General features: G+C 69.8%; 39 protein-coding genes and 3 pseudogenes (1 of these 42 running past the window's edge). 32 read left to right on the forward strand and 10 right to left on the reverse strand.

Annotated features, from left to right (window positions below):
• The 3 genes from ACL06G_RS09205 to ACL06G_RS09215 form a co-directional block, all read right to left on the reverse strand.
• Window positions 1–584 carry the 5' portion of an aminoglycoside phosphotransferase family protein gene (locus tag ACL06G_RS09205; protein WP_412835704.1) on the reverse strand. The gene continues 334 nt to the left of window position 1, outside the view, so the window shows 584 of its 918 coding nt (coding positions 1–584); its start codon is at window positions 582–584; its stop codon lies beyond the left edge, outside the window.
• Window positions 585–649: 65 nt separating this feature from the next.
• Window positions 650–1,141 (reverse strand): ferritin-like domain-containing protein, encoded by a 492-nt coding sequence (locus tag ACL06G_RS09210; protein WP_412785141.1) that lies wholly within the window; start codon window positions 1,139–1,141, stop codon window positions 650–652.
• A 13-nt stretch (window positions 1,142–1,154) separates the two neighbouring features.
• A complete protein-coding gene (locus tag ACL06G_RS09215) occupies window positions 1,155–1,688 on the reverse strand; it encodes a hypothetical protein (protein WP_412785140.1) in 534 nt (177 codons plus the stop codon).
• A gap of 416 nt (window positions 1,689–2,104) precedes the next feature.
• Here ACL06G_RS09215 and rimP point away from each other — a divergent pair, with 416 nt between their 5' ends.
• The 8 genes from rimP to ACL06G_RS09255 all read left to right on the forward strand — a co-directional run bounded on the left by rimP (window position 2,105) and on the right by ACL06G_RS09255 (window position 10,089).
• Window positions 2,105–2,668, forward strand: coding sequence for a ribosome maturation factor RimP (rimP, locus tag ACL06G_RS09220; RefSeq protein ID WP_412785139.1), 564 nt, complete (start codon window positions 2,105–2,107; stop codon window positions 2,666–2,668).
• A 2-nt stretch (window positions 2,669–2,670) separates the two neighbouring features.
• Window positions 2,671–3,696, forward strand: coding sequence for a transcription termination factor NusA (gene nusA, locus ACL06G_RS09225; RefSeq protein WP_412785138.1), 1,026 nt, complete (start codon window positions 2,671–2,673; stop codon window positions 3,694–3,696).
• 61 nt (window positions 3,697–3,757) lie between these two features.
• Window positions 3,758–4,048 (forward strand): YlxR family protein, encoded by a 291-nt coding sequence (locus ACL06G_RS09230; protein WP_412835705.1) that lies wholly within the window; start codon window positions 3,758–3,760, stop codon window positions 4,046–4,048.
• A 151-nt stretch (window positions 4,049–4,199) separates the two neighbouring features.
• Window positions 4,200–7,175, forward strand: coding sequence for a translation initiation factor IF-2 (gene infB / locus ACL06G_RS09235; RefSeq protein ID WP_412785136.1), 2,976 nt, complete (start codon window positions 4,200–4,202; stop codon window positions 7,173–7,175).
• A gap of 80 nt (window positions 7,176–7,255) precedes the next feature.
• Window positions 7,256–7,552 carry a DUF503 domain-containing protein gene (locus ACL06G_RS09240; RefSeq protein ID WP_412785135.1) on the forward strand — a complete coding sequence of 99 codons (297 nt, stop codon included), beginning with the start codon at window positions 7,256–7,258 and terminating at the stop codon, window positions 7,550–7,552.
• 49 nt (window positions 7,553–7,601) lie between these two features.
• The gene (gene rbfA / locus ACL06G_RS09245; protein ID WP_412785134.1) at window positions 7,602–8,060 is read left to right on the forward strand and encodes a 30S ribosome-binding factor RbfA; all 459 of its coding nucleotides are present in this window, start codon (window positions 7,602–7,604) and stop codon (window positions 8,058–8,060) included.
• 14 nt (window positions 8,061–8,074) lie between these two features.
• Entirely contained in the window at window positions 8,075–8,995 is a 921-nt protein-coding gene (gene truB, locus ACL06G_RS09250) for a tRNA pseudouridine(55) synthase TruB (RefSeq protein WP_412785273.1), read from the forward strand.
• Window positions 8,996–9,093: 98 nt separating this feature from the next.
• Window positions 9,094–10,089 carry a bifunctional riboflavin kinase/FAD synthetase gene (locus ACL06G_RS09255; RefSeq protein ID WP_412785133.1) on the forward strand — a complete coding sequence of 332 codons (996 nt, stop codon included), beginning with the start codon at window positions 9,094–9,096 and terminating at the stop codon, window positions 10,087–10,089.
• A gap of 101 nt (window positions 10,090–10,190) precedes the next feature.
• On the opposite strand, the gene ACL06G_RS09260 is transcribed toward ACL06G_RS09255, so the two are convergent.
• The 3 genes from ACL06G_RS09260 to eccE all read right to left on the reverse strand — a co-directional run bounded on the left by ACL06G_RS09260 (window position 10,191) and on the right by eccE (window position 14,967).
• A complete protein-coding gene (locus tag ACL06G_RS09260) occupies window positions 10,191–12,629 on the reverse strand; it encodes an SCO5717 family growth-regulating ATPase (protein ID WP_412835706.1) in 2,439 nt (812 codons plus the stop codon).
• A gap of 278 nt (window positions 12,630–12,907) precedes the next feature.
• Window positions 12,908–13,783, reverse strand: coding sequence for a hypothetical protein (locus tag ACL06G_RS09265; protein ID WP_412785131.1), 876 nt, complete (start codon window positions 13,781–13,783; stop codon window positions 12,908–12,910).
• Window positions 13,783–14,967, reverse strand: coding sequence for a type VII secretion protein EccE (gene eccE / locus ACL06G_RS09270; protein ID WP_412785130.1), 1,185 nt, complete (start codon window positions 14,965–14,967; stop codon window positions 13,783–13,785). Before eccE ends, ACL06G_RS09265 begins: the two co-directional genes overlap by 1 nt.
• 467 nt (window positions 14,968–15,434) lie before the next feature.
• On the opposite strand from eccE, the gene eccB reads away from it, so the two are divergent.
• From eccB to mycP (ACL06G_RS09305), 7 genes are all read left to right on the forward strand, one after another.
• Window positions 15,435–16,925, forward strand: coding sequence for a type VII secretion protein EccB (gene eccB, locus ACL06G_RS09275; RefSeq protein WP_412835707.1), 1,491 nt, complete (start codon window positions 15,435–15,437; stop codon window positions 16,923–16,925).
• 318 nt (window positions 16,926–17,243) lie between these two features.
• Window positions 17,244–17,555 carry a WXG100 family type VII secretion target gene (locus ACL06G_RS09280; protein ID WP_412785128.1) on the forward strand — a complete coding sequence of 104 codons (312 nt, stop codon included), beginning with the start codon at window positions 17,244–17,246 and terminating at the stop codon, window positions 17,553–17,555.
• Between the two features lie 53 nt (window positions 17,556–17,608).
• The gene (locus ACL06G_RS09285) at window positions 17,609–17,896 is read left to right on the forward strand and encodes a WXG100 family type VII secretion target (RefSeq protein ID WP_412785127.1); all 288 of its coding nucleotides are present in this window, start codon (window positions 17,609–17,611) and stop codon (window positions 17,894–17,896) included.
• 124 nt (window positions 17,897–18,020) lie between these two features.
• A complete protein-coding gene (gene mycP, locus ACL06G_RS09290) occupies window positions 18,021–19,328 on the forward strand; it encodes a type VII secretion-associated serine protease mycosin (RefSeq protein ID WP_412835708.1) in 1,308 nt (435 codons plus the stop codon).
• 24 nt (window positions 19,329–19,352) lie between these two features.
• Window positions 19,353–19,688 (forward strand): hypothetical protein, encoded by a 336-nt coding sequence (locus tag ACL06G_RS09295; RefSeq protein WP_412785125.1) that lies wholly within the window; start codon window positions 19,353–19,355, stop codon window positions 19,686–19,688.
• Between the two features lie 38 nt (window positions 19,689–19,726).
• The gene (locus tag ACL06G_RS09300; RefSeq protein ID WP_412835709.1) at window positions 19,727–21,259 is read left to right on the forward strand and encodes a WXG100 family type VII secretion target; all 1,533 of its coding nucleotides are present in this window, start codon (window positions 19,727–19,729) and stop codon (window positions 21,257–21,259) included.
• Window positions 21,260–21,325: 66 nt separating this feature from the next.
• Window positions 21,326–22,687: a type VII secretion-associated serine protease mycosin gene (gene mycP, locus ACL06G_RS09305; protein WP_412835710.1), complete on the forward strand. Its 1,362-nt coding sequence runs from the start codon at window positions 21,326–21,328 to the stop codon at window positions 22,685–22,687.
• A gap of 155 nt (window positions 22,688–22,842) precedes the next feature.
• Here mycP (ACL06G_RS09305) and ACL06G_RS09310 read toward each other — a convergent pair whose 3' ends face one another.
• Window positions 22,843–23,883 carry a class I SAM-dependent methyltransferase gene (locus ACL06G_RS09310; protein WP_412835711.1) on the reverse strand — a complete coding sequence of 347 codons (1,041 nt, stop codon included), beginning with the start codon at window positions 23,881–23,883 and terminating at the stop codon, window positions 22,843–22,845.
• A gap of 638 nt (window positions 23,884–24,521) precedes the next feature.
• On the opposite strand from ACL06G_RS09310, the gene ACL06G_RS09315 reads away from it, so the two are divergent.
• The 5 genes from ACL06G_RS09315 to ACL06G_RS09335 all read left to right on the forward strand — a co-directional run bounded on the left by ACL06G_RS09315 (window position 24,522) and on the right by ACL06G_RS09335 (window position 28,328).
• Window positions 24,522–24,851 (forward strand): DUF6317 family protein, encoded by a 330-nt coding sequence (locus tag ACL06G_RS09315; RefSeq protein ID WP_503167819.1) that lies wholly within the window; start codon window positions 24,522–24,524, stop codon window positions 24,849–24,851.
• Complete coding sequence (locus ACL06G_RS09320; RefSeq protein WP_412835712.1) at window positions 24,851–26,131, forward strand: WXG100 family type VII secretion target; 1,281 nt, start codon at window positions 24,851–24,853, stop codon at window positions 26,129–26,131. Before ACL06G_RS09315 ends, ACL06G_RS09320 begins: the two co-directional genes overlap by 1 nt.
• A complete protein-coding gene (locus ACL06G_RS09325; protein WP_412785119.1) occupies window positions 26,128–26,829 on the forward strand; it encodes a hypothetical protein in 702 nt (233 codons plus the stop codon). Before ACL06G_RS09320 ends, ACL06G_RS09325 begins: the two co-directional genes overlap by 4 nt.
• On the forward strand, window positions 26,826–27,614 hold the full coding sequence (locus ACL06G_RS09330; protein ID WP_412785118.1) for a hypothetical protein: 789 nt from the start codon (window positions 26,826–26,828) through the stop codon (window positions 27,612–27,614). The genes ACL06G_RS09325 and ACL06G_RS09330 overlap by 4 nt, the downstream gene beginning before the upstream one ends.
• Window positions 27,615–27,677: 63 nt before the next feature.
• A complete protein-coding gene (locus ACL06G_RS09335; RefSeq protein ID WP_412835713.1) occupies window positions 27,678–28,328 on the forward strand; it encodes a hypothetical protein in 651 nt (216 codons plus the stop codon).
• A gap of 17 nt (window positions 28,329–28,345) precedes the next feature.
• On the opposite strand, the gene ACL06G_RS09340 is transcribed toward ACL06G_RS09335, so the two are convergent.
• Both ACL06G_RS09340 and eccCa read right to left on the reverse strand, forming a co-directional pair.
• Window positions 28,346–28,615 carry a DUF397 domain-containing protein gene (locus ACL06G_RS09340; RefSeq protein WP_412785116.1) on the reverse strand — a complete coding sequence of 90 codons (270 nt, stop codon included), beginning with the start codon at window positions 28,613–28,615 and terminating at the stop codon, window positions 28,346–28,348.
• Between the two features lie 239 nt (window positions 28,616–28,854).
• Window positions 28,855–32,799: a type VII secretion protein EccCa gene (eccCa, locus tag ACL06G_RS09345; RefSeq protein WP_412785115.1), complete on the reverse strand. Its 3,945-nt coding sequence runs from the start codon at window positions 32,797–32,799 to the stop codon at window positions 28,855–28,857.
• Between the two features lie 284 nt (window positions 32,800–33,083).
• Here eccCa and eccD point away from each other — a divergent pair, with 284 nt between their 5' ends.
• The 7 genes from eccD (at window position 33,084) to ACL06G_RS09380 (ending at window position 41,080) form a co-directional block, all read left to right on the forward strand.
• Window positions 33,084–34,538, forward strand: a complete 1,455-nt coding sequence (eccD, locus tag ACL06G_RS09350) for a type VII secretion integral membrane protein EccD (protein ID WP_412785114.1) — start codon at window positions 33,084–33,086, stop codon at window positions 34,536–34,538.
• Between the two features lie 101 nt (window positions 34,539–34,639).
• Entirely contained in the window at window positions 34,640–34,930 is a 291-nt protein-coding gene (gene rpsO, locus ACL06G_RS09355) for a 30S ribosomal protein S15 (protein WP_237321438.1), read from the forward strand.
• Between the two features lie 298 nt (window positions 34,931–35,228).
• Window positions 35,229–37,451 carry a polyribonucleotide nucleotidyltransferase gene (locus ACL06G_RS09360; RefSeq protein WP_412785113.1) on the forward strand — a complete coding sequence of 741 codons (2,223 nt, stop codon included), beginning with the start codon at window positions 35,229–35,231 and terminating at the stop codon, window positions 37,449–37,451.
• Window positions 37,448–38,827 carry a M16 family metallopeptidase gene (locus ACL06G_RS09365; protein WP_412785112.1) on the forward strand — a complete coding sequence of 460 codons (1,380 nt, stop codon included), beginning with the start codon at window positions 37,448–37,450 and terminating at the stop codon, window positions 38,825–38,827. Before ACL06G_RS09360 ends, ACL06G_RS09365 begins: the two co-directional genes overlap by 4 nt.
• Before the next feature lie 30 nt (window positions 38,828–38,857).
• Window positions 38,858–39,610 carry a 4-hydroxy-tetrahydrodipicolinate reductase gene (dapB, locus tag ACL06G_RS09370; protein WP_412785111.1) on the forward strand — a complete coding sequence of 251 codons (753 nt, stop codon included), beginning with the start codon at window positions 38,858–38,860 and terminating at the stop codon, window positions 39,608–39,610.
• Between the two features lie 5 nt (window positions 39,611–39,615).
• Window positions 39,616–40,071, forward strand: a complete 456-nt coding sequence (locus tag ACL06G_RS09375; protein WP_412785110.1) for a tetratricopeptide repeat protein — start codon at window positions 39,616–39,618, stop codon at window positions 40,069–40,071.
• Between the two features lie 121 nt (window positions 40,072–40,192).
• Window positions 40,193–41,080 carry a 3-hydroxyacyl-CoA dehydrogenase family protein gene (locus tag ACL06G_RS09380; protein ID WP_412835714.1) on the forward strand — a complete coding sequence of 296 codons (888 nt, stop codon included), beginning with the start codon at window positions 40,193–40,195 and terminating at the stop codon, window positions 41,078–41,080.
• Window positions 41,081–41,125: 45 nt separating this feature from the next.
• Here the strand turns inward: ACL06G_RS09380 and ACL06G_RS09385 are convergent, their stop codons facing one another.
• Window positions 41,126–41,707 carry an SCO5741 family PH domain-containing membrane protein gene (locus tag ACL06G_RS09385; protein ID WP_412835715.1) on the reverse strand — a complete coding sequence of 194 codons (582 nt, stop codon included), beginning with the start codon at window positions 41,705–41,707 and terminating at the stop codon, window positions 41,126–41,128.
• A gap of 190 nt (window positions 41,708–41,897) precedes the next feature.
• Between ACL06G_RS09385 and ACL06G_RS09390 the strand changes: the two are divergent.
• The 5 genes and pseudogenes from ACL06G_RS09390 to ACL06G_RS09410 all read left to right on the forward strand — a co-directional run.
• Window positions 41,898–42,200 (forward strand): annotated as a pseudogene (locus ACL06G_RS09390) (FAD-dependent thymidylate synthase); the annotation flags it as partial.
• A gap of 321 nt (window positions 42,201–42,521) precedes the next feature.
• Window positions 42,522–42,683, forward strand: a pseudogene (locus ACL06G_RS09395) (hypothetical protein); the annotation flags it as partial.
• Window positions 42,684–42,689: 6 nt separating this feature from the next.
• A pseudogene (thyX, locus tag ACL06G_RS09400) lies at window positions 42,690–43,139 on the forward strand (FAD-dependent thymidylate synthase); the annotation flags it as partial.
• 238 nt (window positions 43,140–43,377) lie between these two features.
• Window positions 43,378–44,277, forward strand: coding sequence for a 4-hydroxy-tetrahydrodipicolinate synthase (gene dapA, locus ACL06G_RS09405; RefSeq protein WP_412785107.1), 900 nt, complete (start codon window positions 43,378–43,380; stop codon window positions 44,275–44,277).
• 108 nt (window positions 44,278–44,385) lie between these two features.
• Window positions 44,386–46,071 (forward strand): ribonuclease J, encoded by a 1,686-nt coding sequence (locus ACL06G_RS09410; protein WP_412785106.1) that lies wholly within the window; start codon window positions 44,386–44,388, stop codon window positions 46,069–46,071.
• Window positions 46,072–46,230: the final 159 nt, after the last annotated feature.

A 46,230-nucleotide genomic window follows, 5' to 3' on the forward strand; every position in this document is an offset into this window, starting at 1 on the left:
GCGGGCGGTGGCGCGTCGTGGAGCAGCGCCTCCCGCAGCTCCAGCGCCTCCTCCACGAGCGGCGCCGCCTCCGCGGGCGCGTCCGTCCGCATGGACGCCGCTGCCCGCTCCGTGGCCTGCGCAAGCGTGGGGAGGCCGTGGCCAGGAGCCGGAGTCACCCACAGCCGTCGCAGTACCGAGCCGGCCTCGAGCATCGCCCTGGCCTCCGGCAGTGAGCGGAGCGAGACCTCGCCGTGCAGGCGCTCCAGCAGCAGCGCACCCTCCTCCGGAGCCGACCGCAGCAGGCGGACCGAGCCCCAGCCGTTCCAGCGCGTCAGCGCCTCCGCCTCCGCCGCCGCCGCTTCCGCCGGTGCCGTCAGCTTCAGCGCGGCGGGAGCGCCGTCCGCCAGTCGCACGAGCACGACGAGGCTGCTGCGCCCACCGGGCGAGACCACGCGTTCTCCGGCGAGGTCCCAGCGCCGCAGCGTTCCCTCCAGCCGTTCGGGCAGCGAGTCCAGCCATCCGCTCGCGAGCGAGGGATCCGGGTGGGTCCGGAGGGCGCGGACGAGACGCTGCGGCGGGTCCAGGGGCAGTACGGAGGGCATGTCCGGCGTCGGCCTTTCCGAACGGGTGCGGGCGTGCTCAGCAGTGCGGAGCGCGCATGCCGTGGTCAGAGCGGTCGCGGCTCGCCCCTCGGCCGTTCCGTCGTGCCGGTGCGCACCGGCTCCGCCCGTTCGGCGAGCCCAGGGAAGGCTACGCCCGTGCCGCGCCAGCGCAGTGCCCGGAGGGCGGCTTCCCGCAGTGCGGAGGCCGCGTCCCGCCGAGCGTCGCCGCCGGTGGCGCGGACGAGGTCCGCGTACACGGCCGCCACCCGGTCCTCCAACTCGGCCGCCAGCCGTCCCGCCGCCGCGGCGTCCGGAACGTTGAACGGCAGGGCGTAGGCGGCCGCCGCGGCCCGGGGCGTGCCGCCCAGGTCCCGCACCCGCCGGTGCAGCGTGTCGCGACGGGCCCGGTGGGCGTCCCAGGCGGCGCGTGCCGCTTCCCGGCCGTCGTCCGCGATACGACCGCCCACGACGCCGTAGCCGTAGACCGCGGCGTGCTCGGCCTCCAGAGCGGCCTGCAGAGCTTCCAGCTCCACCTCGGCATCTCGCCATGTCGTCACGGTGCTGCCCTCCTCATGCGTCCCGGGTGAGCAGGAAGACGTGGCCGCTGCCGGCGGCGGCCACGGAGGCCAGCAGCCGGGCCAGTTCCGGCGGCGCGTCCACGAGCGCCCGCATCCGTGCGTCGGCGGTCCGGCGCTCCGCCGAGGCCAGTTCCGCCAGCGCACGCCCCTCGTCGCCGGGGACGGCCATCCGCGGGGCTTCGGTCCGTCTCCGCCCGCGGTCGCCGCGCTGCGGGTCCAGGACGTCGACATGGCGTGCCACGGCCTCCCGGAGCGGCGCGAGTCTGCCTCCCAGCCCCGGGTGGGCGGCGAGCGTGCCGGCGTACCGGGCCAGCAGGACCTCGCTGTCGCGTGCGGCCTCCCGCCGCATCCGGTCCGCCTCGTCCTTGCGGCGGCGCAGCTCGGCGGGCGACGGGCCGTCGGTGCAACCGGTGGCAGCGGTGCCGACGGCCAGCAGTCCGGCACCCGCCAGCACCGAGCGGCGCCGGGGCCCCGTCCCGTCCTGACGGGAACCGGCCGACTCGCCAGGCGTCGTCGTGGACGGCATGGTGCACTCCCCAAGCAGTGGTTCGTTCCGCCGGCCCCGTGGGACGGGCGCACGGCTGCCACCCGGCCGGACGGCGGCGGGTGATGATCACGCGAGGCGAGATTACCTGTGCGATTTCCCGCTTTCCTGCCGGGTGGTGGGGGACGCGCCCGCGGCGCACTCCGGCGGCCCAAGAGGGACGCCCGCCGGCAGTGTCCGGGTGCGGAGGAGCAGTGCGGACGGTCCGCGGTCCGGGCGAGGGTCGGGGCCGGGGTCGGGGCCGCCGAAGTGTCGACACCCCGCGGCGGGGTACGGGAGCGTCGGAGGGCGGGACGTGGTGCCCTCCGTGGTCGGAACAGCGGAACGCAGGCGATAGGCTTGCCCCGGACACGCGAACTTCCCCCTACAACAGCACACGCGGCCGAGGAGTCACCCGGATGAGCACGACCCAGAGCGAGAGGCTGCGCGGGCTGATGGAACCGCTCGCCGGCGAGAGGGGGCTGGATCTCGAGGAGATCTCGGTGACCCCCGCGGGCAAGCGGCGCGTGCTGCGCGTCGTGGTCGACTCCGACGACGGTGTGCAGCTCGACACCTGCGCAGAGCTGAGCCGCGCGGCCTCCGAGGCCCTCGACGCGTCGGACGTCATGGGCGGCGCGCCCTACGTCCTCGAGGTCACCTCACCCGGCGCCGACCGGCCGCTGACCGAGCCGCGCCACTTCCGGCGAGCCGCCGGGCGCCTGATCAAGGCGCAGCCGCACGAGGGTGCCGAGGTCGTCGGCCGCATCACCGGTGTCGACGACGAAGGCGTGGAACTGGAGGTGCCGGGCGTCAAGGGCCGCAAGCCCACCGAACGCCGGCTCGCCTTCCACGAGATCTCCGGGGCCCGGGTGGAGATCGAGTTCAACCGCAAGGCCGCCGAACGGGCCGAGCAGGCCGCACAACAGCAGAAGGCAGACCGCATGTCCGCGTCCGCCGACGACGAGAGCCAGGAGGAGGCGTAGCCGTGGACATCGACATGAGTGCCCTGCGGGGACTGGTCCGGGAGAAGGAGATCTCCCTCGACCTGCTGGTCGAGGCGATCGAGTCCGCGCTGCTCATCGCCTACCACCGTACCGAGGGCAGCCGCCGCGATGCCCGCGTCGAGCTGGACCGCAGGTCGGGCCACGTCACGGTGTGGGCGAAGGAGAGCGCCGACGACCTGGAGGAGGGCGCCGAACCGCGCGAGTTCGACGACACGCCGTCGGGCTTCGGCCGCATCGCGGCGACCACCGCCAAGCAGGTCATCCTGCAGCGGCTGCGTGACGCCGAGGAGGAGGTCACCTTCGGCGAGTACGCGGGGCGCGAGGGCGACATCGTGGCGGGCGTCGTCCAGCAGGGCAAGGACCCCCGCAGCGTGCTGGTGGACATCGGGAAGCTCGAGGCGATCCTCCCGCCGCAGGAGCAGGTCCCCGGCGAGGAGTACGGCCACGGCACGCGGTTGCGGACGTACGTCGTCAGGGTGGTCAAGGGTGTGCGCGGTCCTTCGGTGACGCTCTCGCGCACCCACCCGAACCTGGTGAAGAAGCTGTTCGAGCTGGAGGTTCCGGAGATCGCCGACGGCTCCGTCGAGATCGCCGCGATCGCCCGTGAGGCGGGGCATCGCACGAAGATCGCCGTGCGCAGCACCCGCTCCGGGCTGAACGCCAAGGGCGCCTGCATCGGGCCCATGGGCGGCCGGGTGCGGAACGTGATGGCGGAGCTGCACGGCGAGAAGATCGACATCGTCGACTGGTCCGAGGACCCGGCCGAACTGGTGGCCAACGCCCTTTCCCCGGCCCGCGTCAGCGAGGTCGAGATCGTGGACCTGGCCGCACGGTCCGCCCGTGTCACCGTCCCGGACTACCAGCTGTCCCTGGCCATCGGGAAGGAAGGGCAGAACGCCCGCCTGGCGGCGCGGCTGACCGGCTGGCGCATCGACATCCGGCCGGACAGCCCGACGGCGGAACCGGTGCGCGGAGCGACCGTGGAACCCACTCCGGAACAGGCCTGAGACGGCACCGGGCGATCCTCCCCCGGGAGAGTCACCCGGTGTGAGGAGGTAGACTGAAGCAGTGTCTCGCCGGACACGCGCCCGAGCATGCCCTGAGCGCACCTGCGTGGGTTGTCGGGAACACTCGGGCAAGGCCGGGTTGTTGCGTGTGGTGTTGATCGAGGAACGCATCGTTCCCGATCTTCGCGGTACGCTGCCCGGCCGGGGTGCATATGTGCACCCGGCACAGACCTGTGTCGATCTGGCGGTCCGCCGCCGGGCGTTCCAGCGGGCCTTCCGGGTCCCGGGGCCGCTCGACACCGCGGAACTGCAGAGCCTGCAGCCGCAGCCGCCGGAACACACAGAACCGTAAGAAGCCTGTGCAACCCCGCACAGGACAGGTACCTCGCGAGTCGGAAGTAGGTCGAGATTGCGATGAGCACTCGATGAGTACGCGATGAGTACGCCCATGCACAAGTAGCGAAGGTCCGGCGGAGACCCACCCCCGGACCGTGAGGAGCGAAGTGGCTAAGGTCCGGGTATACGAGCTCGCCAAGGAGCTTGGAGTCGAGAGCAAGGTCGTCATGGCCAAGCTCAATGAACTCGGCGAGTTCGTTCGTTCGGCGTCCTCCACGATTGAGGCGCCGGTCGTACGCAAACTCACCGACGCACTCGACGCGGGCGGCGCCGGTGGTGCCAAGAAGTCCGCGGCGAAGCCTGCCGCGCCGAAGAAGTCCGCGGCCAAACCTGCCGCGCCCAAGCCGGGCGCCCCCAAGTCCGCAGCGCCCAAGCCGGGCGCGCCCAAGCCGGGGCAGGCACCCAAGCCCGGCCCCGAGGTCCCGAAGCCGGGTGGGGCCGCACCGAAGCCCGGTCCCAAGCCGGGTCCCGCGCAGCCTGTCGCGCAGTCCAAGCCGGAACCCGCCGCACCCCAGGCACCGGCTCCCAAGCCCGGCCAGGCACCCAAGCCCGGGGCCCAGGCTCCGAAGCCGGGTGCTCCCAAGCCCGGCCAGGCACCCAAGCCCGGGGCCCAGGCTCCGAAGCCGGGTGCTCCCAAGCCCGGCCAGGGCGGCGCACGTCCCGGGGCACCGAAGCCCGGTGGGCGGCCCACCGGTCCGCGTCCCGGAAACAACCCCTTCACCTCCGGCGGTTCCTCCGGCATGGCGCGCCCCCAGGCGCCCCGGCCGGGCGGTGCCCCGAAGCCGGGTGCTCCCAAGCCGGGCGGCAACCGCCCCGGCGGTCAGGGCCAGGGCGGTCCGCGTCCGCAGGCCCCGGGCGGCGGTAGGCCCACTCCGGGCAACATGCCGCGTCCGCAGAACGCCGGCGGTGGCCCGCGCCCGGGCGGCGGCGCACGTCCGAACCCGGGCATGATGCCGCAGCGTCCGGCTGCCGGGCCGCGTCCCGGACCGGGTCGCGGTGGCCCCGGCGGTCGTCCCGGCGGCGGTCGTCCCGGCGGCCCCGGTGGGCGCGGCGGCTTCGGCGGCCGTCCCGGCGGTGGCGGTGGCTTCGGCGGCCGTCCCGGCGGTGGCCGTCCGGGCTTCGGTGGTCGTCCCGGCGGCCCCGGCGGCCGTGGTGGCACGCAGGGCGCGTTCGGCCGTCCCGGCGGCCCGGCGCGTCGTGGCCGCAAGTCGAAGCGGCAGCGGCGCCAGGAGTACGAGCAGATGTCGGCGCCGTCGGTCGGCGGCGTGATGCTGCCGCGCGGCAAGGGCGAGACCGTCCGGCTGTCGCGCGGTGCCTCCCTCACGGACTTCGCGGAGAAGATCAACGCCAACCCGGCGTCGCTGGTCCAGGTCATGCTGAACCTGGGCGAGATGGTCACCGCGACCCAGTCCGTCTCCGACGAGACGCTGGCACTCCTCGGCGAGGAGATGAACTACGTCGTCCAGATCGTCAGCCCGGAGGAGGAGGACCGCGAGCTTCTCGAGTCCTTCGACATCGAGTTCGGCGAGGACGAGGGCGGCGAGGAGGCCATGCTGCCGCGTCCGCCGGTCGTGACCGTCATGGGTCACGTCGACCACGGCAAGACGCGCCTGCTCGACGCGATCCGCAAGACCAACGTCATCGAGGGTGAGGCCGGCGGCATCACCCAGCACATCGGCGCCTACCAGGCGAGCACCGAGGTCAACGGCGAAGAGCGGAAGATCACCTTCATCGACACCCCGGGTCACGAGGCGTTCACCGCCATGCGTGCCCGCGGTGCGAAGTCGACCGACATCGCGATCCTCGTGGTGGCGGCCAACGACGGTGTGATGCCGCAGACGATCGAGGCCCTGAACCACGCGAAGGCGGCCGAGGTGCCGATCGTGGTGGCGGTCAACAAGATCGACGTCGAGGGCGCGGACCCGACCAAGGTCCGCGGACAGCTCACCGAGTACGGCCTGATCGCGGAGGAGTACGGCGGCGACACCATGTTCGTCGACATCTCCGCCAAGCAGGGCGAGAACATCGAGGGTGTGCTGGAAGCCGTGGTCCTCACCGCGGATGCCGCCCTGGACCTGCGGGCCAACCCGGAGCAGCAGGCGCAGGGTCTCGCGATCGAGGCACACCTCGACCGCGGCCGCGGCGCCGTGGCCACCGTGCTGGTGCAGCGCGGCACCCTGCGGGTCGGCGACACCATGGTCGTCGGCGACGCCTACGGGCGCGTCCGCGCGATGCTCGACGACAAGGGCGAGCACATCAAGGAAGCGGGTCCCGCGACCCCCGTCCTGGTACTGGGTCTCACCAACGTCCCGGGCGCCGGCGACAACTTCCTGGTGGTCGAGGAGGACCGCACGGCCCGTCAGATCGCCGAGAAGCGGGCCGCCCGCGAGCGGAACGCGGCGTTCGCCAAGCGCACCCGCCGGGTGTCGCTGGAGGACCTGGACAAGGTGCTCAAGGCCGGCCAGGTGCAGCAGCTCAACCTCATCATCAAGGGCGACGCGTCCGGTTCGGTGGAGGCTCTCGAGTCCTCGCTGCTCCAGCTCGACGTCGGCGAAGAGGTCGACCTGCGTATCCTGCACCGCGGTGTGGGTGCGGTCACCGAGACCGACATCGACCTGGCGACGGGCTCCGACGCCATTGTCATCGGCTTCAACGTGCGTGCCGAGGGCCGTGCCACCCAGCTGGCCGACCGTGAGGGCGTCGACGTCCGGTACTACTCGGTGATCTACCAGGTCATCGAGGAGATCGAGGCGGCCCTCAAGGGCATGCTCAAGCCGGAGTACGAGGAGGTCGAGCTCGGCACCGCGGAGATCCGCGAGATCTTCCGCTCCTCCAAGCTCGGCAACATCGCGGGTGTCCTCATCCGCTCCGGCGAGGTCAAGCGCAACACCAAGGCCCGCCTGCTGCGCGACGGCAAGGTCGTCGCGGAGAACCTCAACATCGAGGGCCTGCGTCGCTTCAAGGACGACGTCACCGAGATCCGTGAAGGCTTCGAGGGCGGTATCAACCTCGGCAGCTACAACGACATCAAGGTCGACGACGTCATCGCGACGTACGAGATGCGGGAGAAGCCCCGCGTCTGATGCGCAGCACGTGCCCGGGGCCGGTCGGCGGGGGAGAAACTCCGTCGACCGGTCCCGGCCGCTGCCGCTACGATCACCGGGTGTATGTGGGGACTCTCTCGTTCGACCTCCTGCTGGGCGACGTCCGGTCGCTCAAGCAGAAGCGGTCCGTCGTACGCCCGGTCATCGCCGAACTCCAGCGCAAGCATGCTGTGAGCGTCGCGGAGGTCGGTGACAACGACCTCTACCGGCGCGCCCGGATCGGGCTGGCCGCGGTCTCCGGGGACACGGCCCACCTCGCAGAGGTGCTGGACCGGTGCGAACGCATGGTGGCGGACCGGCCCGAGGTGGAGCTGCTGTCGGTGCGACGGCAGTTCCACAGCGACGAAGACGAATGACGACGGCGGCGGACAGCAGCCGGGCAGGACAGGATGAGGAGACGGACCAGTGGCCGACAACGCACGGGCGAAGAGGTTGGCGGACCTCATCCGTGAAGTCGTCGCGAGGAAGCTGCAGCGGGGTGTGAAGGACCCCCGTCTCGGCTCGCACGTGACGATCACGGACACGCGGGTCACCGGCGACCTGCGGGAGGCGACCGTCTTCTACACGGTGTACGGCGACGACGAGCAGCGCGAGCAGGCGGCGCGCGGGCTGGAGAGCGCCAAGGGCGTGCTCCGTTCCGCCGTCGGCGCGGCGGCCGGCGTCAAGTTCACCCCTACGCTGACCTTCGTCCCCGACGCCCTCCCCGAGAACGCCAAGAACATCGACGACCTGCTGGCCCGCGCCAAGGCCTCGGACGAGGAGGTCCGCAAGGCCTCCTCCGGCGCCGCCTACGCGGGGGACGCCGACCCCTACCGCAGGCCCGGCGAGGACGAAGCGGCGGACGACGAGGACCGGGACGAGTGACACGCAGGAATCCGATGGAGCCCGGGGGACTGGTCGTCGTCGACAAGCCCTCCGGCTTCACCTCCCACGACGTCGTCGCCAGGATGCGCGGCATCGCCCGCACCCGTCGGGTGGGGCACGCCGGGACTCTCGACCCGATGGCGACCGGGGTGCTGGTCCTCGGCGTCGAACGTGCCACCAAGCTCCTCGGGCACCTCGCCCTGACGGAGAAGGAGTACGTCGGCACCGTACGCCTCGGACAGAGCACCCTCACCGACGACGCGGAGGGGGAGATCACCGCCTCCCGGGACGCCTCCGGTGTCACGCGCGAAGCGGTCGAGGCGGCCGTGAAGCCGCTGACCGGCGACATCCTCCAGGTGCCGTCCAAGGTCAGCGCCGTCAAGATCGACGGCAAGCGGTCCTATCAACGTGCCCGCGAGGGTGAGGACTTCGACATCCCCGCCCGTCCCGTCAGCGTCTCCTCGTTCGCCGTGCACGCCGTGCACCCGGAGCAGGCCGAGGACGGGACGCCCGTGGTGGACGTCCTGGTCTCCGTGGTCTGCTCCTCGGGCACCTACATCCGTGCCCTCGCCCGCGATCTGGGAGCCGCACTCGACGTCGGCGGGCACCTCACCGCACTGCGGCGCACCCGCGTCGGCCCGTACCGGCTCGACGGCGCCCGCACCCTGGAACAGCTCCAGGCGGAGCGGGACACCGACGGCGCGCTCTCCCTGCTGCCGCTCGGCGAAGCAGCGGCAGCGGCCTTCCCCCGCTGGGACGTCGACAACCAGGCCGCCCACCTGCTCACCAACGGCGCCCGCATCACCATGCCGGCGGACGTCGCCGGCAGCGGAGGGCCGATCGCCGCGTTCGGCCCCGACGACCGCTTCCTCGCCCTCGTCGAACCCCACCGGGGGCGGGCGAAAAGCCTGGCGGTCTTCGCGCAGGGCGGCTGAGCGGCAGGTCACCGGGGCGGGTCCGTGCACCGCGCGCCGAGCAGCATGGCACCCTGGGACCGGCACAGTTTCATCAGGTAACCGCGAGGAGCAGCACAGTGCAGCGCTGGCGTGGCTTGGAGGACATCCCGGAGGGCTGGGGGCGCAGCGTCGTCACCATCGGCTCCTACGACGGGGTGCACCGCGGACACCAGCTGATCATCGGCAAGGCCGTCCGGCGGGCCCGGGAACTCGGCGTGCCTGCCGTGGTCGTGACCTTCGATCCCCACCCCAGCGAGGTGGTACGGCCCGGCAGCCATCCACCGCTCCTCGCGCCGCACCACCGCCGCGCCGACCTGATGGCCGGACTCGGCGTCGACGCCGTGCTGGTCCTGCCGTTCACCCAGGAGTTCTCGCAGCTGTCGCCGGCCGACTTCGTCGTGAAGGTGCTCGTCGACAAACTGCATGCGCGTGCCGTCGTGGAGGGTCCCGACTTCCGTTTCGGTCACCGGGCCGCCGGCACCGTCGAGACCCTCGCAGAACTGGGCAGCACCTACGACTTCGACGTCGACGTCGTCGACCTTTTCGCCCACGGAGAGGCGGGCGGCGGCGCACCGTTCTCGTCGTCGCTCACCCGGCGACTCGTCGCCGAGGGTGACGTGGCCGGGGCGGCGGAGGTCCTGGGGCGGCCGCACCGCGTCGAGGGCGTCGTCGTCAGGGGCGCGCAGCGCGGTCGTGAACTGGGCTTCCCCACCGCCAACGTGGAGACGCTGCCGCACACCGCCGTCCCAGCAGACGGCGTGTACGCGGGGTGGCTGACGGTCCTTGGCACGGACGGTCCGGCCGATGCCCGGGGAGCCATGCCCGCCGCCGTCTCCGTGGGCACCAATCCGCAGTTCGACGGAACGGAACGCACGGTGGAGGCCTACGCCATCGACCGGGTGGGGCTCGAACTGTACGGGCTCCACGTCTGCGTCGAGTTCCTGGCGTGGGTCCGCGGCCAGCAGCGGTTCGACACCCTCGACGAACTGACCACTCGGATCGCCGAGGACGTCGACCGGTGCAGGGTGCTCGTCGCCGATGCGGACGCCGAAGGGCTGACTCCTCCCGCCTGATGTCCGGGCCGGCCGGACTCCGGCCGGCCCGCGCCTCCCGACGCGACGAGGAACGCCCCGGGCATCGTGCGGATGCCCGGGGCGTTCCTCGTCGTCCGTCGCTACTGCTGCGGCGGAGGTGGCTGCTGCCAGCCGGCCCCGGCCTGCGGCGGGTATCCCTGCGGCGGAGGCGGCTGCTGCGGATAGCCGTACGGCTGCTGCGGCGGGTACGGCTGCGGTGGCGGCTGCTGCCCCGGCTGACCGTAGGGCTGCTGACCGTATCCGGGCTGCTGCCCGTACCCGGGCTGGCCGGGCATCGGCGGAGCCTGCTGCGGCGGCGGATTGCCGTTGGACGTCCACAGTCCCTGCTCCTGCTGGGCCCGCGAGAAGTCCTCCGCGATGAGCGCCGAGAGGTTGAAGTACGCCTCGCGCGTCCTCGGGCGCATCATGTCCAGATCCAACTCCGCGCCGGCAGAGAGGTGTTCGTCGAACGGAACGGTGACGACGCCGCGGCACCGTGTCTCGAAGTGCGACACGATGTCCTCGACCTTGATCATCTTTCCGGTCTCCCGGACACCCGAGATCACGGTGATGCTGCGGCGCACCAGATCGCCGTAACCGTGCGCGGAAAGCCAGTCCAGCGTGGTGCTGGCGCTGCTGGCGCCGTCGACGGACGGAGTGGAGATGATGATCAGCTGGTCGGCGAGGTCCAGGACTCCCCGCATCGCGGAGTACAACAGCCCGGTTCCCGAGTCGGTCAGGATGATCGGATACTGCTGGCCCAGCACGTCGATGACACGACGGTAGTCGTCGTCGTTGAACGTCGTCGAGACCGCCGGGTCCACGTCGTTGGCCAGGATCTCCAGACCCGAGGGCGCCTGGGAGGTGAACCGGCGGATGTCCATGTAGTTGTTCAGGTACGGGATCGCCGTCACCAGGTCGCGGATGGTCGCGCCGGTCTCCCTGCGCACCCGTCGTCCCAGGGTGCCCGCGTCGGGGTTGGCGTCGATCGCGATGACCTTGTCCTGCCGCTCCGTCGCCAGGGTCGACCCGAGCGCGGTCGTGGTCGTCGTCTTTCCGACACCACCCTTCAGACTGATCACCGCGATGCGGTAGCAGGAGAGCACCGGGGTACGGATCAGCTGGAGTTTCCGCTGCCGCTCCGCCTCCTCCTTCTTCCCACCGAGCTTGAAGCGCGAGTTGCCCTTCGCCGGATTCTGCGAACGCGGCTTCTTCCTGCCGCTCACCAGCCGGTCGGACGACAACTCCACCGCGGCGGTGTAGCCCAGGGGAGACCCGGCGTGCCCCTGACGCCGCGGGTCCTGCTCAGGAGCGCCGGGCCCCTGCGGGTGCGGTTGCTGTTGCGGGGGCTGCTGCTGGGCGGGTGGGGTTCCCGGGTACTGCTGGGCGGGGTGCTGCCCGGGATGTGGCTGCTGCTGCGGGTATCCGTACCCGCCCTGCTGCGGGTGCGGCTGTTGTTGCGGGGGCTGCTGCTGGGCGGGTGGGGTTCCCGGGTACTGCTGGGCGGGGTGCTGCCCGGGGTGCGGCTGCTGCTGCGGGTATCCGTACCCGCCCTGCTGCGGCTGGGGATAGCCGTACCCGCCGGGCGCCTGCTGCGGGTATCCGTATCCGCCGGGTGGCGGCTGCTGCCCCGGTGGTGGTGCGGGCCGACCCGTGCGCTGCTGGGGCACCGCCCCTTCCTGAGGCACGGGGCCCGGCGGATCCGCGGGCTGGGCGGGACCGGGTTGCGGGGGCGCCGCAGCGCCCTGCCGGGCAGGGTCGGCGGGCGCGAACTGCGGTGGCAGCGGGGGAAGTCCGTCCGCCGCGCCCCCGGCCGGGGCGCCCGCCCCGCTCTGCGCGGAGTCCGGATCCGCGCCGCCCTCCGCGAGCGTCCCCGCCTCCGACTCCTCGCCGTCCGGCGTGTCCTCCTCGCCCGCGGGCTCTGCGCCCTCCGGGGCGTCGTCCCGCCCGGTGGATGCGTCGTCCTCCGGTTCCCCGTCCTCGGCCGGCACACCCTCCGACGGAAGCTCCTGCGCAGGAACCGCGTCCTGCTCCACCTCCGCCTCGCCCTCGTCCCGCGGAGAAGCCGATTCGCCGCGCAGCCGCTCCATCTCGCGACGCAGATCCGCCGCGGAGAACCGCATCGTGTCGCCGCTCTCCAGATCGCCGGTGCTCTCCGCCGGCTCCTGCGGCCCGTTCGAGGCGTGCCCCGACCCCGACGCCTGCCACTCACCGGAAGACTGCGGGGAGAACACCGGCGGCACAGCAGCCTCCGGCCCCGGAGGGACCGGCCCACCCGGACCGGGTGCCGCCGGACCTCCGACGGGAGGACCGGGATAGGCGGGTGGTGGCGGAGGAGCAGGAGCAGACGGCTGCGGACCGGCAGGCGTTCCACCCCCGGCCCCGGGTCCGGCGTCCTGCGTGTACCAGGCCGGAGGCGTGTAGTCGATGGTGAACTGACCCGTCGACTCGATGTCCAGGTCGGAATCGGTCTCCGCGTCGAGCCGATCGGAGCCCGGTTCCGCGCCCCGGACGTGGAAATCGTCCCGATCGCTGCTCACAATGCCTCCTGCTGCTGTGGTCGCACACCCCGATTTGCTGCGCGGTGACCCAGCCTAATCATCACAACCGAGGACACCGCACCATGGCCCGGGTCGGTGGTGCGACGCGGAACCACGCTCCGACCCACCCACGGCGAGGAGCCCCGGGCACGCTTCCAGTCTCGAAGCACACCGCACGCCGGTCAACTTCGCACCCGGGCCCACCGAACCCGCCCGGTGGGGCGCGCAGCCCGCCCGGGAAGCGGGCGGGACAGCATGCGGCCGAGCGGCACCGCGCGTCAGTCCAGGCGCCGCGCGTTGCCCAACAGACCGGCCTCGGCATCGGTCGGCTCCGTCAGCGAGTAGTACCGGTCCTTGCGCGTGCACCACAGCGTCACCCCGTCGCCGAGACGCGGAAGGGTCTCCGCCTCCTCCTGCGGGAGGCGCATGGTCCGCGACAGGTGCGCCGCCTCGTCCGGCGACACCCGCTGGATCCCCACCAGGGAGGAGGTCTGCAACAACCGGGGCGCAGCGGGGCTCAGATAGGGAAGCAGCGTCACCACCGACTGCCACGGTGCAGACGTCACCCGACCCCGCGGCGGCTTCATGCCGCAGTCGCGGATCACGACCACCGGGCTGCTCACCGACGGCCCCATCGACGGCACATGCCCGACCTGATGCAGCGTGATGCACTGCTGCTCCGCTCCGGCGGCCTGCGCCAGCGGCGTCCACACGTGGGCGCGCCCCGTCTCCACGGCCACCCGCGCCCCCGTACCCGCGGCTCGCAGCGCCAGCACCTGAGCCGTCCACAGGCCACCGATCAGCAGCACGTCGTACGCCGTCCGGCGGCTCAGGCCGAGCACGGCCGTCTGCTTCTGGGCATCCGTGCCGATCACCACGCCGTCGTCCCCCAGCGGGACACCGATGGCGCCGAGTTCCTCGACGGCGACGGTGTGCCGCACATGGCGAGGGCCGCGCAGGCCGAAGCCGGGACGTCGCGGCCGCGGCACGTCCTGCCCGGCGTCCTCCGGCCGGCCCGTCACCGGGATCATGCCGGTGTCCGTCGGCGTCGCCACGTGGCGGGGCTGTCCCGGCGCCTCGCCGCCCTGGCCGTGCTGCCGCCCCAGCCCCGCGCCGGGCATCCCGCCCTGCTGAGGCATCACCGGAGTAGACATCAGCAGGTACCTCCCAGAGGCAGAGTCGCGAGGACGCCGGGCAGTTGCTCCCGGTCGAGGGGCACGACGCCGGTCTTCGCCCGGCCGGCGACACGTTGCAGTTCACGGCGTGCGGCCGACAGGTCGTTCTCGCTGCGGGTGACGACGCGGACGTGCCCGGAGATCGTCGCCGAGCGGCCGTCACCGGGCCCGAGCGTCAGGCTGAACACGGAGGTGAAGACCGGGAGTGCGGTGAGGATCGAGGCGAGGTGCGCGGCGCTCACCGCGTTGGGGCCGACCTGCGGCCAGCGGTTGATCCAGTACGTCGCGTGCCAGCGGTCGTCGCAGCGCCAGCCGCGCACGGACTCCTCCGTACGGCGCTGCGGCCGCCGGCCGTCGGCCGCATTGGCGTTCACCGCACGCGGGTTGAGGCACGTCGAGGTCGCCAGCGCCGACACCAGTTCGGCCTCGTTCAGGACCGACGCGCTGAACCCCGCCCCTTCGAGGCGGCTCGCGAGTTGATCCGCGGCCCTCACCAGCGCCCGCTGCGCTCCGGCCAACCCGCCGCCGCGTGCTTCGACCGCTTCCGTGGTGAGTTCCGGCGTCAGTTTCAGGGCCACCCAGGTCATGCGGAGCGACGGGATGCCCGACGCCTCCCGCAGCGACCCGTAGGAGCGGGTGACCACCGAATGCTCCGGCAGGTGGGGCGCCGGGGCGGGCTGGGTGTGCTGGACGATCTGCACCGACTCCAGCCGGATGTCGTCGGTTTCGAGGGCGTCGTGGAGCAGGTTCAGCGGCAACGGGCGCTCGACACGCCCGGGACGGCCCGGACGCAGCGGCGCGTCCTTGCCCTCCACCGCGACCAGCGCCGTCAGGAACGTGCCGTCGCCGACCATGCCGACCGCACGGTCGTCTCGCGTCACGTAGGTGGAGGTGTGCACCGCTGGGTCGCACTCCACGACCGGTGCCAGGCTCGGATCGGTGCTCGGCGGAACCGGGTGCTTCGCCTGACGCCTGCGCCGGCGCAGCGAGCGCTTCAGCTCGTACCACTCGGTCAACGGGTGCTTGCGGCGCCGCACCACGGCGAACACCGTGAGCACACCCGCGACCACTCCTGCGGGGATCAGCAGCCAGGGCCGCACGATCCAGGCCACCAGCAGGATGCCCGCGGCGATCTCGACGAGCATCAACTGCTGCAGTCGCATCGGGCCGAGACTTCCCGGACTTCTGCGGGGGCGCAGTGTCGCGGTGCTCGGCCCCTGCGCCCCGGACGCGGCCTGAGCTCGGTCGTCCCGCTGACGCGGTCCGCGCCGGTCGCCGGACCGGCTTCGGGTAGCGCTCGTCATCCCCCGTGTATCCCCTTCGAGGTTCATCTGCACTGTTTTCGCCCGCAGCCGGCTTCCGCGCGCTCCTGCGGCGCAGGCGTGCCGACGCAGCGGTGAACAGGCGTCGGCCGGACAGCCAGGATACTCATCGGGTATGCGTCCGACAGCGGGGTGAGTGAGGGCCTTGTGCGGATCGCGCGACGTGCAGGCGTCACCCGCGCGTTTGCGTAGGCTCACCGGGGCGGCATAGTAGTGGCCGCCGAGGGAGGTGATCGTGCCGGCGGGAGGCGTCGTGCCTCGGCGACACCGGCGATCACTCAGCAGGGGAAACGGAGAGACGGGGACCGATGGCGACGCGCCGGGACGAGCTCAGCGCCCACACTTTCGCGCGCAAGCGCACGCTTGCAGCCTTTCTGCAGCCGGAATCCAGAGTGTCGGACGAGGACGCGCCGCGTCCCTTCCGGGCGATCATGCCGAGCGTGGTGCTCAGCGTCGTCCTCGTGGTGGCCTGCATCGCCTGGGGCGTCATCTCCCCCAGCGCGCCGCCCGGATGGGACGAGACGGGCCAGTACGTCATCGTCGACACCGACTCCACCACGCGCTACGTCGTGCTCCCCGAGGAGGGGAAGAACGGCAGCAGGAACAAGCAGCTCCACCCGGTGCTCAACTTCGCCTCCGCCCGACTGGTGCTCGACAAGGGCAAGGGCGAGGTCATAGAGGTGTCCGGACAGGACATCGACGAAGGTGGAGTTCCGCGCGGTGCCACCATCGGAATCCCCTACGCCCCCGACCGGTTGCCGAGCCCGGAGGACGCCGGGGGTGCCAAGGAGTGGGCCGTCTGCGAGAAGCCGGGAGCGGACAGCGGCGGCGAGCCGCAGCAGGCTGTCTTCGTGCTCGGTGGCCAGGACGAGGACGCACTCCGTGACCGCTACCGCTTGAACGACGGCCAGGCCCAGTACGTCGAGGACAGCAAGACCGGCGAACGGTACGTCGTCGACGCAGAAGGCACCCGGCTGCGGCTCGACGGCGGGGAGAACGACGCCAATCGGAACCTGCTGACCAAGCTGGTGCTGAGAGACCCGGGTGCCCCTCAGAAAGTGTCGACCCAGTGGCTGGAGACGCTCAACGGGGGAGAGGACATCCGCTTTCCGACCCTCGACGTGACGCCGGGGACGCCGCCCGGTTTCTCCGGGGCCGAGGAGCTTCCCGAAGAGGCGCAGGCGGTGGGGACCGTCCTGAAGTACACCGCTGCCGGGACGGACTACTACTACGTCGTCCGCCAGGACCGTCTCCAGTACACGACGCCCCTGGTGGCGAAGCTCTTCATGGGTGGTTCGCAACTGCAGCAGCGGGACCCCGTCGCGATCACACCACTCCAGGCGGCCAGCGCGGGAGCCACCGAGGAGCAGGACTCCGGAGGCAAGCGCTGGCCGGACGACGTCCTCGAACCGGTGAATCGCGACGCCCAGGGCGTCGACGACGCGGCACGGACCGTCTCGTGCAGCATCTACACCGGTGACATCTCCGGCCAGGGCCGGCCGGTACTCGCTACCTGGTCGGGGCCCGAGTATCCCGCGAAGGTCGTGGCCGGTTCGGCCCGCGCATACGTCAGCCCGGGGTCGGGACTGTTGTTCCGCGAGGTCAGCGGCCGCGGCGGCGGTGGCCGCAAGTACCTGTTGACGGACTCCGGTCTGCGGTACGCGCTCGCGGGTGAAGCGGGGGCCCGTCTCGGGTACGAGAAGGCCAAGGTCGTGCGGGTGCCGCAGAACTGGTCCGCGATGCTCCCGAAGGGACCCACGCTGAGCAAGGACAGTGCCTCGCAGGAGCAGGGCCTGTGAGCGGCTGCCGATGACACGCATCAGCCCGAATTCCTCGGGGTAGAAAACAACTTCCGTCCATCGGGCGGGAGTTGTTGCTTTCCTCTCTCGCGGAGACATGGGATGACACCCCGTCGAGAATGTGATCACAACTTGGTATAGGCGTTGTGATGACCGCGTGACAGTGGGCGGCACCCGAACGGCCGTGTCGGCCCGGCGCGGTACTCTGCACGTGGTGTCGAACCACGGCTGGTTGCAGAGCGAGCCGGAGGCGACCCGCCGGCCCGTCACGGGCCACTGAGACGTTCACGCGAGGATGAGCATGGGGGAAGGTGCGCCATGGCAGGACAGTTTCGGGTAACCGAGGACGAGCTTCGGTCCCTGTCGTCGAAGATCAGCCAGGTCAACAGCTCGATTCAGGGCGAGGTCAAGCGCCTGGACGGCGTGATCAGCGGCATCGCCAGCGGCTGGCAGGGCCAGGCTGCGACGTCCTACCACCGACTGCAGCAGCAGTGGAACGAGGACGCGCGCAAGATGAACAACATCCTCAACGACATCAAGGAAGCCGTCGACTCGACCCGGCAGAACTACTCGGCGACGGAAGAACAGCAGAACGCCGACATCAGCAAGATCATGTCGGACTTCGGCTGATCCGACCGGTCCACCGTCATCACCACCGACAGTCGCTGAAAGAGGAGCCGTAAGTGTCCGGAATTCTCGTCAACTTCCAGACGGTGTCGCAGGCCTCGCAGGACGTGAGGAACACCGCCAACAACATCAAGAGCCAGCTCGACGACCTCGAGGCCGCAGTCCGCCGCGTCGCCAACACCTGGGAAGGTTCGGCCCAGGAGGGCTACCAGCAGAAGCAGCGTCAGTGGGACCAGACCGCCGACCACCTGCACCAGGTGCTCATGAAGATCTCGGGCGCGCTGCAGAGCTCCGCGGACAACTACCAGTCCACCGAGCAGGCCAACGCCAACGTGTGGGGCTGATCAGCCTCCCGACACCCGGACGTTGCAGTGGGCCGGTCCATCGGTGACCGGCCCGCTTCCGTCCGTTCCGGGGAGAAACAGGATGTCCGAAGGAATCACTGGAGCCAGGGGAGTATTCCGACACATGGAGGTCCTCCGACACCGCCCCCGGGCCATGCGCCTCGCACGGCGGGCTTTCGGCGTCACCGCCTCCCTGGCCCTTCTCGGAGCCGGAGCAGCCGCACCGTCCGACCCCGGCACCCGGCCTGCCGCGGCCCCGGCGGCCGACTCGTCGTCCCTCCGCCTCGACGCCGGCAGCGGCCAGTGCGAGTTCGGCGGGAAGAACATCAAGAGCACCCCATGGTCGCTCCAGCGCGTCCTCCTCGACGAGCTGTGGAGCGAGGCCACCGGCGAGGGCGTCACGGTGGCCGTCGTCGACACCGGGGTCGACAAGGACAACCCGCAACTTCGCAAGGCCCTGACGGGCGGCGGCGCGGACTTCGTCGGCGACACCGACGGAACCCAGGACATCAACGGCCACGGCACCCGGGTCGCAGGGATCATCGCCGCACGGGAGGCGGACGGCACCGGATTCTCCGGCATCGCTCCCGACGCAGCAATCCTGCCGCTGCGCTACACCGGTGGCGACGACCCCGAGGAAAAGGGCGACTCCAGCACCATGTCCCTGGCCATCAAGGAAGCGGTGCGCCAGGGCGCCGACATCATCAACATCTCGTCCGACACGGCCAACAAGAAGCCGAACACCGGCCTCGAGGCAGCCGTCGAGACCGCAGTCGCCAACGGCGTCCTGGTCGTCGTCGCCGCGGGCAACGACGGAGCCGACGGCAAGCGGGAGAAGACCTACCCGGCCGCCTACGACAACGTCCTGGCCGTTGCCGCCTCCGACCGGGACAACGAGCGCGCGGTGTTCTCCCAGTCAGGGGATTTCGTCGACATCGCCGCTCCCGGCGTCGGCATGGTGTCCACGGTGCCCGAGGGCGGGCAGTGCGCGGCCGACGGCACCTCCTTCGCCGCGCCGTACGTCTCCGGGGTGGCCGCGCTCATGATGGAGAAGTACCCGGACTGGACGGCATCGGAGGTCGCGGCCCGCCTCATGCAGACCGCCGACCGCCCGGGCGCCGGGCCCGACGCCCGGATCGGCTGGGGCGTCGTCAACCCGCTCGCGGCGGTCACCGGCAGCGAGACCCCGCAGGAGAAGCCGGTCCGCGACAAGCAGCAGGAGGCCGGCCACGTCACGGCCATGGGCCTCACTGTCGGCGAGAGCGACGAGGAGCGCACACAGCGGCTCGCCGTCTATGTCGTGGCGACCGGCACGGTCCTGACCCTCATCATCGCCGGAAGCGCCATCGCGACCCGCGACCACCGCCGCAAGCGCACCGTGAACTCCGCCCCGCCCGAGGCGGCGGACACCACCACTTCGACGAGGCAGTAAGCACAGGGGGAAGGAGACGGGGAAGTGAGCAACGGCTACAAGGTCGACCTCAGCGCCCTCGACGAGGTCATCAAGAAGCTGAACCAGGTTGTCGACGAGATGACCGGCGGACCGAAGACCCGCGCGAAGTACGAGACCGACATCCCGCCGGGGTGGTTCGGGAACGCCAACTTCAGTGAGGCAAGCGGGCTCCAGACGGAACACAAGAAGGTCAAGAGCCAGATCGAGGGCTACATCGAGAGCCTGGAGAACCTGATCGTCAAGTTCAGTTCGGACACCGCGCAGGTGCGCAAGAACTACGACGAGCAGGAGCAGAAGAACTCGCAGGGGCTCTCGAACGGTGGAGCCGGCCTCAAGTGAGTCGGATGTGCACCGCGAACGGTGGGGAGTGAACAGACGTGGGTATGTCCTACTCGAATCCGTCAGGTATGACGGCGGAGGAGCGTGCAGAGGTTCGGGAGGAGGCGAAGCGGGAGCATCACGAGCAAGGTCTCAGAGAACACCAAAGTGAGTCTGAGGCCTACGAGAATCTCAACGCGGCCTTCCCGCTGACGACGAACTTCCATGGGTTCGGTCTCAACGACCTGAAGGGCATGGTGGCCTCGGCCAAGCCCGACGAGATCAGGAACGTGGGCGAGAGCTGGAAGCATGTCCACAACCAGTTGGTGGGTCCTGACGGCTACGGGTTGGGCGACTGCGCCTATGGTCAGCTCAAGAAGGCAGTCGACAACGTCCTGCAGCACTGGGAGGGCCGGAGTGCCGACCGCTTCCGCGAACAGGCGTACAAGATCCTCAACAACATCTACAACACGGGACAGCACTGCGACACGGTCTCGCTTGCCATGAAGCAGGCGTCCGATGACCTGAGAGCCCAGAAAGCGCGGGTTGAGGCGCTTGAGGAGCCCAGTTGGTTCGACCGGGCGATGGACCGCCTCGGCGATTCGGGGCGTGACGACAAGTACACCCAGGAAGATGTCAAGAACAAGAACCTCCCGAAGGACTTGATCGCTGACATCAACGAAGACCAGCTCAGCGAGGGCAAGGAAGTCCAGCTCAAGGCAGTCGCCATCATGGAGACCCTAGGGCGGTCGTACGTCGGGTACACGAAGCGAATGGAAAGCAATCGGCGCGTGGACGAGAAGGATGGTGTGCCTTCCTCAGATCCAACTTCGCCTATGCCGACACCCATTCCGGCATTTTCTGGCTCCTCGGCAACGCCTAGTGGCGCTGGCCGTGGTACCTATGCGCCCTCCTCTAACGTTGGCACGAAGACACCAACTACAACCGGGCCGCGGGACGTCGGGATCTCCGGTGGCAAGCAGGTCCCCATCGGCAAGACCCAGCTCGACTCGGTGAAGCCTGGGTTGAGTGGTCCCAACCCAGAGACCGTTCCTGGCGGTGGCCCTCGCACGGCAGGGCCTGTTGCGAGCGGACCGACTGGTCCCCATGGAACCCCTGGCATTCCCAGCGGTGGTGGAGCACCGCGCACGACGCCCGGGAGTGACCGGAGGTCCGGCGGTCCGCGTGCAGGTATCCGTGGGACCGGCGCCGGATCCGGGAAAAGCACCGCTGGTGGAGGATTCCGGGGCAGGGCTGGCGGCGGTTCTGGCAGCGGGAGTCGCGGAGGCATTGGAAAGTCTGGTGGACGAGGCCCGCTCGCCCGTGCCAAGGGTGGCGTCGCTGGCGCGCCGAGGGGGATCGCGGGAGGCAGGCCTGCAACTCCCGGGGGAACCGGCCTCGGCAAGGGCCGCGGCGGCGCGTCGGGTTCCGGGTCCGGAAACCGTAAAACGCTTGCTGGGAGTGCCCGTGGATCCAATCAGCGGCCTGGCGAGGAGGAGAACGATCAGTTCGCACGTCCCGACTACCTCGTTGAGGATGAGGAGACCTGGACCCCGGAGGACAATCGCAGTACTCCCGGCACGATCGACTAGAAGTAGTCGTGGGTAACGGTTGAAGATGCGGAATGGCCCCCGCGAGAGAATCCTCCGCGGGGTCCGTTGTCGAAAGATGAAGAGGAGCAGAAGTTGAAACTCCGACAAGCGCTGCGTGTCGCGGGCGCCGGGGCGTTGACGGGAGTCCTACTCCTCGGATCCGCCCCGCTCGCGTCGGCGGATGACATTCGTGATCGACAGTGGGCGCTTGACGCCTTTGCGGCCGAGGACATCTGGAAGCACTCCACAGGCGAAGGTACCGTCGTTGCCGTGGTCGATAGCGGAGTTCAGGCTTCGCACCCTGACTTGAAAGGACGAGTTCTTGAAGGAAAGGACTATACGGGGGGCGGAAATGCTCACAAGGATTCTGTCGATCACGGAACAGGCCTAGCAGGGCTAATCGCCGGTCAGGGGCATGGACCTGACGGCAATTCAGGAGTCATGGGCCTTGCGCCGGGTTCAAAAATTCTACCCATTAAGTACACGAATTCAGATGTTGAATACGGAGGCAGTGTTACATTTGCTGAAGGTGTAAAATTTGCGGTCGACAAGGGTGCTGATGTAATCAATATTTCCCAAGTGAAATCCCGAAATGCTGATGAGCAGCACGCAATTGAATATGCTATCCAGCATGATGTTGTAGTGGTGGCCGGGACAGGGAATATTGGGGATAATATTGAAAACTTCCCAGCCGCTTACCCAGGTGTTGTTGCTGTTGGCGGCATCAACAATCAGGGCGAAGTTTGGGAGAAGTCGACGTGGGGATCGCATACGACGTTGGTGGCACCTGCCACCAATAATGTCGTTCCCAGTACAGACTACAAGTCTGGATATGCGATGGCGGATGGCACTTCTGATGCAACGGCCTACGTGTCTGCGGCGGCTGCGCTCGTGATCGCGGAGCATCCTGATCTCACAGCCGGTCAGGTGATCAATCGTCTGGTGAAGACGGCCAAGATCCCTACGGGTGAGGACGAGAACGCGAAGCTTCCTGACGAGAAGTTCGGTTATGGGATCGTGCGTCCGTTCCGTGCTGTGACGTACGACATTCCGGCGGGTCCTGAGGAAGGGCCGTTGGCTCAGTCGTCGCAGGGTGGTGCGGCTGCGTCGAGCGACGGGGACGGTTCTTCGGCGGTACCGGGTGAGGACTCGGCGTCCGAGGACGGCAGTGGCCTTGGCGTCGTGGTGCTTCCTGTCATCGTGGTGGTGGCTCTGGCGGTGCTCGGCCTGGTGATCGGCCTTGTGGTGAAGGGGCAGCGCAAGAAGCGGTCTCCTTTTGGCGGGGCCGGTCCTGGTGATCCTGGCGCTCAGTGGCAGTGGCAGGGCATGCCTCCTCAGCAGCCTGGTCAGCAGTACCAGCAGCAACCACAGCAGTTCTACGGACCTCCGAACTCCCCGCCGCCCCCCAATCACCCGCCGCAGCAGTGAGGTCCGGACCAACGTTCTCGCCCGCGCCGGCGGTGAGGACAGTCGCGCCTTTCCTCAGTGACGGGTAACAGGCAGGCTGTTCGTGATGCAGTAACGTCTTTTTCCTCAGCCCTCCCGTAGGGGTTGGAACCTCACGTGGCGCCGTGCGCGGGCTGTTACGCAGCCTTGTGGCAGACGTAGTACTGGAATACGTAGTCGTCCTGTCGCGCCGTGGTCTGCGCTACCCGGAGTCCGACGTTCTCCAGGTCGAATACGTCCAGCAGTACGGGGCTGTGGCCCAGGAGCACGACCGTTCCACCGTCGCGGACCGTCGCCACCAGTCTCGGCAGGATCTCCCGGGCTCGTCGCGTCGAGACGACCTCTGAGTTGAGGAACCGGCAGAAGAGGACGTCGACCGTGCCGGGCGCCGGTGCCGGGTCGAAGGCGTCGCCGACGTGCACCTCGTCGAGGCGGCGTGCGGCGTAGTCGACCATCTCCCGGCTGAGGTCCTGTCCGACGGTGCGGATCCGTGCCGGGTTGATGCCGGCGAAGTCCGCAAGGAAGTGGCCTGTCGAGCAGGCAGGGTCGTAAGCAGTGATGCTCTCCGTCGCGTCGGAGAGCAGGGGCCCGAACAGATCCCGCGTGTAGCGGCGCAGGTGCTCCTCGGCCACGTTCAGAGAGTCTGCGCGTTCCTCCGTGACCGGCCAGCCGTCGGGTGGGCTGGTCTCTTCCAGTCCACTCTCGTCGTGCGTCGCGAAGGGGTGCACGATCGGGGTGGTGGAGGAGATGGCGTCGAAGGCGGCACGTCGTCCAGTCACGTCGAGCGGGTGGAAGGTGACCCGGACACCCGTGTCCGAGGTGCGGAAGGTGTCGAGCCGGCCGACAACGTGATGCCAGTAGATCCGGCTGCACAACAGGCCCGGGGTGTCGTGGTACACGAAGTAGTCGGAGAGCGTCTTGTATCCGACGTGCCAGCGTTCGCTGATCCGGAACAGGAAGATCCGAGCCGGCTCGCCCGCGATGAACTCTTCCTGGACGCAGTACCCGCGTCCCTGCTGCCAGCGGGAGAAGTCACCCCGCTTGAGCTCCGCAGCGATCCTGGGCTCCTGCAGGTGACGGGGCGGCTGCAGGGAGGTACCGGGAGGCCCCGTCCGCCTGCGGCCGGGTTGTTCCGTCGCAGGCGCTTCACCGTCACACCTTTGCGGAAGCCTCTCCATCACCCGTCCCGGTTCGGGTCCGCCGAAGGGGCGTCCCAGTCGAGTTCGTGCGGTGTTTCCCTCTTCGTTCCGCCGCTCCCAGGGCGTTGACGTGTACGGGATCGGCGCCGACTGCGCACGCGGGAACGCATGTTGACGCCGAAGGAACACAGCAGCATCACCCAGGCCACGGCGATGAGGGAGGTCTCCGCGTCTGCCAGGCCGCTGACGACGCAAAGAACCCAAGCCGTCCCGGCCGCTGCCAGAAGCGTGATGAAGCGGACTCGTACAGCCGGGGGGTGGGGCCGGGAGGAGGAGCCGCTGCGACCCTCGCTTGCCTTGCTCACCCGGGTTCTCCCTTCTCGGTCTCCCTGCGTCGACCGGTCGGCAGGGAGGTGTGTCTCGACGTCAGGGCGCCGTCGCCAACCGTGCTTCGACTCGACTCGTCGACCAGCCACGGACTGCGCCCGAGTCCGGTGCAAGGGCGCCGCCGGTCTCCGTGACGGCGTACGGACTGAGGCGCCTCCTTCAACGAGCACATGGAATCGTATAATCAGCCACCGCCTCGAACGGCGGAAGGCTTCTCCCGGCGAATACGCTGATATTTGCCCGCGGATGTCTGTTTCGTTCGCTCTCCTTCGTGTGGGAAAGGTGTGCTCATGGGGGAACACTTCAAGACGGATACGAGTCAACTGGATCAATTCGTCCAAGCACTCAAGCAGGCCGTGGAGAACCTGAATGATGCCCGTACCTCGCTGTCCCAGGTGCGGGCCGACCAAGTGGGCACATCGCGGCTGGACGAGGCCTGCGACGACTTCCAGGAGCGATGGAAGTACGGAGCGGACCAGCTGAGCGAAATGATCGACAGCATCAGCGAAGGGGTCAAGGCGAACAAGCTCAGCTACGAGGAGATGGAGACCAACCTCTCCAAGTCGTTGCAGAAGATGGCCGACCAGGGAACGTCCGGTGGCACCGGCGGAGGCAAGTGATGGCCCACAATCCGTTCCCCCACCTCGGATGGAACCCCGTCCCCGGTATTCCCTCCGAAGTGGACTCTCTCGTCAGCAAAGTGAAGAAGGCAGCCGATGCTCTGCGCGACTCCCAGCGCAAGATCGACCGCCTGGTGGGAGAGAGCAGCTACTGGGAGGGTGATGCGGCGGACGCATTCCGCGGGGCGTTGGAGGGCGAGCTTCAGGAGTACATGAAGAACGCCGCCAGGTCGATGGAGAAGGCGACCGCGCACCTGAAGGCCTGGGACGAGAATCTCTCGTCGAACCGGGACCTCGCCAAGAAGTACGACGACGAGGCCAAAGAGAAGAAGGCCACCGCCGACGGGGCGAAAACGGCATACGACACGGCCTGCAAGGATCCCGACCTTAATTTGGGGGGGCGCGAGTATCCCAGTCAGGCGGAGGCCGATGCGGCGACCTCGAGACTGAAGTCGGCCGAGAAGCGCCTGCGGGAGGCCTCCACCACGCTGCAGAACGCCAACACGGCCTTCGACGAAGTCATCAAGAAGGCCAAGTCACTGGACGGGACGCACAAGCGCCAGGCGCAGAAGATCGCCGACCAGCTCGACCTGGCGGACGACAAGCTCGCCCCCAAGGAACCGGGGTGGCTGGAGAGCACCCTCGACACGATCGGCAACGGTCTCAAGTCCATCGGCGAGTTCCTCCTGGACCATGCCGGAACCATCGGTGCCATCGCGGGACTGCTGGCCCTGATGCCGACGCCGTTCGCCCCGATCTTCGCGGGTATTGCCATAGCGGCCAGCGCGGCATCCATGGGGAAGAACCTGGCGAGCGAAGACTTCCGGGACTCCCTCATGGGCGAGCACGGGTGGGGAGCGGGCCTCACGGCTTGGGGATCGATGGTCGGCGACGGGTTGGGGATGGTGCCCGGGGTCGGAGTGCTGGGCCGCGCGGGCGGCGAGGTCAGCATGGTGGCCGGAGTGGCTCGGGAGGGCGGCGAGGCCATGAGCGCAGGGGCCAAGCTCACCACGTTCGGCCGGGAGACGGCGAGCGCCTTCAACTACAGCGCCCTGGACGCCGCGACGAGCGCCAAGACGCTCGACTACGCCTTGAACGGTACGAACGTTGCCGCCAACTCGGTCTCCTCACTGGAGACCGAGGGAGTGCTCCCTGACGAAGGGGCCGGACACTACGCCAACGAGGGAGCGAAGGCCGGGATTGCCGGCGCAGGCGCCTCCGGCACGCTGACCCAGTTCGGGAGTGACATGGGTGACCTGATAGCGGGGCTCCGACTGTGAACGACGACCACACCACCGCCTCTCCGCGCCCGGCATTCTGGTACGAGATCCCGCACGGCTATCTGCAGGTGGACCTCCACTCCGGCGCGGAGCGGCTGGACGAGGTCGCCGCGCAGATCCGGGCCCTCCCCGAGGATCTCCGGGACCGGGCGGACCAGGTGTTCCGGCTGTACGCCCTCATCATGTGGGAGATGCAGCGGAACCGGGTCCAGGGCTGTGCCGTCGGCATGCACCCCGACGACGGGGATGGGGTGACCACGTCCGTGCTGACCGTCTTCAGCGTCGACACCCGGGGTACCAACCCGAAGGCGGCGCTGACGACGCTGATGGCTTCGGGCTTCGGTGACTCGACGGAGAGCGGAGTCGTCCCCGTCGAACTGCCCTGCGGCCTGGGGTTCCGCGCGGAGAGAGTGCGTCCGGCACCGGTACCGGGCCGGCCCGCCGACGGCGGTGACCAACCCGACGAGGAGCCCGTGTGGCAGGGCATGGTCGCCATTCCCGACATCCGTTCCTCGGCGATCATCGTGATGCAACTCGTCTCGGCCTCCGTGCATCTGGCCGACGACTACCGCAACGTCCTTCAGGGAGTCGCCGGTACGGTGTCCTTCACCGACCCGGCCCATGCCGGCGGCGCGGCAGGTGAGACCGAGCCGGCGCCGGGCTCCGCGGCAGAAGCAGTGAGGAACGACTTCGGATGACACCCGACGAGCAGACAGCGCAGCGCCGGCCGGCCGGCGGTCCCTCCACCCTCCGCCGTGTCGGGTTCTGGACCGCCCTCTTCGCCGCCTTCTACGGCCTCACCCTCTTTGTGCTGACCGACGGCTGGTTTCTGCTGGCCATGCCCGGCATCATCGGCCTGGCGACAGTGGGAGCAATCCTCGCCTGGGCGGTCCTGAATACCGGACAGCCGAAGACCGTCCCCTTCGCCACGGACGGCAGCGATCCGCAGGGCCCGCTCACGTTCCACCGTGCGGCGCTGCTCAAGCGCTACCTCCTGTTGTTGGCGCTCGTCGCACTCCTCGTCGGCCTCGTCGTGACAGTGCGGAGCGACTACCTGATCCCGCTGGCGCCCCTGGCAGTCCTGCTCTTCATCGTGGGCACGCAGACGATGACGGCAGCGCTCGTCACGGCCAGCCGCTGCTCCCGGGTGCTGAAGGTGTATCCCTTCACGTACCGGGAGCCGGTGAAGATCCTGCACCGTGCGCGGGGCGGAAAGCAGCTCTTCCGCCTGGGCAGCGGCGAGCAGGAGTCGCCGAAACTGGTCGGCACGCAACTCGGTGGCGAGAAGGACTGGGGCAAGCGGATCGGGGACGGCGCACACTTCGCCGGTGACGACCTCTACGGCGGTGTCCTCCTCGTGCCCGACTCCGGCGAGCTGGTGTGGGTCAAGCCCGTCGACGGCCCCGCGCTCGCACCCCACCGCACCTCGGTATCACCGGAACGCCGGGACAGGGCCGCACAGGCGGGCCTGTCCCAGACCTAGAACCGTGACGGATCCCGGTCGGCCCGGGGCCGCGACGAGAGGAACGCAAGGGTGCCTGCCGGTATGACGCATCAGGAAGTCCCCCCGCACCCGACGGCGTTCGGGCATCCTGAAACACGGGTGGCCTGGGAACGGACCCGGAACCGGATCAGGCTGCGGTTCTGCCTCTGGACCGTCGTCTTCGTGGCCCTGCTCGCTCTGAGCAGCATCATGAACGCCGCCGCCGGCGTGGAGTACGCGCGTGGGGGCAGCAACCAACTCGCGCCGATGATCGGGGCCCTCGCCGTCCTCTGGTACCCGTTCGCGCTCTACTCGTGCCTGCGGGCGCTCTCCCGGTTGAAGAAGGCGCGCAGGGTGCTGGAGGCGTTCCCCTGGCAACCGCTCTCCCGGGTGCGGAAGTCCGGCAGGGACAGCGAGGGTTTCTCGATCCACCTGCCGCTCGGGGCAGCCCTCTCCGGGCCGGACCAGGAGGAGAACGGAACGGTGTCACCCACGATGGTGGCGCGCGACCCGCGGCGTTGGACCCGATGGGACGAGCGGGTGGAACGCGGTGCCTGGTTCGCAGGCGACCCGAGCCGCTGGGGCGTCCTGGCCGTCCCCGGCGGGACGGGGCTCATGACCGTCCAGCGTTCCCGGGCGAATCTCTCCGCCGACCGCACCGACGCCACGCGGGACCTCAGGGCCGTGCTCGACGCTGCTCCGGTGCGCGGCTGACGCTCGGCCGGTCGACCTCAGGAGCCCGCCTCGCCGTTCGATTCGGTCTCCGGTGCCGGGTGCAGGTCGAACTCGCCGTCGCGGGCACCGAGCACGAACGCATGCCACTCGGCCGCCGTGTAGCGCAGCACCGTGCCGGGATCCTTGGAGTTCCGCATCGCCACCGCCCCGCCGGGCAGGTGCGCGATCTCGACGCGTTCCTCGTCCGGATCGCCGGGTGCGGACTCCCACACGGCGCCGGAGATGTCCATCGCGTACAGCTCGTCCTTCTCCTGCTGTGTGCCCATGGCTGGTCGCTCCCTGCGTCGTGAGTCGATCGACGGTGGAGACCTGGTGGCGGGCCGGCCCCCTCGTCATGGCGCCGACGTCATCTTTTCACGGAGCGTCCCCGCAGGTGTGCCCGACGACGCCATCCGGGCACCCGGATCTCGGCCTGCGCCCACGACACGGAGGGAGGGCTCGGAGGCGCATGCGCCTCCGAGCCCTCCCTCCGGTCGGAGTGCATCGGCTGCACGCCGATGCCCGCTCAGAACTGCGCCGGCATCCAGCCCGTCTGGACGAGCTGCCCACCGCGGCGGCGGGTCTGGAAGTATCCGCGTCCGGGAGGCAGCTGCGCGGGCGGTGTATTGCCCAGCAGCGGCCCCTCCGACCTGTCTCCGGAGAGCACCACGCCCTGGGAGCCCAACTCCTTCATCCGCTGCATCACCGGCTCGTACAGGGCACGGCTGGCGCCGCCGGACGAACGCGCCAGGATGACGCGGAGGCCGACGTCGCGCGCGAACGGCAGGTACTCCAGCAGCGGCATCAGGGGGTTCTGCCCGGTGGCCACCAGGTCGTAGTCGTCGATGATGACGAAAGCGTCCGGGCTGTCGTACCAGCTGCGGTTGCGCAACTGCTCCGGTGTGACGTCCGGGCCCGGCATGCGCCGGGACATGGAGCCCGCGAGACCCTCGAGGGTCTCCTGGAGAGCCGGAGCGGCCGCGCAGTACCGGGACATGTGCGCTTCCGGCACCCCCTGCAGGTGGGCGCGCCGGTAGTCGCCGACGACGATCTTCGCCTGGTCGGGCGTGTACCGCTGGGTGATCTGGTGGATGAGCAGCCGCAGCAGGGCGCTCTTGCCGGATTCGCTCTCCCCGAAGACCACGAACAGCGGGTCGGTTTCGAAGTTGACGAACACCGGACGGAGCGTGCTCTCGTCGATGCCGAAGGCGATGCCGTGCTCGGGGTAGTCCGACCCCTTCGGAAGCCGCGACGCCTCGAGCATGGTCGGCAGCAGACGTACTGCCGGGGCGGGGTCGCCCGTCCAGTGCTCGTTGATCGACTGGATCGTCTGCCGCGTCGCGTCCGAGAGGTCCTCCACCGTCGAGGAGCCGTCGATGCGCGGCAGTGCCGTCATCAGATGGAGCTTGTCCGGGCTGAGGCCGCGTCCGGGCATCGCCGCCGGCACGTTCGCCGCCACCTTGCGGTCGATCTCCGACTCCGACGGGTCGCCCAACCGCAGTTCGACGCGGTTCTGCAGCAGGTCCTTCAGGGCCGGACGCACCTCGGTGTAGCGCGCTGCGGTCAGGACCAGGTGGACACCGAAGCCGAGACCGCGCTGGGCGATGTCGGTGATGTCCCCCTCGAGCATCTCGTAGTCCGTCTTGAACGTCGCCCAGCCGTCGATGACCAGGAAGACGTCGCCCCACTTCTGGTCCGGGAGCTGTCCGGCCGCCCGGCGCTGCCGGTACGTGGCGATCGAGTCGACGTTGTGGGCGCGGAAGTACTCCTCACGTTCGTTGAGGATCGACATGACCTCGCTGACGGTTCGGCGCACCTTCTCGCCGTCGAGTCGGTTGGCGACGCCGCCGACGTGGTGCAGCTCCTCCATCGCCAGCAGCGAGCCTCCACCGAAGTCCAGGCAGTAGAACTGCACTTCGGAGGGGGTGTGCGTGAGGGCGAACGACGTCATCAACGTCCGGACCATGGTCGACTTGCCCGACTGCGGGCCACCGATGAGCAGGCCGTGCCCCGCCGCACCGGAGAAGTCCCGGTAGAGCACGTCGCGGCGCTGTTCGAACGGCTTGTCCAGCAGGGCGACCGGTACCGCGAGCCTGCCCAGGGCGGTGTAGTCCGGAGCGGTGAGGCCCCGCTCCTGCGTGCCGGAAAGCGCCGGCAGCAACTGGTCGAGGGACGGGGCCTCGTCCAGCGGCGGCAGCCACACCTGGTGCGCGGACGGGCCCTGCCCGACCATCTTCTGGACGATCACGTCGAGCACCGTGTCGGCGAGTGCGTCGTCGACCTGCTCCGGGGCCTCCTCGACCTCCGGCTCCGGCACCGCCGGCAGCGCGACGGGAGCGGCGGTGAACAGTACGGGCTTGCTGTGGCCCGACCGGCTCACCCGGGTCGGTCCCGCCGCGCGATGGACGCCCGAGACGTAGGCCGCCTTGAACTGCACCATCGTCTCGGTGTCGTACTTGAGGAAGCCCGCACCCGGCACGTTCGGCAGGTGGTAGGCGTCCGGCACGCCGATCGCGGTGCGCGACTCGGCCGCGGAGAAGGTGCGCAGGCCGATGCGGTACGAGAGGAACGTGTCCAGGCCGCGGAGCTTGCCCTCCTCCAGACGCTGCGAAGCCAGGAGCATGTGCACGCCCAGCGAACGGCCGATGCGGCCGATCTGGATGAACATCTCGATGAAGTCCGGCTTCGCCGCCAGCAGTTCGCTGAACTCGTCGATGATCAGGACGAGCGAGGGCATCGGGTCCAGCGCGGCGCCGGCCGCACGGGCCTTCTCGTAGTCGGTGATGTTGGCGTAGTTGCCCGCTTTGCGGAGCAGTTCCTGGCGCCGGTTCAGTTCACCCGTGATGGCGTCGCGCATCCGGTCGACCAGGGTCAGTTCGTCGGCGAGGTTCGTGATGACCGCGGAGGTGTGCGGCATGTCCGCCATGCCGGTGAAGGTCGCACCGCCCTTGAAGTCCGCGAGGATGAAGTTGAGCGTCTCCGAGGAGTGCGTGACCGCGAGTCCCAGTACGAGCGTGCGGAGCAGCTCGGACTTGCCGGAACCGGTCGCACCGACGCACAGACCGTGCGGGCCCATGCCTTCCTGCGAGGCCTCCTTGATGTCGAGCATGACCGGCTCGCCCTCACCGCCGATACCGATCGGTACGCGCAGCCGTTCGTGCAGCGACCGCGGCCGCCATGTGCGGGACACGTCGACGGAACCGGCGTCGCCGATTCCCATCAGGTCGGTGAAGTCGAGGTTCGACAGCAGGGGTTCGCCTTCCTCCCCGCTGCCCATGCGGAACGGCGAGAGCTGACGTGCCAGGGCCTCCGCCTGCTCGTAGGTCAGTGCGTCGGCCGTGCCGGAGTAGGCCGATTCCTGACCCACGTACAGGTCCAGCTTCTCGTCCCGCACGTGGACGGTGAGACCGCCGGACATCTGATCGTCGAGCGTGCCCGGCGCGACCTCGATGAAGGTGACGCCCTGCAGCCCTTCCGCACCGGCGAGCACGGACTCGGGCGGGATGGAGCCGCCGTCGAGGATCACCACGAGGTGCGGCTGGTCGGCCACCGGAGCGCCGTCCCGGTTCCACCTGGGGCGGCCCTCGAGCTGACTCGCCAGGGACTCCTCCAGCCCACCGAGATCGTCGAAGAAGAGACGTGCCTGGCCGGCGCCGTCGGACTGGGAGGGGTGCTGGCAGTGCGGCAGCCATTTCGTCCAGTCCCACTCGGCCATCGAGCCCGGGTGGGCGACGACCGCGACCATGAGCTCCTCGGGGGAGTGCAGTGCGGCCAACTGCCCGACGGACGCCCGGACGTTGCCGTAGACCTCATCCGTTCCGCCGGTCACCACGACGTGGTAGAAGGCGCGCAGACTGACGGCGATCGGGAGGTCCGGGAGGGAGCGGTGAATGTCCAGGAAGGACTGCATCGCCTCACCGGTGAGAGGCTCCAGTTCGTCCTTCGGGGCTGTTTCCGGCGCCACCAGCGGAGTGTTCAGCTGCTGCCAGCCGATACCGATGCGGACCGAGGCGAAGTCGTTGTCCGAGGGGCGGCGTTCCCAGAGGCGTTTGCTGTCACCGACGATCGCCCACAACTGGTCCGGAGCCGGGTGCTGGTACAGCTGCGCGTGCCGCTGCTTCTCCGCGGTCTTCCGGACGTCTCCCCGCACTTGATCGAGATAGCGGAAATAGTCCCGTCGTTCCTGACTCATCTGCGCCCGGCCACCGCGCCGCGCCTTGACCACCTGGGCCAGTGCCATGGCGACCGTGGAAACGGCCATCAGGCCCCCGACGACCTTCATATAGGGCTGTGAGCCCGGCATGAAGAAGAATGCGACCGAGCCGCCCATGCCCATGATGGGCAGAAGATTCATCCAGATGTCGTTGTCGCCGTCCCTCGGGAGTTCCGGCGGTGATTCCAGCCGTACTTCCCCCTCCGGCACGGTCGGCGGCATGACCCGTGGCTGCCGCTTCACGATGACCACACTCACCGATACATCAGTCCTTCACGATAATTTCGCAATTTCGCACCGACGCCCCCGCCTCTGCAACAGCTACCGGTCGTGCCGGCGCCGATCCTAGTCGGTTCGTCGCTCAGCGGACTCCGGGAGGACGGAGAGAGCGGCGGGAGCGGTATGGTGACCGGCACCTTCCTCAAGTGGCTCGGCGGTGGGGAAGTTTGGGCGGTACGGCGATTCCGCGGTACGCGGGCCCGGGATGTCTGTAATTCAGCGAGATGCCGAATCTTCCGCAGTAGGCAAGGGGGAACAGCAAGGTGGCCACGACAGCGACCAGCTTCTGCCGTGTGACGGTGGTGGCTCCCAGCGGGCGCATCGACGTCGCACTGCCCGAGGGCGTGCCGCTCTCCGACGTGTACCCGGAGATCGCCCGGCTGTCCGGCGGCGCGGCCGAGGGATCGCTCTCCGGCTACCACCTGGTGCGCCGGGACGGCAGGGCCCTGGAAGCGGGTCTCTCCCTCGCGGGGAACGGCATCCGCGACGGCGAGGTGCTGCTGCTGCGGCCGTTCGCCGACTCGCTCCCCGCGGCCGTCTTCGACGACGTCAGCGACGCGATCGCCGCCACCGTTCGACAGGACCGCACGCTGTGGAACGACGGCCTGATGCGCGTCGCCGGCCTGACGGGCGGAGGCGTGCTCCTCGGACTCATGGCCTTCGCCCTGTGGTTCGCCGACCCGGTCGGGCACGACATGCACGCCCTGCCCGGCATCATCGCCGGCGCTACCGGCGTGCTGCTGGTCGTGCTCGCCTGCGTGCGGGCGCGGGTGTACGAGGACCGTGCCTCGTCGATCGCCCTCGGTCTGGGCGCCATGCCCCACCTCATGATCGCCGGGTCCGGACTGCTCCCCCTCGCCGAGGGCTCCGGGATCGGCAGGCTCCAGTTCCTGCTCGGGTGCGTGGCGGTGCTCCTCGCCTCCGCCGTCCTGATCGCGATCACCCCGCGCGGGGACGGCCCCTTCGTGGCCACTGCCGTGGCCTCGGCCGTCGGCACTCTGATCACCTTCGTCGCCGTCGTGACACGCATCGAGCCCGTCGAGGCGGCAGCCGTCGCGGTGCCCCTGGCCGTCGGCACCATCGCCTTCCTGCCGGGACTCTCCGCGCGCTTCGCCCGGCTGCCCATCGGCTTCGAGCCGCGGGAGGGCGGCCAGGGCCGGAACCAGGGCGGCGGCCGCGAGCTTCAGGGCCCCGTCGACGCCGAGCGGATCGCCGCGCAGGCCCGCCGCGGCCACGAGATGCTCGTCGGTCTCGTCGGCGGCTGGTGCCTGGTCCTCGTCGGCGCCGCCTCCGTCCTCGGCTTCTCGGACACCAGCTGGGGGCAGCTGCTCGCCTTCGCCGCCGGCATCGCCATGCTTCTGAGGGCCCGGTTGTTCCGCTACACCGCCCAGGTCGCCTGCGCGCTGACGGCGGGCCTCGCGGCTCTCGCACTGCTCGCCCTCGGTCTCGCCCTGAACCCGCCGACCGCCCTCGTGCGTGACATGGCCCTGGGCGACAGCAGCGGCATGGACTTCCGTACCATCTGGATCACCGCGTCCCTGGCCGCCGCGGCCGCGCTGGTCACCGCGATCGGACTGATCGTGCCGCGCACCGGCCTGACGCCGTTCTGGGGCCGCTTCATGGAGATGTCGGAGACCTTCGTGCTGCTCTCCCTCATCCCGCTGACACTGGCCGTGCTGGACGTGTACGCCGAGGTGCGCGGGCTCATCGGAGGCTGACCCGCGGCGCTGGTAGGATGGCTCGGCCGCCCGAGTGACCGAAGAATCCCTGTGACGAAGACCGGGGACGCTCGGTGGCACGATCCGATAGAGGAGTACGCGTGTCGTCTCTCGACGCTGCCCGGAAGAAGTCGATCATCTCCGAGTTCGCCACCAAGGAGGGTGACACCGGCTCCCCGGAGGTCCAGGTCGCTCTGCTGTCCGCGCGCATCTCGGACCTCACCGAGCACCTGAAGATGCACAAGCACGACCACCACTCCCGCCGGGGTCTGCTGCTGCTGGTCGGCCAGCGCCGCCGCCTGCTGCAGTACCTGGCGAAGAAGGACATCCAGCGCTTCCGTGCGCTGGTCGAGCGCCTCGGCATCCGCCGCGGTGCCGCAGGCGCCCGCTAGCAGGTGAGCGAGGGGAGCGGCTCCCACGACACGGGAGCCGCTCCCCTTCCCGTATCTCACGGGAGCCGGAAGCTGAGTAACCTGGTTCCCGGAAGTACAGAACGAACGACACGACGAGTACCGGGTGGGGCGCGTCCCACCGACGCCGGTCCTCGGTAGTGGCCCCCGGACGCAGCGCGAGTCCACGCGCACGCTCCCGGGTGCTTCGATCGAAGACCGGCACCGCACAGGGAGCGCCTCGCCGCATGACGGCCCGCCGCCGCACGGGCGACGGGCACACGACGAGGAGACATCCCTGGTGGAGAACGAGACCCACTACGCCGAAGCCGTGATCGACAACGGTTCCTTCGGCACCCGCACCATCCGTTTCGAGGCGGGCCGGCTGGCCAAGCAGGCCGCCGGATCCGCCGTGGCGTACCTGGACGACGACACCATGGTGCTGTCGGCCACCACCGCCTCGAAGACCCCGAAGGACCAGCTCGACTTCTTCCCGCTGACGGTGGACGTCGAGGAGCGCATGTACTCCGCGGGCAAGATCCCCGGTTCCTTCTTCCGCCGCGAGGGCCGCCCGAGCGAGGACGCGATCCTCACCTGCCGCCTGATCGACAGGCCGCTGCGCCCCTCCTTCCGCAAGGGCCTGCGCAACGAGATCCAGATCGTCGAGACGATCATGGCGCTCAACCCCGACCACCTCTACGACGTGGTCGCGATCAACGCCGCCTCCTGCTCCACGCAGCTGGCCGGACTGCCGTTCTCCGGCCCGATCGGCGGCACCCGTGTCGCCCTCATCCGCGGTCAGTGGGTGGCCTTCCCCACGCACACCGAGCTCGAGGACGCCGCGTTCGACATGGTCGTCGCGGGCCGCGTCCTGCCCGACGGCGACGTCGCCGTCATGATGGTGGAGGCCGAGGCCACGGAGCGGACCGTCGAGCTGGTCAAGGGCGGCGCCGAAGCGCCGACCGAGGAGGTCGTGGCCGCCGGCCTGGAGGCCGCGAAGCCCTTCATCAAGGTGCTCTGCCGCGCCCAGTCCGACCTGGCCGCCAAGGCCGCCAAGCCCACCGGCGAGTTCCCGATCTTCCCGGACTACCAGGACGACGTGCTCGACGCCCTCACCGAGGCCGTCCGGGACGAGCTCGCCCAGGCGCTGACGATCGCCGCCAAGCAGGAGCGCGAGGCCGAACTGGACCGCGTCAAGGGCCTGGCCGCGGAGAAGCTGCTCCCACAGTTCGAGGGGCGCGAGAAGGAGATCTCCGCCGCCTACCGCTCGCTGACCAAGACCCTGGTGCGCGAGCGCGTCATCAAGGAGAAGAAGCGCATCGACGGCCGCGGGGTCACCGACATCCGCACCCTCGCCGCCGAGGTCGAGGCAATCCCGCGGGTCCACGGCTCGGCGCTGTTCGAGCGCGGCGAGACCCAGATCCTGGGCGTCACCACGCTGAACATGCTGCGCATGGAGCAGCAGCTGGACACCCTCTCGCCGGTGACCCGCAAGCGCTACATGCACAACTACAACTTCCCGCCGTACTCCGTCGGCGAGACCGGTCGTGTCGGCTCCCCCAAGCGCCGCGAGGTCGGTCATGGTGCGCTCGCCGAGCGCGCGCTGACCCCGGTGCTGCCGACGCGTGAGGAGTTCCCCTACGCGATCCGTCAGGTGTCCGAGGCCCTCGGCTCGAACGGCTCGACCTCCATGGGCTCGGTCTGCGCCTCCACCATGTCGCTGCTGAACGCCGGTGTGCCGCTGAAGGCCCCCGTCGCCGGCATCGCCATGGGCCTGATCTCCCAGGAGATCGACGGCGAGACGCACTACGTGACGCTCACGGACATCCTCGGCGCCGAGGACGCCTTCGGCGACATGGACTTCAAGGTCGCCGGTACGCGCAACTTCGTGACCGCCCTGCAGCTCGACACCAAGCTCGACGGCATCCCCGCCTCGGTGCTCGCCGCGGCCCTCAAGCAGGCCCGCGACGCCCGGCTGCACATCCTCGACGTGATGAACGAGGCCATCGACGTCCCCGACGAGATGTCGCCGAACGCGCCGCGGATCATCACCGTCAAGATCCCGGTCGACAAGATCGGAGAGGTCATCGGCCCCAAGGGCAAGATGATCAACCAGATCCAGGAGGACACCGGCGCCGACATCACGGTCGAGGACGACGGCACGATCTACATCGGTGCCGCCGACGGCCCGGCCGCCGAGGCCGCCCGCACCACGATCAACGGCATCGCGAACCCCACGATGCCCGAGGTCGGCGAGCGCTACCTGGGCACGGTCGTCAAGACCACCACCTTCGGTGCCTTCGTCTCGCTGCTGCCGGGCAAGGACGGTCTGCTGCACATCTCGCAGATCCGCAAGCTCGCGGGTGGCAAGCGCGTCGAGAACGTCGAGGACGTGCTGGGCGTCGGCCAGAAGGTCCAGGTCGAGATCGCCGAGATCGACCAGCGCGGCAAGCTGTCCCTCATCCCCGTCCTGGAGGACGAGGAGAACGGCTCCGACGACGGGAAGGACGACGCCTCCAAGTGACGGCAGAGTCCCGCGCGACGGCCCGCCCCGCACTCCGGGGGCGGGCCGTCGCCCGTACTTCCACGCTTCTCGCGGGAGAGGACGGTGCCGGCACCGTCCGCCGTACCGTGCTGCCCGGCGGACTCCGGGTGGTCACCGAGACCCTGCCGACCGTCCGCTCGGCGACCCTCGGCATCTGGGCGCACGTCGGCTCCCGCGACGAGACGCCCGAGCTCAACGGCGCCACCCACTACCTGGAGCACCTGCTCTTCAAAGGGACCCGACGGCGCTCCGCACTCGACATCTCCGCCGCCCTGGACGCCGTCGGCGGTGAGATGAACGCCTTCACCGCGAAGGAGTTCACCTGCTACTACGCGCGGGTCCTCGACACCGACCTGCCGCTCGCCATCGACGTACTCGGCGACATGCTCACCGATTCCGTCATCGCGCAGGAGGAGGTCGACGCCGAACGCGGCGTCATCCTCGAGGAGATCGCGATGACGGACGACGACCCCGGCGACTGCGTGCACGACCTGTTCGCCCGCACCATGTTCGGTGACACCGCGCTGGGGCGCCCCGTGCTCGGCACCGCGGACACGGTCGACGCACTCACCCGCGACCGGATCGCCCGCTTCTACCGCGACCACTACGATCCGCCGCACCTGGTGGTCGCCGCCGCCGGGAACCTCGACCACGACGCCGTGGTGCACCGGGTCCGCGACGCCTTCGAGCGCAGCGGGGCCCTGTCCCGCTCCGAGGGCGCCGAACCGGTCGCCCCGCGGAGCGGCACCCGCGCCCTGGGCGGCGGCGGACGCGTGGACGTCCTGGAGCGCGGGACCGAACAGGCCCATGTGGTGCTCGGCATGCCCGGCGTCTCACGGAACGACGAACGCCGCTGGGCCCTCGGAGTGCTCAGCGCCGCACTCGGCGGTGGCATGAGCTCCCGCCTCTTCCAGGAGATCCGGGAGCGGCGCGGCCTCGCCTACAGCACCTTCGCCCACACCTCCGGGTTCGCCGACTGCGGCCTGTTCTCGGTGTACGCGGGCTGCCGGGCGAACCAGGTGCCCGAGGTGCTGAAGATCTGCCGTGACGAACTCGACGACGTGGCCCGCAACGGCCTCACCGACGAGGAGGTCCGCCGCGCCGTCGGGCAACTGTCCGGCTCCACCGTGCTCGGACTGGAGGACACCGGGGCCCTGATGCACCGCCTCGGCAAGAGCGAACTGTGCTGGGGCGAACAGATGTCGGTCGACGAGATGCTCGCCCGGATCGCGGCCGTCACCCCCGACGACGTACGCGCCGTCGCCCGGGACGTGCTGACCGCCCGGCCGTCGCTGTCGGCGATCGGGCCCCTCACCGACCGGCAGACCGCCCACCTCCACGAAGCCGTTTCCTGAAAGCACCATCCACACGAGGACGCAACAGACATGAGCACGCTGCGGGTCGCCGTCATCGGCGCCAAGGGCAAGATGGGTTCCGAGGCCGTCAGGGCTGTCGAGGCCGCCGACGATCTCGAACTGGCCGCCGCCGTCGACCGCGACGACGACCTGACGGCCCTCACCGACGCCGGGACCCAGGTCGCCGTCGACCTGACCCACCCCGACGCGGTGATGGGCAACCTCGAGTTCTGCGTCCGGCACGGCATCCACGGAGTCGTCGGAACGACCGGGTGGACCGACGAGCGCCTGGACCGGCTGCGGGAGTGGCTCGCGGCGTCCCCGGGCACCGGTGTCCTGATCGCCCCCAACTTCGGCATCGGCGCCGTACTGACCATGCGCTTCGCCCGGCAGGCGGCCCGGTTCTTCGAATCCGTCGAGGTCGTCGAGCTGCACCACCCGAACAAGGCCGACGCGCCGAGCGGCACCGCGGCCCGCACCGCGCAGCTGATCGCCGACGCCCGCCGCGAAGCCGGATGCGGCCCGCAGCCCGACGCGACCTCCACCGCCCTGGACGGTGCGCGCGGTGCGGACGTCGACGGAGTGCCGGTGCACGCGGTGCGCCTGCGGGGCCTCGTCGCCCACCAGGAGGTCCTGTTCGGCGACGAGGGCGAGGTCTTCACCCTCCGCCACGACTCCATGAACCGCTCCTCCTTCATGCCCGGCGTGCTGCTCGGCGTGCGGCGCGTCGTCTCCGTGCCCGGCCTGACCTACGGGCTCGACGCCTTCATGGATCTGGACTGAGCCCGGTGCGCGCACGCCTCACCTACACCGCGGTCGCCGCCGTGCTCGTCGTGTACTTCGTGCTCGTCGGCAGCCGCGGTGTGGTGCTCCTCGAACAGGGCACACCCGTCACGATCGCTCTCGGCGCCGCTGTGCTGGTGCTGCCGGTCATCGGGCTGTGGTTCCTCTGGCACACCACGCGCTTCGCGCGCTCCGCGGGCCGGCTCGCCCGCGAACTCGAGGCCGAGGGCGGACTGCCCGTCGACGAACTGGAACGCACCCCCTCGGGCCGCATCGACCGCGCCTCCGCCGACGCCGTGTTCGCCGCGCGCAAGGCCGAGGCGGAGCGTGAACCGGACGACTGGCGCACCTGGTTCCGCCTGGCTGTCGCCTACCACGACGCCCGCGACACACCGCGTGCCCGCAAGGCCATGCAGCGGGCGATCGCGCTGCACGACGGACGGACGCCCCCGGCCGGCTGAGTCCTGCCGCAGCCCGTCCACCGGGCGCCCTCCGCCCCGGCATCCGCGGGCCCTCCGCCGTGCGATAGGAACGGACGTGCACGGCCACACCGCCGTGGCCGGGGACGACAGGAGGACGGACATGACGGAATCCGGAACGCGCACCGCTTTCCCCGCAGCACTCCCGCAGGTCTGCGGAGTCGTGGGCGGGGGACGCATGGGGGCCGGCATCGCGCATGCCCTGCTGCTCGCCGGCAGCGAGGCCGTGGTGCTGGAGCGCGACACGGACGCCGCCGCGGCCGCTGCCGGACGCGTCGAACGCGCCATGAGGGCGAGCGCGGACCGCGGAAAGATCGACGACCCGGCTCCGCTGCTGAAGAGACTGCGCACCGCGACGCGCTACGAGGACCTGTCGGGCTGCGGGCTCGTCGTCGAGGCCGTGCCGGAGGACCTGGACCTCAAGCTGACCACCCTGCGCGCCGTCGAGGACGCGGTGGCAGCGGGCACGGTCATCGCCTCCAACACCAGCAGCATCTCGCTGGACACCCTCGCCCAGGCACTGGCCCACCCCGAGCGCGTACTGGGCCTGCACTTCTTCAACCCCGTTCCGGCCAGCAGACTCGTCGAGGTCGTCCTCGCCCCCGCCACCGGGGACGCGCTTCGGGAGCGCGCGGTCGCCTGGGTCGAACAGCTCGGCAAGACCGCGGTGGTGGTGCACGACGCCCCCGGCTTCGCGAGCAGCCGGCTCGGGGTCGCACTCGGCCTGGAAGCCATTCGGATGGTCGAGTCGGGTGTCGCCTCCGCGGAGGACGTCGATGCCGCGATGAGCCTCGGCTACGGACACCCCACCGGCCCGCTGAAGCTCACCGACATCGTCGGTCTGGACGTCAGGCTCGGCATCGCCCGCTACCTGGAGCGCGAACTCGGTCCGCGCTTCGCTCCGCCGGCGCTGCTCGTCGAGAAGGTGGAGCAGGGCCACCTGGGCCGCAAGAGCGGGCGCGGTTTCTACGAGTGGCCCGGGAAGGCGTGACCCCGTCGGCGGGTCCGGACGACGTGCCGGGCCCGCCGACGGACCTCAGTCCTGCCGTGACGCCTGCCCGTGGGCGCGCGCCTCGGCGGCCCACCCCTCGATGACGTCCGCCGCCCGGTCGAAGGCCTCGGGACGGTTGAGGAAATCGGCGTTGTGCGTGGTGAGTACGTAGCGCAGCGGCGCGCCGCCGCCGCTGCGCACGATTTCCAGCGCCTGCCCCTGAACCGTGCGCGGCAGCCCCAGCCACTTCACCGGCTGCTGCCGCGTGCGCACCGCCCCCACGTCGGACCAGCGCAGCGTCACCGTGTGGAACAGGGCGACCTGCCGCAGCCCGTCCCGGTTCACCCAGACGCCCACGCGCAGCAGTCGCAGTGCGAGAGCGGCGGTCACGACGGCCACACCCACGAACACCAGGGCGCCGGAGGCCTGGCCCGTCAACGCGAGGACCAGCGACGAGATCAGCACGTACGACGTCAGCAGCAGCAGGACGGCAGATGCCGCCACCCGCCACGGCCCGATCCGGTAGGGCCGACGTCTGTCGGTGCGCCCCTCGAACGGGAGCGCGCGGTCCGGGCCGAGGACGTGCTCGACCGGAGCGTGGTCGGTCGTCAGGAAGTTCAGGGGCACGGCGATTCCTCGGTCACGGGGTGGTCATCTCTGTGCCGGTGAGACTAACGAGACGCCTGCGTCCCGGCCACCCCGGCCCCGCACCTGCCGGCCGGGGCGTGTGGCGGCCCGTGCTGTCGGCGGCTCCCCGTAGGCTGAACGCCGCCGCTTGCCACCGAGCGGCGAGGTACGCACGTGGAAGGAACCACCGGTGACCGAAGCCGACACCGCAGCCGACACCGCAGCCCCCAGTCCTCGCTTCCGCAGCGACGTGACGGTCGAGCTGGTCAAGCACAGCGCGGCCGACACCGACGTGCTGTGGGCCGCTCGCGTCTCGACTGCGGGAGAGCAGTCCCTGGACGAGCTCCGGAAGGATCCGGAGCGGTCCAAGGGCCTCATCAACTACCTGATGCGGGACCGGCACGGCAGCCCCTTCGAGCACAACTCGATGACCTTCTTCGTGAGCGCGCCACTGTTCGTCTTCCGCGAGTTCCACCGGCACCGGGTCGGGTGGTGCCTGGCGGGAGACACCCGCATCGCCCTCCTCCGGGCGGACGGTTCCCTCCGGACGAGCACCGTCGCGCAGCTCCACCACGAGTGGCAGCGCCGTCAGGGGGCCCCGGAGCGGCAGCCGCTCCGGGTCCGCTGCTACGACGAGCAGGAGCTGACGCCGCGGAGCACACCTGTCGTCGACGTGATCGCCTCCGGTGTGAAACCGCTCCTGGCGTTCACGACCCGCTCGGGCGACGGCGTGCTGCGCTGCTCCGCGGATCACGCGATCCTCACGCCGGACGGTTGGCGGAAGGCGGGCGAACTCGCTGTCGGCGACTTCGTCATGACGGACGGGGCGCGGCGCGGCCCGGAGGGGCCGGAAGCCGGGAGCGATCCCGCCGAGCCGGACGAGATCGTGGCGGTGGCGCCCGACGGCGAGGAAGAGACCTTCGACCTGTCGGTGGAGGGCCCCTGGCACAACTTCGTCGCCGAGGGCGTCGTGGTCCACAACTCCTACAACGAGGAGTCCGGCAGGTACCGCGAGCTGCAGCCCGTCTTCTACGTGCCCGACGCCTCGCGCAAGCTGGTGCAGCAGGGGCGTCCCGGCAAGTACGAGTTCGTCGAGGGCACGTCGGAGCAGCTGGACCTGGTCGGCGACGCCCTGACGGGTTCCTACGAGCAGGCGTACGCGGCCTATCAGGAGATGCTGGCGGCCGGAGTGGCCCGTGAGGTGGCTCGGGCGGCGCTGCCGGTCGGGTTGTACTCGTCGATGTACGCCACCTGCAACGCCCGGTCCCTCATGCATTTCCTCGGCCTGCGCACCCAGCACGAACTGGCCAGGACGCCGTCGTTCCCGCAGCGGGAGATCGAGATGGTGGCCGAGCAGATGGAGGCCCGGTGGGCGGAGCTGATGCCGCTGACGTACGCGGCCTTCAACAGGAACGGGCGCGTCGCGCCCTGACGCGGAAGGGGGGCGCGGTGGGGGAGGTGCGCCGGGGCAGTGGCCCGTCCCGGAGCTGCGGGTACGCCGGTGATCGCCGCGATGGCGCACTGTGTCCGTATTGCGCCGTTTCGAGAAGTTCCTCTACTGTGGACGAACGGACCCGGCACTGCCTGAACCCCCGAGCAGGCAGTGCCGGTGTCCTTTCGTCCGCACCCGAGGGCGCGACCAGCCGTCCGCTGCGAGTAGCGTGGGACCCATGGCTCCGACCTCCACACCGCAGACGCCCTTCGGGCGGGTCCTGACCGCGATGGTCACGCCGTTCACCGCGGACGGCGCGCTCGACGTCGACGGCGCCCAGCAGCTCGCCGTCCATCTGGTCGACGCCGGCAACGACGGGCTGATCGTCAACGGAACCACCGGCGAGTCCCCCACCACGAGCGATGCGGAGAAGGCCCGGCTCGTGGAGGCCGTCGCGGAAGCTGTCGGAGACCGCGCCCACGTCGTCGCGGGTGCCGGAACCAACGACACCGCACACAGCCTGAAACTCGCCCGGGAGGCGGAGAAGGCCGGGGCCCACGGCCTCCTCGCGGTGACGCCCTACTACAGCAAGCCGCCGCAGGAAGGGCTCTACCGCCACTTCACCGCCATCGCCGACGCCACCGATCTGCCGGTGATGCTCTACGACATCCCCGGGCGAAGCGGTGTCCCGATCAACACCGAGACTCTCGTCCGGCTCGCCGAGCACCCCAGGATCGTCGCCAACAAGGACGCCAAGGGCGACCTCGGGCGGGCCAGCTGGGCCATCGCGACGAGCGGTCTGGCCTGGTACAGCGGTGACGACATGCTCAACCTCCCGCTGCTGTCCGTGGGGGCCGTGGGGTACGTCTCGGTCGTCGGCCACCTGGTCGCACCCGAGCTGCGCGCCATGCTGGAGGCCCATGTCAGCGGCGACGTCGTCAAGGCCACCGAGATCCACCAGAAGCTGCTCCCGGTCTTCACCGGGATGTTCCGTACCCAGGGCGTCATCACCTGCAAAGCCGCGCTCGCCCTGCAGGGCCATCCCGGCGGTCCGCTGCGGATGCCCCTCGTCGAGTTGTCGCCCGAGGAGACGCACCAGCTCAGGCACGATCTTGCCGCGGGTGGGGTACACCTCTAGTCACAGACTTCACAACTGCATACCGACGAACTCATCTGCAAGTGCACACATATCGCTCGCGCCACGTGCCCTGGAGGGGCGCGTGGCGCGAGTGGTGAGGAGAGTCCTTTGAGTCATCCGCACCCCGAGCTCGGCCCTCCGCCGGAGCTCCCCGAGGGCGGCCTCCGCGTCACCCCGCTCGGCGGCCTGGGCGAGATCGGCCGCAACATGACCGTTCTGGAGTTCGGCGGACGCCTGCTCATCGTCGACTGCGGCGTGCTCTTCCCCGAGGAGGAGCAGCCCGGCATCGACCTGATCCTGCCGGACTTCAGTTCGATCCGGGACAGGCTGGACGACATCGAGGGCATCGTGCTCACCCACGGGCACGAGGACCACATCGGCGGTGTCCCCTACCTGCTGCGCGAGAAGCCGGACATTCCACTGATCGGCTCCAAGCTCACGCTGGCCCTCATCGAGGCGAAGCTTCAGGAGCACCGCATCCGGCCGTACACGCTCCAGGTGAGCGAGGGCCATCGGGAGCGCATCGGGCCGTTCGACTGCGAGTTCGTCTCGGTGAACCACTCGATCCCGGACGCCCTGGCCGTCGCTGTGCGCACCCCCGCGGGCCTGCTGGTCCACACGGGTGATTTCAAGATGGACCAGCTCCCGATGGACGGCCGGCTCACCGACCTGCGGGCCTTCTCCCGACTGGGGGAGGAGGGCATCGACCTGCTGCTGTCCGACTCCACCAACGCGGAGGTGCCCGGATTCGTCCCGCCGGAGCGGGACATCTCCCAGGTCATCCGCCAGGTGTTCGCCGGCGCGCAGAAACGCATCATCGTGGCGAGCTTCGCCTCCCACGTGCACCGCATCCAGCAGATCCTGGACGCCGCGCACGAGTACGGCCGCAGAGTGGCCTTCGTCGGTCGGTCGATGGTCCGCAACATGGGCATCGCGCGGGATCTCGGCTACCTGAACGTCCCCGCCGGTCTCCTCGTCGACGTCAAGGCGCTCGACGACCTTCCGGAGGACGAGGTGGTGCTGGTGTGCACCGGCTCGCAGGGCGAGCCCATGGCGGCGCTCTCCCGGATGGCCAACCGGGACCACCAGATCCGCATCGTCGACGGGGACACCGTCATCCTGGCGTCGTCGTTGATCCCGGGCAACGAGAACGCGGTGTACCGCGTGATCAACGGCCTGACCCGGTGGGGTGCCGACGTGGTGCACAAGGGCAACGCGAAGGTGCACGTCTCGGGCCACGCCTCGGCCGGCGAGCTGCTGTACTTCTACAACATCTGCCGGCCGAAGAACCTGATGCCGGTGCACGGCGAGTGGCGCCACCTCCGGGCGAACGCCGAACTGGGTGCGCTCACCGGCACCCCGCGGGACCGTGTGGTGATCGCCGAGGACGGCGTGGTCGTCGACCTCGTCGAGGGCCGCGCGAAGATCAGCGGGAAGGTCCAGGCCGGCTATGTCTACGTCGACGGGCTCTCGGTCGGCGATGTCACCGAGTCCTCGCTGAAGGACCGTCGGATTCTCGGGGACGAGGGCATCGTCTCCGTCTTCGTGGTGGTGGACAGCAGCAGCGGCAAGATCGTGGGCGGCCCCCACATCCATGCCCGGGGGTCCGGCATCGACGAGTCCGACTTCGGTGCCGTCGTCCCGAAGATCGAGGAGGCCCTGGGCAAGGCGGCCCAGGACGGTGTGGCCGAACCGCACCAGCTCCAGCAGCTGGTGCGCAGGGCGGTCGGACGGTGGGTGTCCGACACCTACCGGCGGCGTCCGATGATCCTGCCGGTGGTCGTGGACGTGTGACGTCAACGAGGAGCGAGGCGCCCCGATTTGCATCGCGGCGCCTCGCTCCAGTACGTTTACGGCTCCACCGCGACGGGAAACGGGTTCCGCCCGAAGGACCGTGGTGTTCAGCGGAAATCGGACCGGTCATCGGGATGAAAAACCTCTGATACGGTGGAG

Origin of the sequence: Streptomyces callyspongiae (assembly GCF_047200695.1) — a bacterium.
In the GTDB taxonomy this organism is placed as follows: domain Bacteria; phylum Actinomycetota; class Actinomycetes; order Streptomycetales; family Streptomycetaceae; genus Streptomyces.

Coding starts and splice junctions, on each gene's coding strand:
- ACL06G_RS09215 (WP_412785140.1), bottom strand. CDS start 1,688: ATGCCGTCCACGACGACGCCTGGCGAGTCGGCCGGTTCCCGTCAGGAC.
- rimP (WP_412785139.1), top strand. CDS start 2,105: ATGAGCACGACCCAGAGCGAGAGGCTGCGCGGGCTGATGGAACCGCTC.
- truB (WP_412785273.1), top strand. CDS start 8,075: ATGGAGCCCGGGGGACTGGTCGTCGTCGACAAGCCCTCCGGCTTCACC.
- ACL06G_RS09265 (WP_412785131.1), bottom strand. CDS start 13,783: ATGTCTACTCCGGTGATGCCTCAGCAGGGCGGGATGCCCGGCGCGGGG.
- eccE (WP_412785130.1), bottom strand. CDS start 14,967: ATGCGACTGCAGCAGTTGATGCTCGTCGAGATCGCCGCGGGCATCCTG.
- eccB (WP_412835707.1), top strand. CDS start 15,435: ATGGCGACGCGCCGGGACGAGCTCAGCGCCCACACTTTCGCGCGCAAG.
- ACL06G_RS09280 (WP_412785128.1), top strand. CDS start 17,244: ATGGCAGGACAGTTTCGGGTAACCGAGGACGAGCTTCGGTCCCTGTCG.
- mycP (WP_412835708.1), top strand. CDS start 18,021: ATGGAGGTCCTCCGACACCGCCCCCGGGCCATGCGCCTCGCACGGCGG.
- ACL06G_RS09310 (WP_412835711.1), bottom strand. CDS start 23,883: ATGGAGAGGCTTCCGCAAAGGTGTGACGGTGAAGCGCCTGCGACGGAA.
- ACL06G_RS09315 (WP_503167819.1), top strand. CDS start 24,522: ATGGGGGAACACTTCAAGACGGATACGAGTCAACTGGATCAATTCGTC.
- ACL06G_RS09320 (WP_412835712.1), top strand. CDS start 24,851: ATGGCCCACAATCCGTTCCCCCACCTCGGATGGAACCCCGTCCCCGGT.
- ACL06G_RS09330 (WP_412785118.1), top strand. CDS start 26,826: ATGACACCCGACGAGCAGACAGCGCAGCGCCGGCCGGCCGGCGGTCCC.
- ACL06G_RS09335 (WP_412835713.1), top strand. CDS start 27,678: ATGACGCATCAGGAAGTCCCCCCGCACCCGACGGCGTTCGGGCATCCT.
- ACL06G_RS09340 (WP_412785116.1), bottom strand. CDS start 28,615: ATGGGCACACAGCAGGAGAAGGACGAGCTGTACGCGATGGACATCTCC.
- dapB (WP_412785111.1), top strand. CDS start 38,858: ATGAGCACGCTGCGGGTCGCCGTCATCGGCGCCAAGGGCAAGATGGGT.
- ACL06G_RS09380 (WP_412835714.1), top strand. CDS start 40,193: ATGACGGAATCCGGAACGCGCACCGCTTTCCCCGCAGCACTCCCGCAG.
- dapA (WP_412785107.1), top strand. CDS start 43,378: ATGGCTCCGACCTCCACACCGCAGACGCCCTTCGGGCGGGTCCTGACC.